Source organism: Nocardia sp. NPDC004568 (assembly GCF_040609955.1).
Classification (GTDB): domain Bacteria; phylum Actinomycetota; class Actinomycetes; order Mycobacteriales; family Mycobacteriaceae; genus Nocardia.
In genome coordinates this window covers 1-55,139 of the sequence record NZ_JBEXLL010000036.1, presented here as the reverse complement: position 1 = coordinate 55,139, position 55,139 = coordinate 1, and the positions used below count along the sequence as shown (strand labels likewise).

Sequence of the window (55,139 nt, the reverse complement as noted above, 5' to 3'; positions counted from 1 at the left end):
TGTGCAGGGCCGCACGCAACCGGTCCAGCGTTTCGGCGGGAGTGTCCGCCCGCTCGCGTTCGACACCGTTCTCGGTGAACCGGTCGAAATCGAAGCGGGCCCGGGCGAACTGCGCCACGAACCCGAGCCGGGATGTTCTCGCGGTGGCCACGATATGGGCGAGCACATCGTGCACCGTCCAGCCGGAACACAACGAGGGTGTCGCCCACTGCTCGGCGTCGAGCCCTTCGAGATCCGCGATGAGCGCCAGTCGCTCGGACCGGACCGTCGGCCATACGTCTTGCACGATTCCTCCAGATCGGCTCGGACCCCCCCACCGGGGGTGACGCACGGCACAATACGGAGCGACACCGACAGTTCCGGCCGACCCGGGCCGATCCGGCGGTTTCCGATCCGACGACCGCTCCGCGGGGCAACGAGCTCGTTCGGCTGTCGTCGGTCAGTCGGGTGCCACACCCGATACCTGTGCCTCGGCCCAGAGCCGCCGCAGGATCGTCCCGGCCGGGTCCGGCGCCGCCCGACGGAATCCCGTACCCGCCCAGAGCGCCATATCGTCGGCGGCGTCCCGCTGGGCCGCGGCCGCCCGGATGGGGCTGGTGAGGTGGTGGATCTGCGGGTACGCGGCCGGCGCCGTGCCGTACTCGGCGATGAAACCGTTGGCCAGTCCCCGGGCGGGGCGGCCGGAGAACACGCGCGTCACGACCGTCCGGTCGAACCGCGGATCGGCGAGGGCGTCCTTGTGTGCGGCCTTCGCCCCGGATTCGGCGCTGCGCAGGAACGCCGTACCCAATTGCACGGCGACCGCCCCGTGCGCGAGCGCCTCCACGATCCGCGCACCGTCGGAGATACCGCCCGCCGCGACCACCGGTAGCGGACACCACGCGGTGATCTCGTCGAGCAGGTCGAGCAGCGATGCCGTCCCCGGTTCGTCCTCGACCCGGAAGGTGCCCCGATGGCCTCCCCCTTCGGGACCCTGCAGGCAGAGCGCGTCGACGCCCACCTCGCTCGCGGCGCGGGCCTCGTCCGGACCGGTCACCGTCGCGACCACCGTGGATCCGGCATCCCGCAGCCGCCGCACGGCGTCCACCGGCGGCAGACCGAAGGTCAGCGAGACGACCGGCACCCGCTGTTCGACGACCAGATCGACCTTCTCGTCGAACCGGTCGTCGTCGAATTCCCGGACGGCGGGTACCTCGAGCCCGTACCGCCGCGCCGTCTCCCGCAGACGGTCCCGGTACCGCTCCACCGCCCCGGCATCGTAGGAAGCGCGCTGCGGCACGAAGAGGTTCACCCCGAACGGCGCGTCCGTACCGGCCCGCACCTGCCGGATCTGCTCGGCCACCGCCTCGGGGGTCTTGTACCCGGCCGCCAGGAAACCCAGTCCGCCCGCGTCCGCGACGCTCACCACCAACTCCGGGGTCGACGGCCCACCCGCCATCGGCGCCGCCACGATCGGCACGGCGAGATCTCCGAATCCGAACACGATCCACCTCCACGGTCGATACCGAATCGAACGGTACCCAGCCTCCTCACCCGCCGGCGCCGGACGACGACCGGGTGCCGCGACTGTTCCCTGGGTCACGGGCGAGGCCTCGACCCGGTCGGCCGCCGATCACGGAGTCACGATCGGGAACGAGGGATCGAAATCGTCGAGCGGCGCGGCCAGGTCGGTCAACGGGCGTCCCCCCGTGCCGATCGACAACGACCGAAACCCCCGTCGCCGACCACATCGCCCGGCAGATCGGCGAGGACCCCCGGCGGGCGTCGGCGAAATACTGCCGGTTCGCAAGGTCGTAGTGGGCGGCCGTGTCGTGATCGATCCGCGCTGTCGTCGCCGTGGCGGATTCGGCTTCGTAGCACATACCGGCTGTTCCTCCCTGGGGCACGGAGCCATCCGGCGCGAAAGGGTAGGCCGCCGGCGGCGGCGCGGCATTCGCCCGAAACGGGTGAACCGTGGTAGCCGGGCACGGCCGTGTGATCGAGGCATAATTCCGGTGACCGTGGCGCATTCCCGTGACGGCGCGCCTCCCTTCCCGCAGGAGAAGAGGGTATGTCCGATTCGAGTACGTTCCTCGTCGAACGCACGACCACGATCGCCGCTCCCGAGCCCCGGATTCGCGCCCTCATCGACGACTTCCACCACTGGCGCGATTGGTCGCCCTGGGAGGACGCCGATCCCGACCTGCGGCGCACCTACTCGGGCCCGGGATCGGGCTCGGGTGCCCGCTACGACTGGGAGGGAAACCGGAAGGCGGGCGCCGGCACGATGACGATCACCACCTCGGAACCCGGGCGGGTCGGAATCGACCTGGCCTTCCGCAAACCGTTCGAAAGCCGCAACGAGGTGACCTTCCTGCTGGTGGCCGCCGGCGACACCACCACGGTGACCTGGCGGATGACCGGCCGCAAGAACCTGTTCTTCAAACTGGTCGGCTTCCTGTTCCCGATGGACCGGTTCATCGGCCCCGACTTCGAGAAGGGGCTCGTGCGATTGAAAGGACGCGCCGAGGCCGGCAGCTGACCTCGGCGCGCGCCGGCGGATTCCACGACGCGCGACCTCGGCGCGGTCGCGTGCACCGCGACCGCGCTGCCCGGTCGGCGTCCGTCCGATCCGGAACCGCGCCGATCAGCCGGCGTCGGGTTTCGACGGGTCCGGCACGGAGAACCCGGTGACCCGTTCGGGGGTCACGCGGACGATGAACCGGCGGATACTGTCCGGCTCCTGGGGCGGCTGCTGGCCGAGATACTTCCGGGACAGCCGCAGCGGCAGCGTTTTGTCCGGATCGTCGATCAGTTCGGCGGTGCCCTGGATATCCACCGACCGGTAGGGGTTCGTGGCATCGGCAACGGTGAGCGCGATCCGCGGGTCCCGGGCCAGATTGCGCACCTTGCGCCGGGTGGTCGTCGAACTGAACAGGATGGTGTCGCCCTCCCGGTCCATCCAGACCACCGAGGTCTGCGGGCGGCCGTCGGCTTCGATCGTGGCCACCGTGGCGAAATTCTTCCCGTCCAGCAGGCGGCGGGCTTCTGCGGACAATTCGATCGTCATATCGGTTCCTTCGTGTCGTTTCGGTCGGGGTCGGTCTTGGAGTGGAAACGCGTGTCCGCGTCAGGCGGGACGGGCCGCGGCGCGCGGGGTGGCCGGCAACGCCGCGGCGGCGGGGCGCAGCACCGTGACCGTCACCGCCAGCGCGGCGACCAGCAGTCCGGCGGCGACGGCGAAAGCCGTCCGGTAGCCGCCGGTCAGCGCCTCGGGATCGGACGCGCCGGCAGCCGGCAGCGCGCCGCTGCGGGACACGGCGAGGGTTGTCGGCACGGCGACACCGAGCGCCATACCGATCTGCTGGGTGGTGTTGAACAGCCCGGAGATCAGCCCCGCGTCATCGGACGCGGCACCGGACATACCGAGTGCGGTGAGCGCCGGGAACACCAACCCGAAGCCGGCGATCAGTGTCATCACCGGTAGCAGGTCGACCGGGTAGGACGCGTGCACCGGCACGCTCGCGAGCCGGACCATGGCGGCCAGCAGGAGCAGCAGCCCGGTGATCAGCACAGCGCGTTCGCCGAAACGGAGGGTGAGGCGGGCCGAGACGAACAGCGACACTCCGCCGATCGCCACGGCCGCCGGCAGCATCGCCGGCCCGGTCTCCAGCGCCGTGTAGCCCAGGACGCGCTGCAGGTACAGCGCGAGCAGAACCTGGAAGGCGAACATGGCCGACACGGTCAGCATCTGCACGAGATTGGCCCCGGAGACAGTGCGCGAACGAAAGACGCGGAGCGGAAGCAGCGGATCGGCGACCCGGGACTGCCGGACGACGAATGCGGCCAGCAGGGCCAGGGAAACGGCGGCGAGGGTGAGCGTGCGCGCCGAGGTCCAGCCCCGGCTCTCGATCCCCACCACCGTGTAGATCCCCAGCATCAGACCGGCGGTGACCAGCGTGGCACCGACCAGATCCGCCCGGCGCACACCGCCGCCGGCCCGGTCGGCCGGCAGCACCGCGATCGCCAGGGCCACCGTGGCCAGGCCGATCCGGAAGTGCCACCGTCACGATGCTGCCGTCCAGAACGGTCATCAGGGTGGCCGCCGACAGCACGGCGAGGGCGAGACGTGCGGGGGTGCTCATGGTGTTCTCCTGTCCGGAACCCGACAGGAGAGACTGTAATAGATAGTTTTGTTGCAGACAATCTATTGGAGATCTATCGCCGTGCGCGGCGCGCCGCCGACGGCGCCTCCACCGCCTCGGCGAGGTAGCCCTCGGTCAGCTCGCGCAGCGCCCGCAGCAGGCTCTCGCGCTCCCCCGCCGGTAACGAGCCGAGCGCCGCGCCGTGCACACCGTCGACGATCCGCTGACTGCGCTCGGCCACCTCCCGCCCCTTGTCGGTGACGGCGATGATGCGAGCCCGGCGATCTGTGGCGGAAGGCCGTCGTTCGGCGAGCCCGGCCTGCTCCAGCGCGTCGACGGTGACGACCATCGTGGTCTTGTCCATATCCCCGATCGCCGCGAGCTGGGCCTGGGTCCGCTCCTCCTCCAAGGCGTGGACGAGCACACAGTGCATGCGGGCCGTGAGGCCGATCTCCGCCAGCGCCGCCGCCATCCGGGTGCGCAGGACATGACTGGTGCGGTCGAGCAGGAACGACAGGTCCGGTTCGGCGCGGACAGGAGCCATTGCGGTCATGGACCCATGGTAGTTCCGTGGCAGATCTTCTACGGCGAACCGTCACAGGCGCCCGAGGCGCGCGCACGACGTCGGGCACCGCCTGCCCTAGAATTGCCGTACAACTCGACGCACCGATTCGTTCTTCTTGCGATGCGCACCCGGGTTTCGTGGTGCGCCGGCGAGTGCGTCCGCCCGCGCGGCGGCTGCGCACCCGAACTCCGATCCGAGGCGGCGCTCATGACAGACGTCGACTATTGCGTGGTAGGTGGGGGATTTGCCGGACTGACCGCCGCCCGGCGGCTGAAACAGGCAGGCCGCACGGTGGCCGTCCTGGAAGCCCGCGACCGGCTCGGCGGGCGCACATTCACCGAGAATCGGACCGACGGATCGTGGATCGATCGGGGCGGCGCCTGGATCGGTCCCGGCCAGGAGCGGATCCGCGCCCTGATGCAGGACTACGGGGTGGCGAGCTACAAGCAGTACACCGACGGGGAAGCGATGATGCTCGTCGAGGGCAAGCAGTATCGCTACACCGGGACGATCCCGTGGTCGATGAGCCCGTGGGTGGCGATGAATCTCGGTGCCGCCCTGCTCGACCTGGGCCATCTGTGCAAGTCGATACCGCTCGACGCGCCCTGGACCGCCGAGCAGGCCGACCGGTGGGATCGCCTCACCCTGGCGCACTGGCTCAATACCCATGTCGTCTCCAAGGCCGCCCACGAACTGCTGGAGACCGCGATCGCCGGCGCCTACACCTCCGCCGCGTCCGAGGTATCACTGCTGTTCGCCCTGTACCAGATGGCCTCCGGCGGCGGACCCGGTTTCGTCCTGGGCATCGAGGACGGCGCCCAGGACTCGCGGCCGGTGGGCGGAATGGGCGCCATCTACTGTCCGATGGCGGCCGAACTCGGCGAATCGGTCCTGCTCGCCCGGCCCGTCCGGCGCATCCAGCAGGATGCCGAGGGTGTCACGGTGTTCTCCGGCAAGACGACGGTGCGCGCCCGCCGGGTGATCGTGGCGGTGCCGCTGGCGATCGCGAGCCAGATCCGCTACGAACCGATACTGCCGGTCGACCGGTCGCTGCTGCACCAGCGGATGCCGAGCGGCGCCATCGTCAAGATCTCCGCCGTCTACGACGAACCGTTCTGGCGCGCGGACGGGTTGTCGGGACAGTCGGCGGCGCCGGGATCACCGGCCACCATCACCATCGACGCCTGCACCGACACCGGCAGACCCGGTGTGCTGTGCGTCATCGTGGAGGGGCCCATCGCACGGCAGATCGGCCGGCTCGACCCCGCCGAGCGGCGCCGCACGATCCTCGACGCCCTCGCCGAACGCTTCGGCGACAAGGCCCGCGCCCCGGCCGACTACATCGAGCAGAATTGGACCGCCGAACGCTATTCCGGTGGCGGAATGCTCAGCCACGCCCCGACCGGCGTCCTCACCCAGTTCGGTCCCGCGCTCCGCGCGCCGTGCGGGCGCATCCACTGGGCCGGAACCGAGAGTTCCGCGGTGATGTGCGGATGGGTCGACGGGGCCGTGCGGTCGGGCGAGCGGGCGGCGGACGAAGTACTGGAACACGACATCGTGACCGCCTCCGCGACGGGGGCTCCCGGCCCGCGGCCCGCCGCGGGATGACCTGCCGCGCCGCCCGGCAACCCGGATCGGAGGGCGAACGCGCCGCCCATCCGGCCCCCGGACGTAGCCACCACGTGCCGCCGCTCAGAAGCGGTCTCTGTGCTCACGCAGCCAGTCGGCGAAGGTGCGGGCGGGCCGGCCGAGAATCCGGTCCAGGGTGCCGTCCGGGCTCCGCGCCTCCGGTGGCGGGTCGGCGTGCCAGCCCACAACGTACTCGGCATCGGCCCGCGAGACCCCCTCGCGCAGCATCCTTTCGATGGCTCGTGCGCGACCGATCTGCTCGAAGGCGATCTCCCGGCCGAGCGCACCGGCGAGCAGCGCCACCCGCGCGCCGGTCGTCAGCGCTTCGGGCCCGTTGAGGTTGTACGCACGCCCCGCATGACCTTCCTCGGTGTGCGCGATCGCCGCCACCGTACCGAGGTCGCCTTCGTGGACCACCGCGCTCGGCAGATCGAACGGTTCCCGCACCACCCCCTCGCTGCGAACGGATTCCGCCCAGGTGAGCGCGTTGGCCATGAACTCCTGCGGTTCCAGCCGCGTCCACGCGACTCCGGACCGCTCCACCGCCGATTCGGCCGGACCGACGTACCCACCCCAGAGGATGGTGATCCGCGCGACTCCGGCGGAGACCGCCCGCCGGACCAGTTCGGGTCCGGTCTCGGCCACACCGGCCGTCACGGTGATGTGCAGCCCGGTGACACCGTCCAGCGCCGTGTCCAGCGTCTCGGGGGCGGTGTGCGTACCCGATACCAGTTCCGCCTCCGCGGGCAGCAGCGTGGCCGCCCGGCGCGGGTCGCGGGTCAGCGCCCGCACCGTCCTACCCCTGCGCAGCAGCTCCGCCACCACGTATTTTCCGGTGTTCCCGGTCGCGCCCGTCACCAAAACCGTCACGTCGTCTCCCTTCCGAACGCGAACGCTATGACCTCAACAAAAGTTGAGGTCAATTCCCGCCCGATCCGAAAGCTCCGCGGCGCCGTTCCACCGCCACGACCGGCTATCCGTCGAACCCGTATTCGGCCGAGGCCCGCAGCCGGTCGACCTCCGCGGCCAGGGCCGTGCGCAGTTCCTCGTGCCGCTGCCCGAGCGCGGTCACCGGGTCGTGCCAGCGGTCGTCCGGATAACCCCATACCGGCTTGCCGACGATCTCCTCGGGTTCCCAGTCGTACCGGGGCCACAGATGAGCGTGCAGAAAAGGGTGCGTATTGCCCAGGATCTCGACATTGAGGCGCCGGTATCGCGGGTCACGCGCCGCACACACCGCTTCGACCGCGGTGGCGACGAGATCGACATCGGCCAGGAACCGCACCCTTTCACGCCGGGGCAGATCGGTGAGCCGGTCGACGCCCGGCACTCTGGTCAAGGCAAGGGAGTAACCGGGTAGGAACTGCACATCACCGATCACCGCGAAAGCCGCGTCGAGCTCAGCGAAGACGGTCGGATTCCGGCCCTCGATCGCGGACCGCACGCGATCGTCCCTCCAGTCGCTCATCCGCCCGCCCTACCCGCGGCTCCCGGGAACCCGCGCCGTGGCACCGAACCGAAATCCGGCCTCCGCGCCGCGCAGGCGGGCCCGGCGGCGCCGCCACCAGGTCACCGCCCACAGGGTGTGCCCGAACTCGAGAACCGCGAGCACGACGATTCCGTCGCACAGGCTCCCGGCTGTCCGCTCAGGGTACAGCGACCGCAGCGCGCCGGTGAGCAGACCGAGGTCCGCGGGGAGGGTGACAGCGAACGCGGCGGCCAGGCACAGCACCGTCCCCAGCACCAGGACCACGCTGTATATACGAACGGCGCATCCGGGTGCTCGGCCACATCGGCCGAGCACCGCGGCGCGGATCAGGACTTGCGACCGACCGCGGCGTAGCCGGGCACCTTCGCGTCCATGGACTTCGGCGGCTCGATCGGCGGGCGCCACCAGTGGATGGGCACCACACCGGGTTCCAGAATTTCCATCCCGTCGAAGAACTTCGCGATTTCCGCACGGTCGCGCGGGTGGCAGTGCATTCCGCGCTCCTCGTACACCTTCACCGTCGCCGCGATCCCCGCCGGGTCGAAGTCGGCGGTCAGGTGGGTCATCGCCAGATACGAACCCGGAGCCAGCGCGGACACGAGGGTCTCGGTGATCTCGTACGCGCCCGGTACGAAATTCAGCAGGGCGATCAGTGACAGCGCGATCGGCTCGTCGAAATCCAGAGTGCGGCGCGCCGCCGCCAGGATCTCCTGCGGCCGGGTCGCGTCGGCCTGGAGGTAATCGGTGCGTCCTTCCGGAGTGCCGACCATCAGGGCGCGGGCGTGGGCGAGCACGATCGGATCGTTGTCCACATAGACGACGCGCGCTTTCGGCTGCTCCTCCTGGGCCACCTGGTGCAGGTTCGGCTCGGTCGGGATTCCGGTCCCGATATCGAGGAACTGGGTCACCCCGGCCTCCCGGGCGAGATGCCGGGTCGCGCGGTGGATGAACCCCCGGTTCGCCTGCGCGGCCAGCCGCACCTCCGGCAATGCCTGCAACACCTTCTCCGCGGCCTCCGCATCGGCCGGGTAGTGGTCTTTGCCACCGAGATAGTAGTCGTACATACGCGCGATATGCGGCTCGTGCGGGTTCAGGCCGGACCGATCCATATCGGCCAAGATACAAGAATCGCAACCGTTTTCGCACTCGAAACCAATGGTCATCGCCTCTGCGACCTGCACGTACCCCGGTCTCGTCGCCCGGGATACGAGCACCGCGATCGGCGCGACCCTCGGCAGGCTCGGCTTCCCATACCGGCCCCCGGCCCCGAGTGGACACCGGTGCCGGCGAACCGGGGGATCAGCGGTGCCGTTGCGGCGTACGTCCTTCGGTACGGCGAGGTCGGGGGCGGTGAACAGTGCACCCCAGGAACGGAGCCGGGGCGGGGGAACCGGCGCCGGGCCACGCGACCGGATCGTGACGGTGAGCGCACGGAACCGGCGCCCCGCGAATCTGCCAGGATGACCGCATGAGAACCATGACTCGCCCCGGCAGCACGATCTCCGCCGGGACTCTGGTTCTGCTGACCGCCCTGTATTTCGCCCAGGGACTTCCCTACGGATTCTTCACCCAGGCACTCCCCGTGGTGCTGCGCGAATCCGGGTTCTCGCTGATCGAGATCAGCGCCACCGGGATCCTGTTCGCGCCGTGGGCCCTGAAATTCCTGTGGGCGCCCTACGTCGACCACTACGGCACCCGCCGGCAGTGGTTGCTGACCCTGCAACTCGCCGCGTCGGCGGTGACACTCGGGCTCGCCTGCCTGGACCTGTCGGCGTCACTGCGCTGGCTGCTCCTGGGTATCGCCGTGGTCAACGTGATATCGGCGACGCAGGACGTCGCCACCGACGGGCTCGCCGTGCAGCTTCTCGGCCCTCGACAGCGCGGCCTGGGCAACGGTATCCAGGTCGGTGCGTACCGGATCGGCATGATCGTCGGAGGCGGCGCGCTGCTGTGGCTCTTCGCGCTCGCGGGGTGGCGCGTGCTGTTCGTCGCGATGTCGATCCTGTTGTTGCTCAGCGCGATTCCGGTGTGGTGGTCACCGCGTACCACCATTCGCAGTACCTCGGAGAAATCTCCGTCGAGCCCGGCCCGGTTGCCTATCGGGTGGTGGCAGCGGTTGCGCCGGCCCGGGATGCTCGCGTTCATCCTCCTCCTCGGGGGCTTCAAATTCGGCGACTCGATGGGCTCGGCGATGGTCGGCCCGTTCATGTCCGACACCGGCCTCACCCTGGGGCAGATAGCCCTGGTCAAAGGGGTCCTGTCCTCGGCCGGCGCGCTCGCGGGCGCGGCCGTGGGCGGCTGGCTGTGCTATCGGCGCGGCCGGCGGCGCGCGCTGCTCATCGGCGGTGTGACGCAGACCCTCAGCCTGGCCCTCTATCTGCTCGCGGCGCTGGGGCCCGGCGGCTTCGGGTTGATCGTCACCGCGAGCCTCGCCGAACACATACTCGGTGGCGCCGCGACCGTGGCGGTGTTCACTCTCATGATGGACGCCGCCGACCCCGATCACGCCGGCAGTGACTACACGCTGCTGGCCTGCGCGATCGTGGTGGTGCAGGGTATCGCGGGGTTCGCCGCGGGGACGGTCGGCGAACTACTCGGGTATCCGGCGCTGTTCGGCTCGAGCCTGGTGCTGTCGGGTATCGGTTGCGTGGCGCTGATCGTGGCGACGGATCGGGGCGCGGGGCCGGCGGGGGTGCACGCGGTGTGGGCGGCACCCGGCCCGGCGACGCGTCGATCCGCGACCTGACCGGTTCAGGCCGGCGTCAACACACCGGTGAGGGCCCGGCGCAACAGTGGTTCGAACAGCTCTCCCGGCCCCGCGGCGCGGTCCGGCGTGGCGAGCGCGTCGGCCAGATACGGATGCCGTCCCGCCCCGGCGACCTCCCGCACATAGGCCATCTGAGCGAGACGGCGCGATTCGTTCGCCGTCCGCTCATCCAGCTCGGCGCGAGCGAATTGCTGAGCGAGCGCGGTCAGTACCGCGACGGTCTGCAGTTTCACCTGTCCGGGCGCGTCGACGGCCGCCATGGCCCGTAGTGCGTATTCGAGATAGTCGATTCCGCGCGGCCCGACCCGTAACGGCTCGACCGGTATATCGGCCGGCCACGGATACTTCACGTAGACATCCTTCGCCCGGATTCCCAACGCGGTGAGGTCGTCGATCGCCACGCCGGTCAGCGGTACGCCGAGGTCGATCTCACCGGCGGCGGCGTCGGCCATGAGGTCGAGGACATCGTCACGACCCGACACGTAGCGGTACAGCGCCGATTGACTCACCCCGAGTTGCTGCGCGATCCGGCGCGTGGAGACGGCGGCCAGTCCGCCCCGGCCGGCGAGTTCCATCGCGGCGGCGGCCAGTTCGGCCCGGCTGTGCGAGGGCGCCGGACCGCGCCTGCCGTCGGGTCGTTCCCAGACTGTCGGGTCGGCTTTCCCGGACCGCGACGCTGGGCGCAGAACGGAGCGGTGCGCCTCACGTTCGACCGATGCCTGCCGGAACGAGGGGGCGAACCACTGCTCGTCGCCACCGGGCTGGGCGCCGACCGGCACTGGCTCCCCGACGGGTGGAAGCCGAGCCGGACAGCAGCATCCACGACGCGGAGGCCCAGAGCCGGCAGATCGGGGCCCGGTGGAGCGGCCCCGCGATCACCGGAATCACCCGGCCCACCCTGGTCGTGCACGGCGAAGACGCCCCACTGATCAAACCCGGCGCCCGCGCGTGCCATCGCGTCGCGTATTGCCGGCTCCCGCCTGCTGCTGCCCGAAATGGGGCACGAACTGCCCGAACACGTATGGAAACCGCTGGCCACCGCGATCCGCGAGCTCGCGGACGGACGCACACGATGAACTCGGCCTACCGTGGCACGCCCGGCTGCTACCGACCGCCACCGGGAATACGACGCGCGGCCCCGCACACCCGCGGCCGCTCTCGCTTCGTGCCCGACCCGCCGATCGACGTGAGGAAACCCCACGGTGCGTTGGCGGCAGGACAGCGCGGTGGTGCGATATCGTCGGCTCCCCGATGGACATTCCGACGGCCGGACGACAGCGCGCCCCACGTCCGATACCGACCCGAAGTGCGGTAGCAGGGAGTGATCATGGACATCACCCAGCTGATCCTCGACGACCACCACGAGCAGCGGCGGCTGTTCGCGATCCTGGAGGAAATCGATCGCCGGGAGACCGGCGTCCTCTCCGCCGTCTGGGGGAGACTGGCGGCCTTCCTCGAACTGCACGCCCAGGCGGAGGAGGAGATCTTCTATCCCGCGCTGCTCCAGGTGGGTATCGCGGCCCGGCGCGCGGCCGGGGTGGAGGCGGAGACCATCGACGCCGTCCACGACCACAACGAGATCCGGGACGCGGTCGCCGAAGTGGCACGTCACCGGGTTGGCAGTGACGACTGGTACACGGCCGTAGCGGCGGCGAACACCGCCAACAGCGATCACATGGCCGAGGAAGAGCGCGAGGGCCTGACCGATTTCCGCCGACTGGCGGATCTGTCACGTCGACATCGGCTGGCCGTCGCCTTCGCCGCGTACGAGGCACGGAACTACGCCGGCGTACGACCCGTGGACAAGGATCCCGAGAGCTACGTCCGCGCAGCGGAAAAGGAGCTGCGGAGCACCGCGAGTGGATCCCTGAGTGTCGGCACCCTGAAGCGGGCCCGCCCCGGCGGTCCGGCCGCTACCGCCGGCTAGGCCGACGCTCCCGGCAGCGAGTAGTCCTCGACAGTCATGGAGTTGTGGACGCGTGCGCTCTCGGTGGTGAGCCGGAGGAAGGCGCGTCCGGCCCGCGCGGGCAGGACGGAGAGCAGGCGGGCGCCCTGCACCAGCCCCCACACCCCGCGGCGGGACGTGGGGACCAGGGTTCTCGCCGCGCTCAGCCCGACCGCACGGCTGCCGCGCACATGCTCGGCCATCGCCCGCTCGTAGGCCGGAAAGGCGCACTCCGGATCGCCACCCGCCCGCGTCAGCTCTCCGGCCAGCACATACGCCCCGACGACGGCCAGGCTGGTGCTGCCCCCGACGGCGGGGCCGGGACAGTAGCCCGCGTCGCCGACGAGTGTGACCCTGCCCCGTGACCAGGTGTCCATGCGGACCTGGGTGATCGAGTCGAAGTAGAAGGCCGGGCTGTGGTCGAGCGCGTCGAGCCAGCCCTGCACCTCGGGGTCCACCCCGCTGAACGCGGTGCGCAGCAGCTCTTTCTGCCGGGGCACATCGTGGTGGTGGTAGTCGAGGGCACGCTCCCCGCGGAACAGGAACAGGGCTCGCGCGTGACCCAGATGCCGCGCGCGATACATACCCGCGGTGCGGCCGACACCGACGTGGATGCGGAGTTCGCCGTCTACGCCGTAGGTTTCGGGTAGTTCGATCACCGCGAGATAGGCACCGACGAAGGCGCTGAAGCGGGATTCGTCCCCGAAGACCAGGCGGCGAACAGTCGAGTGCAACCCGTCCGCGCCGACGACGAGGTCGAAGCGGCGCGGCGCGGCCTTCTCGAACAGCACTTCCCCTCCGGCGAGATCGCGGTGACCGAATCACCGAACAGGTACTCCACCTCGTCACACCCGGCCGTGTAATAGATCTCGCTCAGGTCGTCGCGCATGATCTCGGCGTGCCGATCCGAGGCGGCGCCGAAGATCTTGGACAGGTCCACCCGGGCGGGGCGCCGCTGCCCCTCGGGGAGGAGGACCATCCGATTCGTACCGGTGATCCGTTCCTCGATGCGCGGGAGCACGCCCATCTTCTCCGAGATGTCCATCGCGGGCCGGAACAGGTCGACCGCGTGTCCGCCGGTCTTGCGCGGTGCCGGTGCGCGCTCGACGACCGTGACGGAAAAGCCGTATCGGGTGAGCCAGTACGCCAGCACCGGCCCGGCGATACCGGCGCCGGAGATGAGTATCCGCATTTCTCTGCCTTACGTTCCTCGGGGCCCGGGTCGGGTTGCTCTGTCCCCGAACTGTCCCACCCGTCGCACTACTCTGCGGGGCGGCAACGACCGATGTCTTGGAGGAATGTCAGCGGCGCGCGAACCATGGATCCGGGGCCGACCGGGCTGGGTCGTCCGTCGCCCCCCGCGCTCTTCGGCCCGTGACGAACCGGAATTTCTCGCCCGATGGCGTCGCGCTGTCTCACTGCACGGCTTTCCGGGCAGTGCCGGAAATACCGGCGGCTGCCCAGGCCGCCTCGATCATGGGGAAGATCTCGTTCAACGCGGCATCCGGATCGGCCGCCGCTCGGGGCAGTGACCGGAGCGCTCACCGAAGCCACCGACCTCCTCACACGAGGGCGACCTCACATCCCGGTCGAGAAGTCCTACCCGCTCGCGGATGCCGCTCGCACGCACGCCGATAGCCGGGCCGGTCATACCCGCGGGCGCCGAGTCCTCATCGTCCGAGGCGCAGGATCGTGATCATGTGAGCGGCAGGCCGGTATCACTTTCTTCGAGCGTCCGGGCCGACGCGCACATGCGTTTCTCACGACCAGAGCAGCGCGTGCACCGACTTCACTCCGCCGAGGCCATATGCAGCAATGGATACGGTCTCCCCGCTTCGTCCTGGTCGCTTCGCCCCACCACGACGAATCCGCGTCGCGTGTAGAAACGCACGGCCTGCTCGTTCTGCTCGTTCACATCCACCCGCCGCACCCCCTGCTCGCGGACCGCGTGCGCGACCAGCTCACTCCCGGCACCGCGACCCCGGGCATCGGCCGCCACGAACAGCATCTCGAGGCTGTCGCCGGCCGTTCCCGAGAAGGCGATCACCTCCCCGTCGATATCCATTACCGTGAGCGTGACCTGAGGAAAGTACCTATCGATCAATCGACTCTCGATGTCCGCGCGGTCGGCTTCGGCGAGAAAGTGATGAGTCGCCATCACCGCACTTCGCCACACCTCGACGAGACGACCGTATTCGGCGGGCCCGAGGCAGTCACGCAGCCGTGGCCGCGGCGCCGAACCCGCTTTCGCCCGCGTGGATTCGTCCATGCCAGAACCCCACAATGTCGCCACCGGCCTTCACAACTCCATTACCTCGCCTCGGCAACGATCCGGTCACGTCATACCCACCGGATGGTCGGCGCAATGACTGTTCGAGCCGGGAACTCGGCGCCCGACACACTCGCTGCGCTGCTCGGCGCGATTTTCCGACGGACCGTACCTCCTCGGCGCGACCCGACGCGACAACCGGGCGGATTCGACCCGGAAGGCGGAAAGTCGGCCGATCAGAAGGATGTGGGTTGCCGGCACAGCGACGAAACGATCATCGAGGTCACTCGGGACGACAGTGCACGTGACAAACGGTTCGAGTAACAAGCGCGACCCCTGGGCGATGTGTTCATACAACATCAAACCAGGAGGTTCCGAATGTTCTCTGCGAAGCGTCTTGCGGCCGGCGCCGTCGTCGCCGGCGCGACCGCGGCCACCGTGCTCGCCGGTGGCGGCGTCGCCCAGGCCGATGTCCCGGTGTGGCAGGCCAACTGTCACGTCTACAACGTTTTCAACACCGGCGGAATGGCCAATTGCGAGCTGCCGACCTGGCATCAGGTGAAACTCACCTGCGTCGCGTGGCCCGTCCCGTTCACCTACTGGAAGTACGGCCCGGTGCAGTACGGACAGAACCAGTCCTGGGCCAGCTGCGACTCGTTCAACGCACTGACCAGGATCGAGGTGATCCAGGCCTGACTTGTAGACCGGACTGCATCCTCCACTTTCCCGAGCGCGCGCCGACCCCGCTGCCGCCGCGGACGTTCCGAACCCCGACCGAACCCCACCGCCTCTCCCGATGGGATCAGGAGAGGCGTCGGCAGCAGCGGGGCACCCGCTCAACAATATGCGCGCAAGCGATGGGGTACCGGCCCGATCTGCTCTACTCGCCCGGGTATTCCGCGTGGATATCGCCACGGAACAATTTCCAGTAGAAGGCGTTCATCCGCGCGGCGGCGGTTGCGTGGCGGGTCAGGATCGAGGCCACGGCCGGCGACACGTCGTCCGGGATGTGGCCGGTGGCGCATCGAAGAGCGGGAGATTTGGCATCCATCGGCTCCGCGAGAGCCGGACCGTCTTCGTTCGCGGCACGAGGCCATAACCCCGCTCTCTGGGCAGGTGGATCAACATCGTGAACCGGGTCGTGCGTTCGACGAGTGTCCCGACCGCCGACCGCTGCAACCCGATGATCAAATCACCTTCCCAATGCCCGGGAACCGCCCGATCGGCGACCTCCGGGGGACGTTCATCGCGCCACGTGCTATCGCCGCCCAGAACCGCACCCGATCCTCACGCCACGCCACCGCCGGTCGCCCCGGTGATGGAATCTGCCCCCTATACAACCGAACCTCACGCCACCGTTGCACAGCACCCACACAACACCTCCAAAATCAGGATGTTGCGACGACCAGTTGAATCCAGCCGATACATGTCCGTGATGTTCACGGAATCGCTTACAGTGCAGATACTTTCGGATTCCAGAGGCTCGGTTGGGGATGCCTACGACTGTCGGTATTTTGGTGCCGGATCCCGCAAAGATCGGGTAGTCCTGGCCGGATTCGCCACCACCACCCCGAAAAGCGCCGACGGAGAATCCGAGATGATCCGTCAGCTCAAGATCGCCCACGACCAAGCCGTCGAGCAGCGCGCAGCGGCCATGGTCACGATGAAGGCGATGCTCGTCCACGCCCCCGACGCTCTTCGGCGGGAGACCACCGGCAAGACGCAAATCGCGCTTACCCGTCACCTGGCGGGTCTGCGGCCCTGAGGCTTGAACGGTCCCGAAGACGCACTGCGCCATGCCCTGCGTGCTCTCGCCGAAAGGTGGCAGTACCTCGATTCCGAGGCCAAAGAGCCGACGAAAATGATCGGCGATCTCGTCCGTCGTGCCGCCCCGCAACTACTCGAGCCGCTCCTTCCCCCGGCCGAGTACGAGGTCGCGTACTACGCTCAACAAACGCCACGCCACCCGGCGCTGGTCTGAAACCGAAGCCGGTCCCTTACCCGTGGATGGTTCACAGAATTGTGTCTGACAATTGAGCGTCGTGTCGCGCCGGCCGGACGAGAAGGCAGACCGGAAGTGATGATCACCTGCTGGAAAGGGTGTACATGTCGGGGTTGTTGCCAACCTGGGGTGACGCGTTTCGGCGGTTGATAGGCGTCATCGGCGATGTCGGTCGTTTCCGCCACAGAATGCCGGCGGAAACGGCCGAGAGATTACGGCCGGTATCGGATGCCTTCGAACGCGGTGGAAGAGGCGGACACGCAGCAGTATCTGCCCATCACTTCGACGGTGCACCCGGTGCAGGGCATCCGCCGGCCACGCAGGCGGCCTCGACGAGACCTGCCACGGGACGGGTGGATGCCGGTTCCGTCACCATCCATCGGAAGACCGAGCATGACTGGGCAAAAGAAAGCGATCTCGCGCTTCGGTCTATCGCAGAAGCGCCGTCAGCGTACAGGGTGACCTACGAGGAGGCCAAGGCGCGGTCCGAGGAGGTATGGCGCGACAAGATCAAAGGGCGCACCAGCAGTTTTGCCGCGGTTCATGACGGGAGATGGGTGGGTGACATTTCTGCTGTACGTACCGAACGCGCTGGCGTGCAGGAGATCTGCGCGATGTGGATCGACCCCGAAGTGCGTGGCACAGGAGTCGGCCATCAGTTGATGCAGACCCAGATACAGTGGCTGAAGGAGAACAATTGCCAGCGAGCTGTGCTGTGGACACTGGAAGACAACATTCCCATGCAGCGTCTGGCCCGAGGGCACGGGTTCACTCCCACCGGCATTCGCGACTTCCGTAGCAGTCGCAGCGTTCCTGCTATCGAAATGAGCTGTGACCTCACCACCTGAGCCCACGCGCACTCCGAAAGCGAACCCCGGCTGTGCGTGATGCCTAGTGATCAATAGCGGAGCGGGGGAATACGACGACAGCCGACCGCACCCCCTTCTTGTGGTCATCCTCGAAACCAGCCGACCGCACACCACCTTGCCACCCAGGTCCCCATGCGTACGAAACCGTAGCCGCCATTCCGACCAAATCCCTTTGCCACGTATGTCGTCAACAACCTTGTGGGTGCCTGAGATCAGGTGCGGATGGACGGCACCTGGTCCCAGGTCCGGCCGTCGGGGGTGCGGCCGTTCTGCTTGGGGTGCGGCCACCCCACTGCTTGAAGAAGAACGGGGGCATCATCGAACCCACGGAAAACCTTCCCGAACCCGCTCGCTTCGCCAAACTGTTGTGTCTCACCGAACTGCCAGGTCCGACCGCTTGCACCGACGACCTCCTGCATCGCAGGCGCCTCCTCTACTTCTTTCCCCCAGAGGCTAGTCCGCTACGGAACTCGACCACGTCGCCGTCGGCCATGATGTAGTCCTTGCCCTCCATCCGGACCTTGCCCGCCGCCTTCGCCGCGGCCATCGATCCCGCCTCGACCAGGTCGTCGAAGGCCACCACTTCGGCCTTGATGAACCCGCGTTCGAAGTCGGTATGGATGACGCCCGCCGCTTTCGGCGCGGTATCGCCCTGGTGGATCGTCCACGCGCGGGACTCTTTCGGGCCGGCGGTGAGGTAGGTCTGCAATCCGAGGGTGTGGAAGCCCGCCCGGGCCAGGGCGTGCAGGCCGGGTTCGGTCTGGCCGATGGACTCCAGCAGTTCGGTGGCGGATTCCTCGTCGAGTTCGAGGAGTTCGGATTCGACCTTGGCGTCGAGGAAGACCGAATCGGCCGGGGCCACAGAGGCTTTCAGTTCGGCGACTTTGGCTTCGTCGCTGAGCACCGACTCGTCGGCGTTGAAGACGTACAGGAACGGCTTCGTGGTGAGCAGGGACAGCTCTTTCAGGAGTTCCCCGTCGATCTCCTTCGCGGCGTGGAACAGGGTTCGGCCGCTGTTGAGGATTTCCTGGGCCTGCTCGGCGGCGTCGGCGTAGGGCTTGCGGTCCTTTTTGACCTTGGCTTCCTTCTCCAGGCGGACGACCGCCTTCTCGAGGGTCTGCAGGTCGGCGAGGATCAGTTCGGTTTCGATGACCTCGATATCGGAGGCGGGATTCACCTGGCCGTCCACGTGCACCACATCGTCGTCGGCGAAGACGCGGACGACCTGGCAGATGGCGTCGGCTTCGCGGATGTTGGCGAGGAACTTGTTGCCGAGGCCGGCGCCCTCGGAGGCGCCCTTCACGATGCCGGCGATATCGACGAAGGAGACGGTGGCGGGGACCGTGCGGGCGGAGTCGAAGATCTCGGCGAGTTTGTCCAGGCGGGGGTCGGGCAGCGGAACCACGCCGACATTGGGCTCGATGGTCGCGAAGGGGTAGTTCGCGGCGAGCACGTCGTTGCGGGTCAGCGCGTTGAACAGCGTCGATTTTCCGACGTTGGGCAGGCCGACGATTCCGAGGGTGAGACTCACGAGGACAGCAGTCTACGCGGGTGAGTGCCGGGGGCGACGGTCGGCCGGGGCATGCGCGCGGGCGCCCGCGCGCAGGGCGGCGGAGAAGGCGGCGAACTTCATGCGGTCGCCGGGTCGCGGGGTGATGTCGAGGAGTTCGATGGCCCGTTCGTGCTGTACAGCGCGGACGGCGAACCCGGGGACGACGCCGAGCGCCCACCACGGCGGGTTCAGTGCCTGAGCGGCCAGGCGGTCGCCGGCCTCGGTGCGCTGGAGCCGGGTTGCGCAGGCGTCGGCGAAGTACTCGGTGAATTCGGGCCAACTGCCGGGCAGGGGCCGGGTGGAGATGCCGTAGAGGCGGTACCAGTCGCAGCAGTATGCAGGATCTGCAGGGCGACGGCACGGGGCAGGGTCAGCAGGAAGCGGCGGTCGGGCAGATATCGGCGCAGCAGGGAGTGGTGATCGATATCCCGCTGCGCGGGCGCCTGCGAACTCGTCATTGCGCAATCCCTCGGCCGGAGCTCCGGATCACTGGAGCCTGAGAGTAATGAAACATTTTCCTCTCAGCATGTCAACACACTGGTATGTCGGCCGGTCGGCGTACCGTGACCCCATGGAGCCGACCTCCCAGGTGGTGACGGCATACCCGGCACCCGCACTGGCCGCCTTCATCGACCGGTACATCGGATACCGCATGACCGGGTACGAGGCGGGCCTGCACCGCGGGCTGCCCTCGCGGCATATGACGTTCATCGTCGCCATCGGACCGTCCATCGACGTGATCAGCCACACCGACGCCCGCCAGTCGCCGGACGACTACCGCTGCGTGCTCAGCGGACTCCAGGACAGCCCGGCGATGATCGCACACGACGGCACCCAGGAGGGGGTGGCCATCAAGCTCACCCCGCTGGGCAGCCGGGCGCTGTTCGGGCTGCCCGCGGCGGAACTGTGGAGTACCTCGATCGAGTTCGCCGATCTCGTCGGCGCGCCGGGCCGGCAACTGTGGGAGGAACTCCAGGAACAGCCGGGCTGGCCGCAGCGGTTCGCGGCATGCGACCGGGTGCTCACCGGGCTGCTGGTCCCCGAACGGTCGGTGGGGCCGGAACTGAGCTGGGCGTGGCGGGCGGTGACGGGGTCGCACGGGACGTTGGGCGTGGAACCGCTCGCCGAACGGATCGGCTGGAGCCGCCAGTACCTCACCAAACGTTTCACGAGCGAGTTCGGCTCGAGCCCGAAGGTGGCCGGGCGGGTGGCGCGGTTCGAGCGGGCCAAACAGATGCTGCTGCATACGCCGTCGTTCGTCTCGATCGCCCAGGTCGCCGCCGCGTGCGGCTACTACGACCAGCCGCATCTCAACCGGGAGTTCGCCCGGCTGGCCGGATGCAGCCCGACCCGGTGGCTGGCCGAGGAGATTCCATCCGTCCAAGACCCGGAGATGGCCGGCGAGCCAGGCTGAACTCATGACCGCAACAGAGAACACCACCACGACCACCACCCCCGCACCGGCCGTCTGGCCGTGCCTGGCCTTCACCGATGCCCGCGGCACCGCGGACTTCCTGGTGCGGGCGTTCGGCTTCGAACTGACGGCGATGTACGCCCGCGAAAGCGACCCGTCGGTAATCGAACACGCCGAAATGCGCTGGCCGGAAGGCGGCGGGATCATGTTCGGCACCGCGAACAAGGGTGGCGGATTGCCGGAGCGGCGCATACCGGGCACCGAATCGATCTATGTGGTCTGCGCCGACCCGGACGCGCTGTACGCGCGTGCCACCGCCGCCGGCGCGGAAACCGTCGCCGGATTGAAGGACGAGGACTACGGGTCGCGCGGGTTCACCGTGGCCGACCCGGAGGGCAACTACTGGAGCTTCGGGACCTATCGAGGGCAGTGAACCGCGTCGCTGCGCCGGATCGAGACCCGCACATGGTTCGCTGTTCCCGGTGGCCGCGGCGGTGTCGAGCCCTGCCGCGGCGCCTCCTCGAAACGAGCCACGACCGCGGCTTGACCTTCAGGCTGCTCGAAGCCCGATGATGGGCGCGTGCCCGAATCCGACCTGATCACCATCGGCGCGTTCGCCCGCTCGTGCGGTATCACGCCCAGTGCGCTGCGCTTCTACGACGACTCCGGCCTGCTCGCCCCGGCCGGGGTCGACGCGGCCACCGGATACCGCTACTACGCACCCGCCCAGGTCGAGCGCGCGGTGACGATCCGCCGCCTGCGCGCCATCGATATGCCGCTCGACGAGATCGCCCGCGTACTCGCAAGCGACCCGCATACCGCGGCCGGGCTCATCGACGATCACGTGGCGGGATTGCTCCAGCGGACCCGGGAGGCACGGCGGACCGCCGAAGTGGTCAAGGTCGCGCTCGGCGAACCTTCCGGCTGGTGGGTGGCGACGGTACGCGGGCCGGTGCTGGCGGCGGCGGTCGAGCAGATACTCGCCGCGACCGGCACCGACCCCGACCTGCCGGTGCTGGCCGGGGTGCGGCTCGAGGCGACGCCCGAATCGCTCACCCTCACCGCCACCGACCGCTACCGGCTCTCCACCCGCACGCTGGTCCCCGAACAGCCCGGATCCGCCGAGTGGGCCGCCACGGTCGACGGCGCCGACCTGAGCTCAGCGCTGCCGGAGATCCGCGGCGCCCACTCCATCGATATCGAAGCCGGCGAACACAGCGTCCGGTTCCGCTCCACCGACGGTGCCGTACGCAGCTGTCGCACGCTGGCCGAACCGTTTCCCGACCACCGCGGGTTGCTGGCAGCGCTACCGGTGGCGCCCACCCACGCCGTGGTCGCCAGACACGACCTGCTGCGCGCGTTGGAACAGCAGCGCGACCGCTACCTGCGGGTGCGGACCGCGGCGGGCACCCTCACCGTCTCGGGCGCCGGAGGCGGGCCACCGACCGAACTGGCCGCGCGGGTCACCGGCCCCGACAGCGAACTCGTTTTCGGGTTCACCATCCTGCACCCGGCCGTCACCACCGCCATCGGACCCGATGTGCGGCTGGAGATCGGCGGCCGCACCGATCCCATGGCCGTCCGGTCCGCGGACAACGGCGACCTCACCACCCTGGCCATGCCGGCCGACCCCGCAGTTTCCGACGAGAACGGATCTCCCCTGTGACCAGCACCGACCAGCTCTCCCCCGACGCCACCATGGACGCGATCACCGCGGCCGTCACGCTCGGCCGATCCGGAGACACCGCCGCCGCCCGCGACCGTCTCCTCGAGCTCTGGCGCGGTATCGGCGTCACCGGTGACCCCTTGCACCGCTGCACCCTCGCGCACTACCTGGCCGATCTCTACGACGATCCCGCCCAGGCGCTGGCCTGGGATATCCGCGCCCTCGACGCGGCCGACGCCCTCACCGACGAGCGGGCGCAGCGGCACCACGCGAGCCTGGAGGTCGCGGGATTCTATCCGTCGCTGTATCTGAACCTGGCCGACAACTATCGGCGGCTGGGATCGTGGGAGGCTGCCGCGCAACAGCTCGCTGCTGCCCGCGAACGGCTGGACGCCCTCTCCGACGACGCCTACGGCGCGCTGATCCGCACCGCGCTCGACGAGGTGGCCGACGCGGTCGCCCGGCGGTCCACCGAGCGGCGGCCGAGCGCACCGGGCCCACGTTCGTGACACCGGTTTCGCGCGGCTACAGCGCGGCTGCCGAGCGCACCGGGCCCACGTTCGTGACACCGTTTCGCGCGGCTACCGAGCGCACTGGGCCTGTGTTCGTGACACCGTTTGCCCTCGGTACCGCCCGCCCGGCCGGTACCGATCGGCCGGGCCGCGATCACTGCGCGGTGAGCTCGGCGTAATCGGGTGCGTAGACGGTCGTCCAGTGCGGGCGCAGGCGGAAGAACACCACGTCGTTGTCCCAGTCGAACGCGTCGTCGCCGTAGAAATCCTGGAAGTAGGCGAGCAGTTCCGACCACTCGGCATCCGGTTCACCGGCCGCCGGGTTCAAGATCTCGGCGGTGCCGTGCGTGAACACACCCAATCCCTCGCCGCGCATATGGGCCGCACTCGCGGCCGGACGGGCGGCGAGGTGGCGGGCCTTGGCGGCGGTCCGCGCGGTGCCGAAGTACCACCGGCCGTGCAGGAAGTGCCCGTCGACACCGCTCACCCGCGGCTCGCCCTTGGCGGTCACGGTGGACAGGGTGAGCAGGCACATACCGGTGAGAACCGAGGTGAGCTGCGCGGCGGTCAGAGTGCGGTCGGCGGCGATGATCGAGCGGAGATGACCCGTGGCACCCGCGAGAGAGGTGTCGAGCAGGGTTTGCAGTGCGGCCAGTTCTTCGGGGGTTTCGCGCATTGCCCCACCGTATGCGCGCCGGACCGCGCTCCGGTTGACCGAAATTGCTCCATATGCCGGGCTCGCGCAGTTGTCGTTCGGCCGGAGAGCGGGCTACTGGAGGTCATCGGGCAGCAACCTGAAGGCCGCGTATCCGGTCAGCGGTGGCAGCACCCGGAAATCGCGGCGGTCCAGAGTGAGCAGCGCATCGGTATCGAACGCCTCCGCGAGACATACGCACATCGCGTCGACCAGATCGAGGTTCATCGCCGCGTAGTGTCCGCGGATCTCGACAGCCGTACGGATCACCCTGGCGTCGACCTCCGGCACGACGATACGACCGGCGGCGATGCGATCGGCTATCAGCCGCAGCATCCCGTCGGCTACGCGGCGCTCGGCTCGGATACTCGCCACGTGGTGTACCTCTGTCAGCACGAGCGGACTCACGACGACGGCACTGGCGGAATCAGCAGCGCGGCGGGCCGCGAAGTGTTCAGGGTCGGAGCGGTTGAAGAGAGCCAGCAGTCCGGAAGTATCCGCGACGGCTATCACGCCGGCCGGTTCATGGCGTCGCGGATCTCCTCCTTGCCGATCGGCCCGCCGAGGTCGAAGGTCTCCTCGTCGGTCAGCAGGGGCGTATCCAACCTGCGGTGGCGCAACAGATAGGCGCGTACGGCATCCCGGGTTATCTCATGCTTCGAACGTCCCTCGGCATCGGCCTGCGCGTTGAGCGCCTGCTCTTCGTCATCGGGTAAGCGCATTGTCCAGGCCATACCGCGATGATACCGATCTAGATACCATCCCGGATCCCAGTAGCTACCCGAGTACGAAAGAGGCACATTCCGCTCGGCGCACCACAGCGACCGTTCACCGCAACCGTCGAAGCGCCGAACGGCCATCGGTTACGTTCATGTGACCGGCATGTCCGCTCGCTGTACAGGAGTTCGCCCGATGGGGACTATCGAATATCTCGAGACCGACCCCGACCTACCACCCGTGGGTGTGGTCGACCGGTCCCCGATCACGCCCGCGAAGAAAGCGATCTTCGCGGCCATCGGGCTGCTCGGCGCCGTGGCCTGGACGATTCTCGCGATCGCGCGGGGCGAATCCGTGAACGCGGTGTGGATCGTGATCGCGGCGGTGTGTACCTACATCATCGCCTACCGGTTCTACGCGCGGCTCATCGAATACAAGGTCGTCAAACCCCGCGACGACCTGGCGACTCCGGCCGAGATCCTGGACAACGGCAAAGACTTCATGCCGATGGACCGGCGGGTGCTGTTCGGGCATCATTTCGCGGCCATCGCGGGAGCCGGGCCGCTGGTCGGGCCGGTGCTGGCGGCGCAGATGGGGTATCTGCCGGGCACCATCTGGATCATTGTCGGTGTCGTGTTCGCCGGCGCGGTCCAGGACTACCTGGTGCTGTGGGTGTCGATGAAACGGCGCGGGCGCAGCCTCGGGCAGATGGCACGCGACGAACTCGGCGTGATCGGCGGTGTGGCCGCCATCATCGGCGTCCTGGTGATCATGATGATCCTGCTCGCGGTGCTGGCGCTGGTGGTCGTGAACGCGCTGGCGCACAGCCCGTGGGGTGTCTTCTCCATCGCGATGACCATCCCGATCGCCCTCTTCATGGGCGTGTACCTGCGGTACCTGCGGCCGGGCCGGGTCGGTGAGATCTCGGCGATCGGTTTCGTCCTGCTGATCCTGGCCATCGTCGCGGGCGGCTGGGTCTCGCACAACGACACCTGGGCCGGGTGGTTCACGTTCCATCCCGTCACCATCTCCTGGATGCTGATCGGCTACGGCTTCGTCGCCTCGGTGCTGCCGGTGTGGCTGCTGCTGGCCCCGCGCGACTATCTGTCGACCTTCATGAAGATCGGCACCATCGGCCTGCTGGCGGTCGGCATCCTGGTCACCCTGCCGGTACTGAAGGCGCCCGCGGTCTCGGAGTTCGCCACCTCGGGCACCGGCCCGGCCTTCGCGGGCAGCCTGTTCCCCTTCCTGTTCATCACCATCGCCTGCGGTGCGCTCTCCGGTTTCCACGCGCTGGTGTCCTCGGGTACCACACCGAAACTGCTGGAGAAGGAATCGCATGCCAAGGTGATCGGCTACGGCGGCATGCTGATGGAATCCTTCGTCGCGGTGATGGCGATCATCACGGCGTCGATCATCGATCAGCACCTGTACTTCGCGATGAACGCCCCGGCCGGCGCGACCGGCGGCACCGCGGAAACCGCCGCCGCCTACACGAACGGCCTGGGCCTGTCCGGCCCGCCGACGACCGGCGCCGAATTGAGCCAGGCCGCGGCCGATGTGGGTGAGGAATCGGTCATCTCCCGCACCGGTGGCGCACCCACACTGGCCATCGGTATCTCCGAAGTGTTCGCCGGGTTCCTCGGCGGCGCCGGGATGAAGTCGTTCTGGTACCACTTCGCGATCATGTTCGAGGCGCTGTTCATCCTCACCACCATCGACGCGGGCACCCGCGTGGCGCGCTTCATGCTCTCCGATTCGCTGGGCAACCTGCGCGGTCCGGCGCGTAAGTTCGCCGATCCGTCGTGGCGGGTGGGCGCGTGGCTGTGCTCGGCGATCGTCGTGGCGGCCTGGGGCTCGATCCTGCTGATGGGTGTGACCGATCCGCTGGGCGGGATCAACGCGCTGTTCCCGCTGTTCGGTATCGCCAACCAGCTACTGGCGGCGATCGCGCTGGTGGTGGTGCTGACGATCCTGGTGAAGAAGGGCCTGACGAAGTGGGCCTGGATCCCCGGTATCGCCCTGGCCTGGGACCTCATCGTCACCATGACCGCGTCCTGGCAGAAGATCTTCTCGGCCGATCCGAAGGTGGGCTACTGGAAACAGAACAGCATCTGCCGCGCCGCCCGCGACGCCGGTGAGCTGTGCCTGACGGCGAAAACACCGGATGACGTGGACGCGGTGATCCGTAATACGTTCATCCAGGGTGCGCTGTCCATCGTCTTCGCGGTGCTGGTGCTGATCGTGGTGCTGGCCGCCGTGTGGGTCTGCTACCGCACCGTGAAATCGGGTGATACGTCGACCACCGAATCGCCGGAGGAACCGTCGAAGATCTTCGCCCCCAGTGGTTTCCTGGTCACCGCGGCGGAGAAGGATATCCAGCGACAGTGGGACGAGCGGATCGCGAAGGGCGAGGTCGCGGTGCCCGGGGCCGCGCACGCGGAGGTGCGGAGTTGACCGGGCGACTCGCGGCGACACCGGGGGTACGCGCCGGGACCGTGGGTGTCGTGCGGTCCGGTCCGCGCGGCATGCCGGCGGCGCCGGCCCGTGGGGTACGGGCACTCGCCCACGGGGTGCGCGCGGTGTTCCGGTACCTGGACTCCGTCGTCGGCGGGCAGGACTATCAGCGCTATCTCGCGCATATGCGCAGGGCGCATCCCGACCGCCCGGTGGCGAGTGAACGGGACTACTGGCGGGAGCGGTACGCCGACGCGGAACGCAACCCGGGCGCGCGCTGCTGCTGAGCGGGACCGCGTGAGTTACGGCGGGGCCGGTCGCACCGGCCCCGCCGTCGCGTTTCCGGACCTGCTCACCCGCACATCGCCGACCTCTCCACAGTCGCCTCGCCCTCGCAGCCACCTTCCGCACCCCGGCGGACCGACCCGGACAGCGGACCTGCGGAACATCCGCGCCCGCGCTGGACGACATTCGGCGCCGATGTCTGTTTTCCGCTAGCTCGCGGCCTCGTGAGCTGACATCGTGTGTGGGGTGAGCATCACGGCCCTGGATTTCGAACGCTGCTATCGCGCGGTCTCGGCCCGCGACTCCCGTTTCGACGGGCAGTTCTACACCGCCGTGCGCACCACCGGAATCTATTGCCGGCCGTCGTGCCCGGCGATCACTCCGAAGCGCACCAATGTGACCTTCCTGCCGACCGCGGCCGCGGCCCAGCAGGCGGGCTACCGCGCCTGCCGCCGCTGCCTGCCCGATGCCGCGCCCGGATCGCCGCTGTGGAACACCCGCGCGGACCTGGCGGCCCGGGCCATGCGGCTGATCGGGGACGGTGTGGTGGAACGTGGCGGAGTCCCCGCCCTGGCCTCGGCGCTCGGCTACTCGCAACGACAGCTCACCCGGGTCCTCACCACCGAGCTCGGCGCGGGCCCCCTGGCACTGGCGCGCGCCCATCGGGCACATACCGCGCGACTGCTGATCCAGACCACCGCCATGCCCATGTCGGATATCGCCTTCGCCGCCGGTTTCGCCAGTATCCGGCAGTTCAACGACACCGTGCGCGAGGTCTTCGCGGTCAGCCCGAGCACCATGCGTACCGAAGCGCAGCGCACCCGCGACCGCACGGCCCCGGCCGCCAACGGCACCCTGTCGCTGCGCCTGCCCTACCGGGCGCCGTTGGATCGCGACTGGCTGGACTGGTTCCTGTCCGCCCACGTGGCGCCGGGCCTGGAACTCTGGCAGACCACACCGGACGGCGAGAACCACTACCTGCGCGGTATCCGCACCCCGCACGGCTACGCCGGAGTCCGGCTCGCGGTCCTGCCCGGGCACGTCCACGCGGAACTGACCCTGCGCGATATGCGCGATCTCGCGCCCGCGGTGGCCCGGGTCCGGCATCTGCTCGACCTCGACGCCGACCCCGTGGCCATCGACGAGGCGCTCAACAGGCCCGATGAGGGCAGCGGCACGGCCTCCGGCCCGAATGCGCGTTTCGCTCCCGGGATACGGGTGCCCGGATGTGTGGACGGACCGGAGTTGCTGCTGCGCACCATGATCGGCCAGCAGATCTCGGTGGCGGCGGCCAATACGCACACCGCGCGGCTGGTCGCCGCCCTCGGCGAACCGGTGGACGGGCCGACCGGCCGGCTGTTCCCGACACCGGAGGTGATCGCCGAACGCGGCGCCGAGGTATTGACCGGCCCCGCCCAGCGGATCCGCTCCATCACCGCCGCGGCGGCGGCGCTCGCCACCGGCGACCTGGTCCTGCACCAGGGCCGGACAGCCGCCGAACTGCGCCGCGACCTGCTCGCGCTCGACGGCGTCGGCCCGTGGACCGCCGACTACGTCACGATGAGGCTGCTCGCCGACCCCGACATCATGCTGCACACCGACCTCGTCATCCGCCGCGGCGCCGTCCGCCACGGTATCGACCTGACCGATACCACCCGCTGGTCGCCCTGGCGTTCCTATCTCTGCATGCACCTGTGGCGCACCGAACTGCGCACCCGGGCCGAATCCCGGGAATCCGCCACGCCCACCACCGAAACCGACGCGAAAGTGAGTACCGACTGATGTCCACCGCCACCCTGCCCGCACCGGACACCACCGGCACCGCCGACGTCGCCACCGTCGACACCCCGCTCGGCCCGTTCACCGCCATCGTGGCCGCCGACGGCGCGGTACTGGCGTCCGGGTGGACCGCCGCCGCCGAAGAACTCCACACACTGATCCACCCCGTCCTGCGCCCGGCCGGTCTGCGCGCCCGCCGGGAACTCGGTGCGGTGACCGACGCCGTGACCGCCTACCACCGCGGCGATACGGCCGCGATCGATCCCGTCCCCGTACGTCAGCGCTCGGGCGAATTCCTCCAGCACGCGTGGGAGGTGCTGCGCACAGTGCCCGCGGGACAGCCGATCACCTACACCGCGTTCGCCGCGCGGGCCGGCCGGCCCGCGGCCACCCGCGCCGCGGCGAGCGCCTGCGCCCGCAATGCCGCCGCACTGTTCGTGCCCTGCCATCGCATCGTGCGCACCGACGGCACCCTCGGAGGTTTCCGCTGGGGTCTGGACATCAAGCGGCGGCTGCTCGATCTCGAGGGCTGAACGCGCCCGATCAGGCGATGGTGGCGTGCAACTGGGAACCGTTGCGTCCGCGCACCACGTGCAGGCGGCTCGGTATGCGCTGACGCATCTCGTCGACGTGGCTGACCAACCCCACCACCCGGCCTCCGGCGCGGAGTTCGTCCAGGACGCCCATCACCGCGTCCAGGGTGTCCGCGTCCAGGCTGCCGAAGCCTTCGTCGATGAAGAGGGTGTCGAGGATGATCCCGCCCGCTTCGGCCGCGACGGTGTCGGCCAGCCCCAGCGCGAGCGCCAGTGACGCCATGAAGGTTTCCCCGCCCGAGAGTGTGCGGGCGGGCCGGACGGCACCGGTGTAGTCGTCGCGGATGTCCAGCCCGAGCCCGCCGCGCCGGCCGTGGGTGCCGGCCCGGTCGGTGTGCACGAATTCGTACCGGCCGCCCGACATCCGGCGCAGCCGGGCCGACCCCGCCACCGCGACCTCCTCGAGCCGGGCCGCGAGTACATACGAGCGCAGCGACATTCGCCGGTTGTTCGCGCCGCGGCCGGCGACCACCTCCGCCAGGTCGGCCAGCTCCTGATGGGCTCGCTGAGCCGGCGCGATCAGATCCACCGCCGCCCACAACTGCCCGCACAGGGTTTCCAGCCGGGTCACCCGGTGCACGGCGGCGGAATGGGCAGCGACCGCCTCGTGCAGCGCGATCCGGGCGGTCCGCACCGCCGCCTCGAGCGCTTCCGGATCACCGGGCGCGGTGGTGGCGGCGGCCCGGATCTCCGGTTCGTCCAAGACGGCTTGCGCGGCCGCGCGTATCTCGTCCGCCGCGGCGAGGGCGGCGCTCAGCGCGTCCTGCCGCTGCGGGGTCCGGGTCGCGGCGCCGATCAACGGCGAATAGATCCGCAGCGTCGCCAGCATCTCCGCCGAGCCGGCTCCGGCTTCCCGATCCACCTCCCCCGGATTCCCGGCCCCGGGGTCCGGCGCGGCGAGATCGGAACTCGTAGGCGGTATCAGACCCGCCGATCCGGCCAGCCGTTCGACCCGCAGCACACAGGTCGCCACCCGTTCCCATGCCGCGCGGACCGCGGCGTAGGTGTCGCGCCGGTTGCCCGCGGCGGCGATCAGCGCGTGCAGGCGCTCCCGGCGACGACCGATGGTCCGGTCCCGCCCGGCGGCGGTGCGCAGCTTCTCCTCGATTTCGGCGAGCCGGGTCTGCCCGGACCGGATCCGCGCCGCGACGGCTCCGGCCCGGGTTTCGGTCTCACGCAGATCATCGTGCAACCTGCTCTCGTCGCTGCGCAGACGGGTGAGTTCGGCGGCACACGCGTCGGCCGATTCGGCCAGTTCCTCCGCGTCCCCACACTTCTCGGTGGCCGCGCGCAGGGCGGCCGCGAGCTCTACGCGGTCGGTATCGCCACCGCGGGCCAGCAGTGCCTCGATCTCCCGCTCCACCTCGGCGAGCACCGACTGCGCACGGTCGCGCGCCGCGTCGGCGGCACGTTCCGCGGCGACCGCCGCCGCCTCGTCCTCCTTCGACACCGCACCGGCCGCCGACCGCGCCGGCCGGGGATGCTCGGCCGAACCGCACACCGCGCACGCCTGCCCGTCGACCAGACTCCCGGCGAGCTCCGCCGCCATCCCGGCCAGCCGCCGCTCACGCAGATCCAAAACGTGCTCACGGGCCTCGAGGTGCCGGGCGCGCACGGTGTCGAGATCCACCCGGGCCCGGTCGAGGGTGGTGCGGGCCCGGGCCAGGTCCACCGCCGCGGTCGCGGCCTCCTGCAAGCGCCGGAGTTCGGCCCGCAGCCCGGGCAGCGTCGCTTTCGCCTCGTCGGCTTCCCGTGCCCGTGCCTGCGCGCCGGCGATGATCTCGGGTAGCCGGGCCCGGCGTTCGGTGAGTGCGGCCGAGCGCTCGCCGAGTTCGGCCGCCGCCGCGTGGAGTTCGGCCAGTTCCGCGCGCAAGGTGTCGGCCGTGGCCGCGTCGGCGCGGATCTCGCCGAGTTTGCCCAGGAACGCACTCCACCCGCGGATCGCGGTATCGAGGGAGAGGTCCTCGTCGTAGCCGGCCCGGTCGTCCATCCGGTCCGCCTCGTCGGCACCGGTACCGGAGGGGCCCGGTCGAGCCACGTCGAACAACGCGAATTCGTCCCCCGCCGGCGCCGACGGTCCCTCGCGCACGCCATCGTCCGTGGGCGACTCGTCGCCCCGGCCCCCTGTGCACGGGCTCAGCACCAGGCGGATACCCGGGATATCCGCACTGTCGGGTTCGGCGGCCAGCCGGGCCAGGTGTTCGGCCGCCGCCACGGATTCTTCCTCCCGGCTACGGGCCGCGCGGACCGCGGCCTCGGCCTCGCCCAGCGCCGCGGCCACCGGTTCGGCGCGGCGCGCCCGGTCGAGCTCACCGCGCTCCGCGGCCCGCGTCCGGGCCTCGGCGGCGTACTGCTCGAGCTGCTGCCGGGCCAGTTCCAGCCGGCGCCGCTGCTCGGCCGCCCGGCGCTCCCGTTCGGCCCGCTCGTCGGCGCGCGCCGACTCCGCGCGCCGCTCGTCGAGTTCGTGCTGTGCTTTCTCCGCCTCGCCGCGGGCCCCGGCCAGCAGATCCTGCGACCACTCGACCGCGTCCAGAATGTCGATCCGCTCGGTGCGGTCGATCCCGGCCGTCACCGCGACCCGGGTGATCAGATCTTCCACATTGCGCTGCTGGGCACCGATCTGCTCGCCCGAGCACCGGCGCTGGGCGGTGAGCCATTGCTCGGCCGACCCGAAACGTCCGGTATCGAACAGTTTCTCCAGCAGTCGTTCGCGATCCTCGTTCTCCGCGCGCAGGAACTTCGCGAAATCCCCCTGCGGCAGCAGCACCACCTGGAAGAACTGATCGGCGCTCATCCCCAGCAGCCGCACGATCTCGTCGCCGATCTCGTTGATCCGGGAGAGGTTCGTGCCCTGGCCGTCCAGCCAGGTCAGTGTGGCTTTGGCGTTCTCCACCCGGGTCCCGTGACCGCGCAGCTTCGGCCGCTCGAATTCCGGTTGCCGGGTGAGCCGGAGCCGCCGGCCGCCCAGCGTGGCCTCGAGCACCACCTCCGGGCGGATATGCGCGGGCGCGTGATCGGAGTGCAGCCGTTTGTCGCCCCGCGCCCCCGGCACCCGCCCGTACAGGGCGTAGGCGATGGCGTCGAGCACCGTGGTCTTCCCGGCGCCGGTCTGCCCGTGCAGCAGGAAGAGTCCGTCCGCGCCGAGTTCGTCGAAATCGACGGACGTGGTCTCGGCGAAGGGGCCGAAGGCCGTCATCTCCAGCCGATGCAACCTCATGCGGTGAGTTCCGTATCGGCCGCCGCCGGAGACGCGCCGATATCGTCGCGGACCACCTCCGTCTCCCGGACCGCGGCGGCCATGGCCCGGGTCAGCCAGTCCATCTCGGACGTGGTCGGCTCACCGCGCACATCGGTGAGGAAGGTGCGGGCGATCTCGGTGTCGTCGCGGCCACGCACCCGCTCCCGATAACGCAGGGCCGGGTCACCCTGGGGTCTCTCCCATTCCACGTGCACCGCGTACGGGAAACGCTCGCGCAGGCGGCGCATGGCGTCCACCGGACGGGCATAGTCGGTGAGCGATACCGAGACGTAGTGCTGTTCGGCCGTTTCCCAGGCGGGGTCGGCCAGCAACTCCTCCAGGGTCCCGGTGAGGTGGCTCAACCCGCGGACCAGCGGTAACTCCAGACCCCGCACCCGCGCCGGGCCGGTCTCGCCGAGGTCCACCAGCCATACCTGCTTGCGGTGGGTGCTCTCCCCGAACGAGTACGGCAGCGGCGACCCCGAATACCGCACCCCCTCGGCGAGGGTCTGCGGGGAATGCAGATGCCCGAGCGCCACATAGTCGAAGCCCGGCTCGGTGAACATCCCCAGCGGCACCGTCTCCACGCCACCCACCGAGATCGACCGCTCCGACCCCGTGGCCGCGCCACCCACCACGAAGGCGTGCGCCAGCAGCACCGTCCGGGTGCGCGGCCGCTGCTCGACATCCGCGCGGATCCGGTCCAGCACGGCCTCGAGCACCTCGGTGTGTGACCGCGCCTGCGGCACTCCGAGCTCACCCCGGCAGATCTCCGGCTCCAGATACGGGATGCCGTAGAAGGCGACATCACCGTGCGCGTCGGACAGCAGCACCGGCCGCGCCGAATCGGCCACCGTCGTGCGCAGATACAACCCACCGGCCGCCGCGAAGCTGGCGCCCGCCCCGAGCCGGGTCGGGGAATCGTGGTTACCGGAGGTGGCCACGATGCGCGCCCCGGCCGCGCGAATGGCTTCGAATCCCCTGTTGCAGACCGCGATCGCGTCCGCACTGGGGATGGAGCGATCGTAGACATCGCCGGGGAGCACGACGGTGTCCACCGCTTCGGTGGCGACGAGCTCGGCGATCGCCTCGAGTACCCGCGACTGGTCGGCCAGCAGGTCCACGCCGTGAAAGGTGCGACCGATATGCCAGTCCGACGTATGCAGGATTCGCATGACGGCGAATTTAGGGCACCGCACCGACAGGCTTCAATGCCGGGACCGATCCCCGGGACGCCACACCGGCAACACGCCGAGACCCACACCGCCCGTGGCCCGGCCGCCCCGTAACCGACGCGGACAGTGTCTCCAATGCGCCATCGTGTCGCGCACCACCCATATCCCTCGACTGCATGAATACCGCCGCCGACCACCGTTTCCGCACAATCGTGGCACCGGACCCGCCGTGCCGTAACACGGTCGACCCTTCCGGACGATAGTGTTCAATCCGTGGCTGCTTCCCAACGAGTGAATTCCCGGGTGCCCGCGCCGCAACGTTCGTTATTGCCGACGGTGCCGGGTGTCCCGGCGTATGCCGCGGTTCTCATCGCTGCGGTCTGCACCTTCCTGGGTTTCCTCATCGATGCCCTCGGCGACGTCACGGACCTCACCGGCACCTTCAGCGCGTTCTACATCCTCGGATGTCTGGCGGCGGTGGCGGCGGTGCGGTTCCGCGGCCTGTTCACCACCATGGTGTTACCGCCGCTATTGCTGTTCGTTGCCGTGCCGATCGCGTATCGCCAGCTCACCGGGACCAGCACCGCCTCCCTCAAGGACATCCTGCTGAACCTGGCGATCCCGCTGGTGCACCGTTTCCCGCCGATGATGCTGGCCACCGTCCTGGTGCTGATCATCGCCGGTATCCGGATCGCGCAGTTCCGCTCGAAGAACGCGGCCCACGAGACCGCCGCCGCCCGGCGCGGCACGAGCTGGGGCCGCAGCGAACGGCGCGCGACCCGCGGAGAGGCCAGGGAACGGGCGGAGAACCGGCCCCGGCGCGACACAGCGAAGCGGCCGAGCCGCGGACAGGCCAAGCGTCCCGTGGGTGAGGGAAAGGCTGCACGCGGTAGCAAGCCGTCGCGCGCCGAGACCCTGGCGGCACGGTCCAAGGCCAACGGCAGGACCAAGGCGAAAGCGCGGGCGAAACGGCCCGAGAACCCCGAGCCCGATTACACCCACGAATCGTTCGACGAACCCCCACGCCGTGGCGGCCGGGGTCGTCCGCCCGCCGCGGAGCCGCGGGGCGCCGCCGCACCCCGCACCCGCGAGATGCGCCAGCACCGGCCCGCCCGTCCGGCGGCCCCGGTACCGGATGAGCCGGTGCGCGCGAACGCGCGCCGGGGCGAACCGGCCCGGGCGCCGCAGACCGCCCGCGTCCGCGAACCGATCCCGGAGCGGCGGCGACCCGAGCGCCGGTGAGCGGGGATCAGTGCCGCGCGGCCCGCAGTTCCCGCGGCAACGCGAACACGAGGGTCTCGTTCGCGGTGGTCACCGGCTGGACCTCGCCGAACCCGTGTTCGGCGAGCATGTCCAGCACCCCGCGCACCAGGATCTCGGGGACCGACGCGCCGGAGGTGATCCCGACCGTGGTCACTCCCTCGAGCCACGCGGGGTCCACCTCGCGCGCGTAGTCCACCAGATACGACGCGCGGGCCCCGGCGCCGAGCGCGACCTCCACCAGGCGCACCGAGTTCGAGGAGTTGCGCGAACCCACGACGATCACCAGATCGCATTCCGGGGCCATCGCCTTCACCGCGACCTGACGGTTCTGGGTGGCGTAGCAGATATCGTCGCTGGGCGGATCCTGCAGCGCGGGGAACTTCTCCCGCAGCCGCGACACGGTCTCCATGGTCTCGTCCACGCTCAGGGTGGTCTGCGACAGCCAGATGACCTTGGACTCGTCGCGCACGGTCACCTTCTCGACCGCGTCGGGCCCGTCGACCAGTTGTACGTGCTCGGGGGCCTCCCCGGCGGTTCCCTCGACCTCCTCGTGGCCCTCGTGGCCGATCAGCAGGATGTCGTAGTCGTCACGGGCGAAGCGTTTGGCCTCCTGATGGACCTTGGTCACCAGCGGACAGGTCGCGTCGATGGTGCGCAGGTTGCGCTCGGCGGCGGTCGCGTGCACCGCGGGCGAGACTCCGTGCGCGGAGAAGACCACCAGTTCCCCCTCGGGAACTTCGTCGGTGGTGTCGACGAAGATCACGCCCCGCTCACGCAGGGTTTCCACCACGTGGCGGTTGTGCACGATCTCCTTGCGGACATAGATCGGGGCGCCGTGCTTTTCCAGCGCCTTCTCCACGGTTTCGACGGCACGGTCCACACCCGCGCAGTATCCGCGCGGTTCGGCGAGCAGCACTCGTTTTCCTTCGGGGGCAGCGGTCGCGGCGCCGGCCGAGCGAGCGATTCCGACATTCAACGGTATTGCCGAGGACATGCCCCACAGAATACGTGCGTAGCCCGGCGACCGCTGCGGGCGTGCACCCCGGCGCCCGGGCGACGCCGCGACCACCTGTTCGGCCCGTTCACCCCGCTCACCGGCGTCCTCCGCGGGTCCGCACGCCACCGGCCGCCGGTGGCGCCGCGGCCGCCGGAGGTGTGCGGGTTCACCCGCCGGCCCCGATCCGGCGCCGGAGCGAATTCCCGCCGCGGCGGCGCCCGCCGGACCGCGGGAAACCCCCCGATCCCGCCGCGGCTTGCCGGGGAGGCGCACCCTCTTTTGCGGACCCCGCTATATCGGGCAGGCTAGTACCATGTTTCGACCACCGTTCCTGGCCCGCGTCGCCGCCGGAGCTGCCGTCTATGCGCTCGAGGAGACGCGACGGCTGCCTTCGGCAGCGGCGAAATTACCGCTCACCGCGGTGAGCCGATTACTGCAGACGGGAATGCACGTCCAGCAGTTCGTCACCAGTCTCGCGATCAAGGGTGATTCGGTGTTCGACCGGATCGTCAACCGTCCCGAGGAGCAGCCCGAATGGGCCACCTTCGACGAGGACGACGACCCGCCGGCACGCGAATCGGGCACGACCCCGCGCCGGCGCAACAGCGGTTTCGACCGCTTCGACGCCGACCCGGCCGAGGTGGAACTGGCCCTGCAGGAGACCCTGGACGGCCTGCGCGCGATCCAGAACGGCAACCCGGTGCCCGCGGCGCACACCTTCGACGCCGGTGCCCCGGTCGACGATATCGCGGTGGCCGGCGCGGCCGCGGTCGACGGACCGGAATCCGCCGCCACGGCCGATCCCGAGCCCGTCGCCGAACCCGAGCCGGCGGCCGCGCCCGAACTCCCCGAGGTCGGCGCCCGCTACGACTACCCGAACATGACCCTCGCCCAGCTGCGCGGACGGCTGCGCACGCTCACGGTCGCCGACCTGGTCGCACTGCTCGACTACGAACAGCGCACCCTGGATCGCGCCGCGTTCGTGACCATGCTGACCAACCGGATCGCCACCGTACGAGCCCAGTGACCGGGGCCGATCCCGCGCCCGCGGTCGGCCGGAGCGGTTCCGGCCGGCCCGGGCAGGCGCCCGCGCCCGCCAATTCCGCCGAGCAGCCCTGGCCGGTGCGCTCGGTCTCGATGAAGGTCGCCCAGTGGATCGACCGGCTCGGCAGCATCTGGGTGGAGGGCCAGCTCACCCAGATCAACCTACGGCCCGGCACCCGCACCGCCTTCCTCGTGTTGCGCGATCCGGCCGCCGATATGTCACTGTCGGTGACCTGCGACCCGGCCCTCTTGCGCGCCTCCGCTGTCCCGCTACAGGAGGGCAGCCGGGTGGTGGTCTACGGCAGGCTCTCCTTCTTCCCCGGCCGCGGCACCCTGTCGCTGCGGATCTCCGAGATCCGCCCGGTCGGCGTCGGCGAACTGCTGGCCCGGATCGAACGCTTGAAGGCGTTGCTGGATGCCGAGGGGCTGTTCGATCCGCGGCTCAAGCGCCCGGTTCCTTTCCTGCCCGGCACCGTCGGGCTGATCACCGGCCGCGGCAGCGCCGCCGAACACGATGTGCTGAGCGTGGCGCGGGATCGCTGGCCCGCGGTGCGGTTCGAGGTCCGCAACACCGCCGTGCAGGGCCCGTCCGCGGTCCCGCAGATCCTCGACGCGCTGGCGGCGCTGGATCGCGACCCGGCGGTCGAGGTGATCGTGCTGGCCCGCGGCGGCGGCAGTGTGGAGGATCTGCTGCCGTTCTCCGACGAGACACTGTGCCGGGCCATCGTCGCCGCGACCACCCCCGTCGTCAGCGCTATCGGCCACGAACCCGATTCCCCGGTCTCCGACCTGGTCGCGGATCTGCGCGCGGCCACCCCCACCGATGCGGCCAAGCGGATCGTGCCCGACGCCGCCGCCGAGACCGCGCTCGTCCGGGAATTGCGCGCCCGCTCCGCGGCGGCACTGCGCGGCTGGGTCGAACGGGAGTCGGCGGCGCTGCGGCAGCTGAGGTCACGCCCGGTCCTGGCCGATCCGCTGCGCGAACTCGGCCACCGGCACGACGAGATCGAACGGCTGCGCACCGCGACCCGCCGCTGTGTCGAGAGCCTGGTCCGCGCCGAATCGGTGACCACCGACCATCTGCGGCGCCAGTTGACCGCGGTCGGCCCGGCCGCGACCCTGGCCCGCGGCTACGCTGTCGTGCAGCGGGTGACCGGACCCGAACGGCATGTGGTGCGCGCGATAGACGATTCACCCGCGGGCAGCCAGCTGCGTATCCGGGTCGGTGACGGCGCGATCTCCGCCGCCGCCCTCGGCACCGAACGGCTCGGCGAACGCGGCGCCCCCACCCGCTCCGACGACTCCGAGAGGACCTGACCGTGTCCGACACCGGCACCGACGACCTGGCCGATATCGCCGGCCTCGGCTACGAACGCGCCCGCGACGAGCTGGCCGGCGTGGTGAAAATGCTGGAACAGGGTGGTATGGACCTCGACGACGCCCTGGCGCTGTGGGAACGCGGCGAGGCGCTCGCCAACCGGTGCGAAGAACATCTGGCCGGGGCGCGGCAGCGGATCGAGAAAGCGCTGGCCGAATCCGACGACGCGGAATGACTCGCGCCTACCGCCCGTAGACGATCACGCGGCCGGGAGCGGGCGGACGGCGACCACCGCGGCGGCCAGGGTCTCGAAGGCCTCGGCATTGCCGGCGCCCCGGATGAGCACCCGACTGTCCCCGAAATCGGCGACCCACGCGGGTTCGGCACCGGGCTCCTGGTAGATCACCCATTTCTGCCCGGCGATATCGCGGGTCCCGGTGGCATACCGGGTGCCCGCGATACGTCCGGCCAGGACCTCTTCGGTGGCGTCGCTCTGGTCGAGTTCCATATAGGTGCCCGCACCGGTGATGTAGCCGATGGTGCTGACCGTGCCGCCGCCGCGTTCGGTGAGGGTGTCGCGACTGCCGGAGTTCGGCTGCCAGTTCTGCGGTAGGGCCGGTTCGCGGATCGGGAACGACAGGTTCTGCGCGTCCGAGCGCAGCGCCGCGGCGGCATCGAAACTGGGTATCGTGCCCTGGGTCGGACCGGTCGTGGAGACACTGCACTGACTGGTCAGTCCGGCGAACACCACAGCGATCAGCACCAACGGGATCAATGACCAGAAAAGATCCCGGTAGTCGTTCATGATGCGTGGCTTCTTGTTCGGCACGTTCCCAGTATCCATCGTGGTGACGGCCGGACCCCGCGCCGCCCCCGGTACTGCCGTACCAGGTGATCACCGGCAGGCAATCCGGCGATGCGACAATTACGGCAAGTTACACAACCTAGGAGGCACCCGCTATGACGGCATCTTCGCCCGCTTCGAGCCGCCGCGAGGCGCCCGACCGCAACCTCGCGCTCGAACTCGTCCGCGTCACCGAAGCCGGTGCCATGGCAGCGGGACGCTGGGTGGGCAAGGGCGACAAGGAGGGCGGCGACGGGGCGGCCGTGGATGCCATGCGGCAGCTGGTGAGCTCGGTGTCCATGAGCGGCATCGTGGTGATCGGCGAGGGCGAGAAGGACGAAGCGCCCATGCTGTACAACGGCGAGAACGTGGGCGACGGCACCGGCCCGGAGGTCGACTTCGCGGTCGATCCGATCGACGGCACCACCCTGATGTCGAAGGGGTCGCCCGGCGCCATCTCGGTGCTGGCGGTCGCCGAACGCGGCGCCATGTTCGACCCGTCGGCCGTGTTCTACATGCACAAGATCGCGGTCGGTCCCGACGCCGCCGACGTGATCGATATCTCGGTGCCGATCGGCGAGAACATCCGCAAGGTCGCCAAGGCCAAGCACGCCTCGGTCTCCGATATCACCGTGTGCATCCTGGACCGCCCGCGCCACGGCGACCTGATCCAGGAGGTCCGCGACGCCGGCGCCCGGATCCGCTTGATCTCCGACGGTGACGTGGCCGGCGCCATCGCCGCCGCGCGACCCGATTCCGGGACCGACATCCTGGTCGGCATCGGCGGCACCCCCGAGGGCATCATCGCCGCCGCCGCCATGCGCTGTATGGGCGGCGCGCTGCAGGGCAAGCTCGCCCCCAAGGACGACGAGGAACGGCAGAAGGCGATCGACGCCGGGCACGATCTGGACCGGGTCCTGGTCACCGAGGACCTGGTTGCCGGGGAGAACGTCTTCTTCTGTGCCACCGGTGTCACCGACGGCGATCTACTGCGCGGGGTCCGCTACTACGGCGGCGGCGCGTCCACCCAGTCCATCGTGATGCGGTCGAAATCGGGCACGGTCCGCATGATCGACGCCTACCACCGGCTCACCAAACTGCGCGAGTACTCGTCGGTCGATTTCCACGGCGACGAGCACGCGAACCCACCGCTGCCCTGACCGCCGCGCGTGCGGTCCGGGCCCACTCCGGACCGCACGTGGTCGCTCCGGCACGCCCGGGTGCACACCCGTCGTGGCCAGCAACTTTCTGGCATCCGGCATTTTCGGCCGGTTGTTCCGGGTAATATCCGCGTGGCCACCGAACCCGGCGGCGTCACGGAATCCCGGACTCGATAGCCGTCACGTTGCCGAACCCACAGCCGGAGTGATGAACCGCCATGCTCTGCCCGTCCATCACGCCGGCCTCGCGAGAGGATGGACATGCACCACTTCGCTCGACGTTCGGCCGGATTCACCATGGCACTCGCCGCCGCGGGTCTGCTCGTCGCGGGCTGCGGTGACGACGACAACTCGGTGTCGGATACCGTCGGTTCCCTGACCTCGGCGGTCATGCCCGGCGGCAACAGCGGGACCGGCGCCCCGTCCGCGTCCCCGGGCGCCGAGGGCTCGGCCACCGAGACGACGGGTGCCGAGGGGTCGGCCACCCCCGACGAAGACCCCAATGCCGATGCCGGCGAAACCACCGTGCGGACCCCGGACGGCACCGAGGTCACCGTGAAGGGCAGCATCTATCAGAAGTACACCGAGGCCGGCGGACCGACCGGCGCGCTCGGTATGCCCGAGGGCGAGGAGCAGGTCGCCGGCGACGGTGGTCGCTACCAGAACTTCTCCGGCGGCACGATCTTCTTCAGCGAGGACACCGGCGCCCATATCGTCTGGGGCGATATCCGCGAAGCCTGGGAGGCCAACGGCGGCGCGGACGGCAAACTCGGCTTCCCCACCTCCGATGAGGAGAACACCCCGGACGGCAAGAAGAGCGAATTCGAGGGCGGCACCATCACCTGGAATTCCTCGGACCGTTCCACCACGGTCACCGAGAAATGAGCTACCGCACTCGGGGCGCCCATCACGGTGGGCGCCCCGAGCGCTGTCCGGGCGTCTGCGCACCGTCCACCCTGGAATCTCCGTTCACATGCGGGGACGGGACCGATTGTGCGCCTGCCCCAACCGCCCGGGCCGTATCACCGAGATTCCCCAACCCGACCCCGGCGCTCACCCCGTACCCGGTCCGACCCGCTACCGTGTGTGCGTGCAGAAACTGTTGACCGACCGCGACCTGCTGGAATCGCTCGCGGTAGAGGTGGAACTGACCATGCGGCGCCATACCGAGATCGCCGATGAATGGCAGCCGCACGACTTCGTCCCGTGGGACGACGGCCGCAACTTCGCCTTCCTCGGCGGCGAGGACTGGGACCCCGCGCAGTCCGAGCTCAGCGATACCGCCCGGCTTGCGCTCACCGTGAGCGTGCTGATCGCCGACAACCTGCCCTCGTACCATCGCGAGCTCGGCAAATATCTGCGCACCGGCGCGTGGTGGCGCTGGGTCGGCCGCTGGACCGCCGAGGAGGCCCGGCACTCCATCGTGATCCGCAATTACCTGATGGTCACCCGGGCCTGCGACCCGGTGGAGCTGGAACGGCTGCGGATGGGCCATATGACCGACGGCTTCCGGCGCGAGCCGCTGCACCTGCTGGATGTGCTGGCCGCTTGCGCGTTCGAGGAGACCGCCGCCGCCGTACGCCAGCGCAATACCGCCGCGCTCGGGGAGAACCCGCTGATCACCGCGATCAGCGAGCAGATCGCGAAGGACGACGAGCGGCAGGCCGCGGTATTCGCCGATCTCGTCGCAGCCGGTTTCGACGAGACCCCGGACCAGACCATGCGCGCCGTCGCCGACCAGGTCGCCGCGTTCCGGGTCCCCTCGGTCACTCTGCCCGACGGGCGCAGCAGCGACGAAGCGCTCGCCGATGCCGGCATCTACGACCCGCAGCGGCAGGACGACCTGATCTTCGCACCGCTGCTGCGGCGCTGGGACGTGTTCGGCCGTACCGACCTCGGCGAATCCGGCGAGGCGGCCCGGGAAGAACTGGCCCGGTTCCGGTCCTGAATCCGCTACGGCGACGCGACCGTCGAACAACGGTCGCGTCGCACCGCATACCGCGTAACCCGGCGCCTGCGTGGCCGGGTCGACGCGGCCTCAGTCGTTGTCGATATTCGTCATCGACAGCACATCCAGACGCCGGTCCAGTTCTTCCTCACTGAGCGCGTCTCCGATCAGTCCGCGATCGATCACCGTCTGCCGGATCGTCTTCTGTTCCCGCAGCGCCTGTTTGGCCACCGCCGCCGCCTCCTCGTACCCGATCGCCGAATTCAGCGGGGTCACAATGGACGGCGAGGATTCGGCCAGCGTGCGCAGCCGTTCGGCGTCGGCGGTCAGCCCGTGCACACACCGGTCGGCGAACAACCGTGACACCGCGGCCAGCAGCCGGATGGATTCGAGCACATTACGCGCCATCACCGGGATGTAGACGTTCAGTTCGAAATGGCCACCCGCACCTGCGAAAGCGACCGCGGCATCGTTGCCGATCACCTGTGCCGCCACCTGCGTGACCGCCTCCGGCAGGACCGGATTCACCTTTCCCGGCATGATCGAACTCCCCGGCTGCAGGTCGGGCAGTTGCAGTTCACCCAGCCCGGTCAGCGGCCCCGAACCCATCCAGCGGATATCGTTGGCGATCTTGGTCAGGCTCACCGCGACCGTGCGCAGCGCCCCGGAGACCTCCACCAGCCCGTCCCGCGCCGCCTGAGCCTCGAAATGATCCTCGGCCTCGGTCAGCGCGTCGATCCCGGTGGCCCGCACCAACTCGGCCACCACCTTCGCCCCGAACCCGGCGGGCGCGTTCAGCCCGGTCCCGACGGCGGTACCGCCGATCGGCAGTTCACCCAGCCGCGGCAGCGTCGCCAGCAGCCGTTCCATACCCGCCGCGACCTGCCGGGTGTAGCCGCCGAACTCCTGACCCAGCGTCACCGGGACCGCGTCCATCAGGTGGGTGCGCCCCGATTTCACCACGGTGCGCCATTCGGTCGCCTTGTCCAGCAGCGCCAGCCGCAGATGTTCCAGCGCGGGCAGCAGATCCTTGATCACGGCCTCGGTGGCGGCCAGGTGAGTCGCTGTCGGGAAGGTGTCGTTCGACGACTGGGACATGTTCACGTGGTCGTTCGGATGCACGGTGACCCCGCGCGCGGCCGCGATCGAGGCGATCACCTCGTTGGCGTTCATATTCGAACTGGTCCCCGAGCCGGTCTGGAACACATCGATCGGGAACTGGTCGTCGTGGCGGCCCTCCGCGATCTCGGCGGCGGCCGCCACGATCGCCGCGGCCCGCTCCTCGTCGAGCAACCCCAGATCCCGGTTCACCACCGCGCAGGCCCCCTTCAGCAGCCCGAGCGCCCGGATCTGCGCCCGCTCCAGGCCCCGCCCGCTGATCGGGAAATTCTCCACCGCCCGCTGAGTCTGGGCACGCCACAGCGCGTCCACCGGAACGCGGACCTCGCCCATGGTGTCGTGCTCGATGCGGTACTGCTTCTCCTCGCTCATGTCCCCGACCCTATGCCGCGTCCCGACGATGTCGGCGTGCCACGCGTGAGGTCTGGATCACCGGAATTCCTCTCGAAAGGTCCGCTCCCGCGTAGACCCGGGCGCACCTGCCCGGTACCCACGCGCCCTACGAGCACGTGCTGATCGACCGAGACCCCCGATCGCCGGGCGGCCTCGTCGGCCTTCAGTCGTGTCCGGCGCAGACGAGCCGGTCGATCTCGCGACTCAACTCCGCGTGCGAGATCGGGTCGATATGAAAATCCTGGTAGCGGTGCCGATAGACGTAGCGCCCGTCGTCGGCGACATCGAACCAGCTCAGGTAGCGGGGTGGCGGCGGGTCCGGCGCACGCAACCGATGACGCGCCTCCAGGAATCCGGACCCCGCGCGTGGCGCCTTCAGCAGGCGGCGCATCCGGTCGGCCGGCCGGGGTCTACCGCCGTTCCACACCTCATAGGTGTCACGGAGCCGGTCGATACTCTCCACCAGCGGTGCCCGGCTCCCCTTGGGCTGTTCCCCCAGGATCTGGAGAAAAATCTTGGGGACCAGGGCGGAGGAGCCGACCTGGAGCACGAACTTGCCGTCGAAATCCGTAGTGGTGCCCGGGAATTGCACAGCGGTGACGGCCACCTGCCCGGCGAACGCCCCGTACGCGCGGATGCGATGCCGGCGGCTACCCGACAGAGTGAGCGTGTACTCGGGGTCGGCGGCGACTCGCAACGCGGCCGTGAGGTCGGGATCACCGCCCCGGGGGTACGCGCTCGTGATCCTTGCCGCCAGCCGCTGGAACTCGTCCTCCCAGCGCACCGACGACCGCACCTCGAGCGGATACGGATACCGGTCTTTACCGGTCTCCTTCCAGACGTGCACGAACTCGTCCGGGGTGAACTCCCATTTCACCGCCGGTCACCGCGATCATCGGCCGGCTGCGCGGCGGGGGCGTCGGCCCCGAGAACACCGCCCAAGGCACTGATCCGCGGGCCGAACAACTCCTCTTCACGATCCCGGACCAGGTAGTCGGGGGTTTTGTGTTCGTCGTCGTCCTCCCCGCGCCTGCCGGCACCGGGGGGCATCATGCCCGGCATCCCGGACATTCCCCGGCCGGCACCCACGGCCGTGGAAGCCGCACTCGGCGACCCGGCGGACGTATTGAGCCCCCCGGGGGTGCCGGTCACTGTCTTGCCCGGTGCCTGCGTCTGCGGGGTGCCACCGGGCGTCCCGGCCGGATTCCCGGCGGGGACGGAGGGCGAACCGGTGGTGGTGGTCGAGGTGGTGCGCTGCGGGTCGCCGGACGGGGTGCCGGTTGTCGTAGTGGTCGGCTGCCCGGTGGTCGGGTTCTCGTTCGATCCGGCGGTGGTGGTCTGCGAATCCTCCTCGGTACCCGCGGTTCCGGGACTCTCCCCCGCGGTTTCGTCCTCGCCGGGCGTTTCGGAACCGGGAGTTTCACCGCCGGGGGCGGAGGAGATCGTCGTAGTGCCGTCGGGCCCGGTGGTGGACGTCCCGCCCGGAACGGACGGCCCCGGTCCGTCACCCGGCGCCTGGACCGGCACGAAGGTCGGCACGCCGTCACCCGCGGGCTGGTAGGTCGGTTTGTAGGCCATGTTCATGGCTTCCACCGCAACCAGCCGCTGCTCCTCCTTGTATCGATCGAGTGCGGCGGTAGCGGCAGGGTCGGTGGCGCCGACCACGGTTTGCGCGATGTGGGCCGGATCGACCATCGAAGTGGTGCTCGCGGGGTTTGTCCCGGGAGTTCGAGTCGGCGGTGGAGGGACGGACTTCTTGACCACTTCGGCCCCGTAGGCTGCGGCCTTGACCCGTAAACCCACTGATCGGATGACTTCCTGCACATCGGTCGCCTGGTCGTAGAACCTTCGAGCAGCCTGAGTGGCAGCGTCGGCGAACTGACCATCGAGCCCGTCGGAAAGTTCTCGCTGAATGGCCAGATGGGCACCCAACAAACCACCGCTGAGGGCAATTGCAGCCGCGCCATACGTGTCGGCGAAGGCGTGCATCAGGCCGGGAGCCATTTCCTCGACCTTCGAATAGATCTCTTCGTGCGATATCCCTTCGAATTGCTCCATCGCGGTGATATAGGACGAATCTCTACCACCATGGGAGACCTGAGCCCCGAAGTGCTCCGCACCGGATTGGCTCTGTTGTCCGGCCAGCCGGTCCTGAACCGAGGAGGGATCGATCCCGAGAGACGGACCGAAGAACCCCAACGGTGAGGGTTGCTGCTCCCCGCCCATGGTTAATTCTCCGCTCCGATCGACGGTTCGAGAGCTTCCGCGATGCGCAGGACTCCGTCGCACCTCTCCAAGCCGGCCTCCGAACCTTCGAAAGTCCTTGTCGTATTGAAGATCACAAAGCCGACTCTGGTACGAACATGTATGTCGCAGGTCTTCACCAAATGCGGGTCGCGAACCCACATCGCTTCGCGACCGTTGACCACCAGCGGCTCGCTGATCTCCCCGTTCTTGTCCAAGTCCTCCTGCCAGCTGGCATTTCCCGAATCAATCTGCAAGTTCCAGTGCAGGCCGTCGAAATCGCAGGTCAAAAATGTGTACTCGGTGATCAGATCCTGACCTCGCCGTCGACTGGCCGGATCCAAGCCCGCGCGCGCGACGGCATCGTCACCGATCCACGTGCACGGGTCGAATACGACCTTCGAACGTTTTCCACCGGTGTACTCGTTCTCTTGCGACGGTGGCTGCAGATGCGGGGCCGTGAGGGTGGGGCGGGAGGTGACGCCTTCCGAACTACTCGGTATATCCGCTGAAACAGGTGTCGGCTCCGCCGGGGCATCGGGCTCCCGCGCGCATCCGACGCTGAGCACCAGCAGGGCACAAGTTGCGGCAGCAGTCGCCAGATCGGAAAGTCTCATCACTCCTGAACCTCCGCAGCCGCATCGATCGCACGCCTGTTCATCTCATCAGCCTCTTCGAACGCACCACCGGCCTGGAGAAAGGCCGCGGCCATCCGGAACGCGGCTTCTTTCAGGTCGGACAACGCTTGGATCGTGAGCACGTGCTTGTCCTCGAAACCTTTTCGGAGTTGCGCGGCCGAGTCGAATCCACCGAAACCCTCCAGGCGATAGATGCGCTGGATCGCAGCTGTTTGTGGGTCCAGGCACGTATCGACCAACCGGGTGTACACCGCCGCACATCGTTCCGCGGCCCCCCGCTCCATCCGGAATGTCCCCGCCACGGCCTGCTGATACAGCGATGTCGCGGTCCCCTGCCCCACATCCATCCCGCTCGGCCCACCCTTCCGTAAACTTCACTCACCATACTGGACGCACCCGCCACCACTCCGGTTCCGCCGGAGCCGCGGCCGGCGCGGAATCGCCTCGAGGCAAGCCGGTTCGATCCTTCTGTCCTTCGACGCCCGGGCAGCGCTCACTGGTGATCCAGGTGAGCATCACTCGACGGCGGATCATCCTCCTCGCGCCGGCGGTGCCGTTTCGGCGGCGGCAGGGCGCGGTGGCCGTTCTCGATCCCGGCTGTGCGGGAACGGGCCGATCGAAGCGGGTGCGACGTCAACGATTCACCACGCCTCGAACGCGAGGCCTCGGTCAGCGACCGTGCCGGCTCCGGCCTGTCCCACCGGCCGTACGCGAACATGCGGGGCGATTGCCCACCCCAAGGAGTCCGCTCGCGACTGTTGCCGATCGGTCGGCGCCATATCCCGGCCGCTCGGTCACCGGGCAGCGCGCCGGGAGTCGCACCGACCCGTCGCGGAACCGAGGTCCCCGCCTCGGTCGCCGTGGGCCTGTCCCAGCGCTACGCCGGACTCGCGCGGCGACGACGTCGTGCAACCGGTCGGTACACGTACGGCCACGATGGCCGTGTCGCCTGCTTCCTCGGTTTCGTCCGCCTGATCGATGGCCGAGGCCCGTCCTCCGGACGCGTATCCCCCGCCGTCAACGTCGGTTTTCCGGCTGCCACCGCCTCGACCAGCGTCGATGCGATACCGGTCGCAATCGATCCCACGTTTCGGCGCGAACTCGGCGTACTACTGTCCACCACGCGGCATAGTGAGGTACATCACGCTCCATCCGGCGTGCGTTCAGCGCCCGAGTCGACCGAGGAGTTCGTCATGACCTACGCCAAGCCCGGTGCCGACGGCAGCATCGTCAGCTATGCCCGCCGATACGACAATTTCATCGGCGGGGAGTGGACCGCGCCTGTCGAAGGTAGATACTTCGACAATCCGTCGCCGGTCGATGGCGAGACCTTCTGCGAGGTGGCGCGTTCCACCGCACCAGATGTGGAAGCGGCGCTGGATGCCGCGCATGCCGCCGCCGACGGGTGGGGTGCGACTTCCACCACCGAGCGCGCGAATATTCTCAACAAGATCGCGGACCGGATCGAGGAGAATCTGGAGGCGCTTGCGGTCGCGGAGACCTGGGAGAACGGGAAGCCGGTCCGGGAGACGAAGGCGGCGGACCTGCCGCTGGCCGTGGATCATTTCCGGTATTTCGCGGGAGCCATCCGTGCCCAGGAGGGTGGTATCAGCGAGATCGACGCCGATACCATCGCCTATCACTTCCACGAGCCGCTGGGCGTGGTCGGCCAGATCATTCCGTGGAATTTCCCGATTCTCATGGCCACCTGGAAATTGGCCCCGGCGCTGGCGGCCGGGAACGCGGTGGTGCTGAAACCGGCCGAGCAGACGCCGGCGTCGATCATGAAGGTGGTCGAGCTCATCGCCGACCTGTTGCCGCCGGGTGTGCTGAATGTGGTGAACGGTTTCGGGGTGGAGACCGGTAAGCCACTGGCGTCGAGTCCGCGGGTGGCGAAGGTGGCGTTCACCGGGGAGACCACCACGGGCCGGCTGATCATGCAGTACGCGAGCGAGAACATCATCCCGGTCACCCTGGAACTGGGCGGGAAGAGTCCGAATATCTTCCTGCCGGATGTGCTGGCGGCCGACGACGATTTCCTGGACAAGGCGGTCGAGGGGTTCGTGATGTTCGCGCTGAACCAGGGCGAGGTCTGCACCTGTCCGTCGCGGGCACTCGTCCATTCGTCCATCTACGACGAATTCATGGCCCGCTGTGTCGAGCGCACCCAGGCGATCGTGAGCGGCGATCCGCTCGACGACGCGACCATGATCGGCGCGCAGGCCAGTAACGACCAGCTCGAGAAGATCCTGTCCTACATCGACATCGGTAAGAAGGAAGGCGCCGAGGTGCTCACCGGCGGGGGTTCCCGTTCGGTGGAGGGTTACCCGAACGGCTTCTACGTGGAGCCGACCATTTTCAAGGGCAGCAACGATATGCGCATCTTCCAGGAGGAGATCTTCGGCCCGGTCGTCTCGGTCACCACGTTCGATTCCACCGAGGAGGCCCTGAAGATCGCGAACGACACCCTCTACGGTCTCGGCGCGGGTGTCTGGACCCGGGACGGGAATACCGCCTACCGGCTCGGTCGCGGTATCAAGGCCGGGCGCGTGTGGACGAACTGCTATCATGCCTATCCGGCGCACGCGGCGTTCGGCGGCTACAAGAAGTCGGGTATCGGCCGGGAGAACCACGCGCAGATGCTCGACCACTACCAACAGACCAAGAACCTGCTGGTCAGCTACTCACCGCAGAAGCTCGGGTTCTTCTGATGCCGGACCCGAACCGGGTGGAACTCACCGCGACCGCCGTCGATCTGCTGCACGATTTGATCGCACGGCACGGTCCGGTGATGTTCCATCAGTCCGGCGGATGCTGCGACGGCAGCGCGCCCATGTGTTACCCGCGGGGCGAGTTCCGGGTGGGGGCGCAGGATGTGCTGCTGGGGCAGCTGGACGTGGACACCCCGTTCTGGATGAGCGCGGACCAGTACGAGTACTGGAAGCACACCCATCTGACGGTGGACGTGGTACCCGGGCGCGGGAGCGGTTTCTCGCTGGAGGCGCCGGAGGGTGTCCGGTTCCTGATCCGGTCCCGGCTGCTCACCGATGAGGAGTTCCTCCGCCTCGAAGCCGCCCCGCCCCCACCGACGGGTGCCGATCTCACCGACTGATCGCCTTCCGACCCGGGCCCGGCGGCCGGACCGGACGCGTCCATGACCGCGACAACTCGTCGAGCGGTACCGATCCACCTCACCCTTCCGCTCGTGGCGGTCACGGTCGGCACCCACGCCCGGGCGAAGGCGGCGACCGATCGGCGGCACGAAGCCCCGGGCTACGAAGGCCCGACCCGCGGACGCCGGCTACCGCCGACCCGGGCCCGGCGGGTCGAGCGGGGTGCGCCGCCGCGGTATCGGATCATCGATCCAATCCCTCCGGGGCCGATCAATTCCGGCTCCGGGCTCCGTCGTCAGTGCATACCAGCTGTCAGGCCGAGGAGGAGCGTCATGCAGAAGATCGTCACCAATCTCTGGTACGACACGCAGGCCGAGGAGGCCGCGGAGTTCTACTGTTCCCTGTTCCCGGACGGGAAGATCACCGGTGTGCAGCGCTATACGGAGTCCGGTATGCGGGAGGCGGGAACGGTGATGCTGGTCGATTTCCAGCTCGCCGGGCAGCAGTTCACCGCGATCAACGGTGGCGGCGACTACCACTACACCCACGCCATGTCGCTGCTGGTCAACTGTGACGATCAGGCCGAGGTGGACCGGCTGTGGGAGGCGCTGCTCGCCGACGGTGGTGCGGAGGTCCAGTGCGGCTGGCTCAACGACAAGTACGGGGTGCCGTGGCAGATCTGGCCCAGCGAGGCCAACGAACTGCTCTCCGGTGACGATCCGGCGGCGGTCGACCGGGCGCTCGCGGCCATGTACCGGATGAAGAAGATCGATCTGCGGGCGATGCGGGAGGCCTACGCCGGCTGATCCGCTTCCGGCGGCCGCGCCGGGTGGGTTCCGGCGCGTTGCCAGCGCCAGGCGAACTCACCCGGCCGCGGCGGCGGGCCCGGCAGCTCGCCCGCGGCGGTCAACCCGGCGATCAGGACCGCGAGCACCCGGCGGCGCAGTTGCGCGGTGCGCCGCCGGTCGGGTGTCGACACGGCCGCGCACGCTTCCAATATCAGGCCGATGTCCTGCGGCGTCACCCCTTCTCGCAGCCGGCCCGTCGCATGGGCGCGGCGCACGAGTTCCGTATTCGCCTCGTCGGCGTGCGCCACGTCGGGCCGCATTCCCGGGTCGGGCTCGAAAGTGCCCGCGAGGTGGACGGTCAAGGAGTGCACATCGGCGTCGACCACGCGTTCCAGGAATCCCACCAGGGCCTGCCAGCCGTCGGGCTCGCCCAGCGCGGCGTCGGCCTCCGCATTGTAGCGGCGCAGCCCGTCGTGGCACAGGGTGCGCAGCAGCGCCTCCTTGCTGGGATAGCGGCGGTAGAGCGCGCTGATCCCGACGCCCGCGCGTTCGGCGACCGCGGCGATCGGCGCTTTCGGCTCGGCCAGGAACACCTCCCGAGCGGCTTCCAGAACGAGGCTGTCGTTGCGGGCGGCTTGCGCTCGACGGCCGGCGAGGGGCTTGTGAGCAGGCGTTTCCATTGATCCGGACATAGGCCGAGCATAGCACTTGAAACGGAATGTTCCGTTCTGTTATCTTGAAACAGAACAAAGCATTCCGTTCCAAGAAGAGGATTCGACATGGCCCCCGTTCAGCCCTTCCGCATCCAGATCCCCCAGGCCGATATCGACGACCTGCGCCGCCGGCTCGGGCGCAGCCGGTGGGCCGACCAGATCCCGGGCTCCGGCGACGAGTACGGCGTGAGTGTCGACCGAGTACGCGCCCTGGCCGAGCACTGGCTGCGGCTCGATTGGCGGAAGCTGGAGGAGCGGCTCAACGCCCACCCCCATTTCGTCACCGAGATCGACGGTCAGCAGATCCACTTCCTGCACGTACGCGCCCAGCAGGGCACCGGGTTCCCGCTCGTACTCACCCACGGCTGGCCGGGCACCTTCATCGAATTCCTGCGCTTGATCGAGCCCCTGACCGCCGCGGGTTTCGATCTCGTCGTCCCCTCGGTTCCCGGTTACGGCTTCTCCGGACCCACCACCGAGAAGGGCTGGAACGACCAGCGGATCGCCCGCGCCTGGGCCGAGCTGATGAACCGGCTGGGCTATCGGCGATATGGCGCGGTGGGCAACGACGGCGGATCGTCGATCTCGGTCGAACTCGGCCGGATCGCACCGGACCGCGTGGTGGGAATGCATGTGGCGCAGGTGTATTCGTTCCCCTCGGGCGACCCCGCCGAGCTGGCGGACCTCGATGCCGACGAGCATCGATCCCTGGAGACCCTGAACTGGTTCGTGGCGAACAAGATGGGTTTCAACGTGCTGCAGTCACAGCAACCGCAGACCCTCGCGCACGCCCTCGCGGACTCACCGGCGGGGCTGCTCGGCTGGAACAGTCAGCTGCTGGGCCCGGACCTGGACGATGATTTCGTGATCGCCAATATCGCCGTCCACTGGTTCACCGGCACGGCGGGTTCGGCGATCCGGCACTATTTCGAGAAGGACAAGGCCGCGGCCCCCACGGCACCGTCGACGGTGCCGCTCGCGCTGTGCGGCTCCACCGGCGATTTCCACGGGATCCGGCGGTTCGCCGAGCGGGATCACCACATCGTGTCGTGGCGTACGCACGACGTGCACACCCACTACCTGCACCATGTCGCGACGGATCTCATGGCCGCCGAGATCACCGCGTTCTTCGGCGAGCACCGGGGCGAGTGAGCCGAGGCCGTGGCGATCCGTGCACCGCGGCGAGTCCGCGGGGCACGACGCCGCGCACGGTCAGGAATGCTCCTTCAAGTAATCCAGATAGAACCCGCGCAGCGCCTCGGCGAGTTCACCGTCACCGGCGTGGACGTAGTCGTCGAGCATGGGCACCACCCATTTGATATCGGCTTCGCTCTCCCCGGTCCGGCCCGCGGTGGCCTCCGCCGCCGGGATCCGGGTCAACAGCTCCCAGAGGAAGCGGATATCACCGTGCCGCACCGCGGACCTGACCGCGCGGTCGTGCAGTTCCTTCGACGAGAGCTTGTCCAACTCCTCGTACTCGGTCATACCGCCGACTCTAATCCCGGCACCGGGTTCCGGGCTCGGTTTCCGGGAGGGTCGTCCGGTCGTCGCCGCGTGGCGTACCCGCTCCGGGCCGATACCGTGCTGCGATGACCCGATGACCGACCGAACCTTCACCCCGCCGCCCGGCTTCCAGGTCAAACGCGTATACGAGGCGCCCGCGGTCGAGGACGGATACCGGGTGCTCGTCGACCGTCTGTGGCCGCGCGGCCTCGCCAAGGCCGCGGCCGGGATCGACGAATGGGCCAAGGAGATCACCCCCTCGACCGAGCTGCGCCGATGGTTCCACGAGGACCCGGACGGCCGGCGCGCCGAATTCGCCGACCGCTATCGCGCCGAGCTCGCCGAGCCGGCGGCCCGCGAATCACTGCGCCGGTTACGTGAGCGCGCCGGCAGCAGCCCGCCGGTGACTCTCGTCACCGCGGTCAAAGAGCCGGGTCACAGTCACGTTCCGGTACTCGCGGAGCAGTTGGGCGACTGAGGCGGCCCGCACCGGGCGACACGAAGGCGAACCCGGAGCGAACACGCCGCCGCCGGGCCGGGTTTCCGCCAATTTCACCGATACCTGATCCGAATCGATCGAGGGCGACCAATACCCACGCTGACCTGCGCGAAACCGACCGAACCGGGGTCAGTTCACAGCAAATTCACCAAAGCCTCCCGCATTTCTCCGAGCGCACAGGGGTGGTGAGGAGGTAGCTTCGGAGTGGCGGGTCGCACGTTGCGGTTCGCTCGGGAGGTCCTGACCGTGACTGAGAAACTCAGTACGAGGGGGCCGGCACCCGGTCCTCGTGGCCACTGACGCACCCCGTCAGCAGCCATCCGGACCTACCGGCCCAGCGAGACTGTCTGTGTGGGTGCCGCGCAGACCCTAGGAGCCTACCGTGACTGATAATCGCTCCGTATCCGCCCCTTCGGCGAATTCTCGCTCCATTCAGAAAGGTTTGAAAACCTTCGTCATCGACACCTCGGTGCTGCTGTCGGACCCCTGGGCAGTGACCCGGTTCGGCGAACACCATGTGGTGCTGCCGCTGGTCGTGATCAGCGAACTCGAAGGCAAACGACACCATCACGAACTCGGCTGGTTCGCCCGCGAGGCCCTGCGCATGCTCGACGATCTGCGGGTGGCGCACGGCCGGCTCGACGAACCGCTGCCGATAGGTACCGACGGCGGCACGGTGCAGGTGGAACTGAACCACACCGACCCCTCGGTGTTGCCGGTCGGTTTCCGCACCGAGAGCAACGATTCGCGCATCCTGGCCTGCGCGCTGAATTTCGCGGCCGAGGGATGCCAGGTGGTGTTGGTGTCCAAGGACATCCCGATGCGGGTGAAGGCCAGCGCGGTAGGTCTACGGGCGGAGGGATATCACGCACAGGATGTGGTGACCTCCGGTTGGACGGGCATGGTCGAGATCGACACCGCCTCCGAAGTCGTCGACCGGCTCTACAGCGAATCGGTCGTCGATCTCGACGAGGCACGAGAACTGCCCTGCCACACCGGAATCCGGCTCCTCGGTAACAGTTCCAGCGCGCTCGGCCGGGTGACCCCGGACAAACGGGTGCAGCTGGTCCGGGAACGGGAGGCGTTCGGGCTGCACGGCCGCTCCGCGGAACAGCGGGTCGCCCTGGACCTGCTGCTCGACGAGAGCGTCGGCATCGTCTCGCTGGGCGGCCGCGCCGGCACCGGTAAATCCGCGCTGGCACTCACCGCCGGGCTGGAAGCGGTGCTGGAGAAGCGCACTCAGCGCAAGGTCGTGGTCTTCCGGCCGTTGTACGCGGTGGGCGGTCAGGAACTCGGCTATCTGCCGGGCACCGAGAACGAGAAGATGGGCCCGTGGGCGCAGGCCGTCTTCGACACCCTGGACGGTCTGGTCAGCCGCGAGGTCATGGAGGAGGTGCTCAGCCGGGATATGCTGGAAGTTCTGCCGCTGACCCATATTCGAGGCCGGTCGCTGCACGATTCTTTCGTGATCGTGGACGAAGCCCAGTCACTGGAACGCAATGTTCTGTTGACGGTGCTGAGCCGGCTCGGCAGTGGCTCCCGGGTGGTTCTGACCCACGATGTGGCGCAGCGTGACAATCTGCGGGTCGGCCGGCACGACGGTGTCGCCGCGGTGGTCGAGAAGCTCAAGGGTCATCCCTTGTTCGCGCATATCACCCTGACTCGCAGCGAGCGGTCACCGATCGCCGCGCTGGTCACCGAAATGCTGGAGGAATACGGGCCCAACGCCTAGCGCCCCGCGCCGCCGTTCGAGAGCGCCGTGGTGGGGGCACGAAACGCGGGCGCGGCAAAGCCCGCGCCGGGGGAGCGGCCGG

General features: G+C 69.0%; 59 protein-coding genes and 3 pseudogenes (1 of these 62 running past the window's edge). 31 read left to right on the top strand and 31 right to left on the bottom strand.

From position 1 onward, the window contains the following. Together ABZV91_RS17890 and ABZV91_RS17885 are read right to left on the bottom strand one after the other, a co-directional pair. Positions 1–286, bottom strand: partial view of a maleylpyruvate isomerase family mycothiol-dependent enzyme gene (locus ABZV91_RS17890; protein WP_355242502.1) — the start only. Its footprint begins 353 nt before the window's first position; only the first 286 of its 639 coding nucleotides appear in the window; its start codon is at positions 284–286; its stop codon lies off the left edge, out of view. Between the two features lie 153 nt (positions 287–439). Continuing rightward, the gene (locus ABZV91_RS17885) at positions 440–1,483 is read right to left on the bottom strand and encodes a nitronate monooxygenase (protein WP_355242499.1); all 1,044 of its coding nucleotides are present in this window, start codon (positions 1,481–1,483) and stop codon (positions 440–442) included. Between the two features lie 567 nt (positions 1,484–2,050). Between ABZV91_RS17885 and ABZV91_RS17880 the strand changes: the two genes are divergently transcribed. Then, positions 2,051–2,521 (top strand): SRPBCC family protein, encoded by a 471-nt coding sequence (locus ABZV91_RS17880; protein ID WP_355242496.1) that lies wholly within the window; start codon positions 2,051–2,053, stop codon positions 2,519–2,521. Positions 2,522–2,626: 105 nt separating this feature from the next. On the opposite strand, the gene ABZV91_RS17875 is transcribed toward ABZV91_RS17880, so the two are convergent. From ABZV91_RS17875 to ABZV91_RS17865, 3 genes are all read right to left on the bottom strand, one after another. Continuing rightward, positions 2,627–3,049, bottom strand: coding sequence for a PPOX class F420-dependent oxidoreductase (locus ABZV91_RS17875; protein WP_355242493.1), 423 nt, complete (start codon positions 3,047–3,049; stop codon positions 2,627–2,629). Positions 3,050–3,109: 60 nt separating this feature from the next. Beyond that, positions 3,110–4,015, bottom strand: coding sequence for an MFS transporter (locus ABZV91_RS17870; protein WP_355242490.1), 906 nt, complete (start codon positions 4,013–4,015; stop codon positions 3,110–3,112). A gap of 182 nt (positions 4,016–4,197) precedes the next feature. Next, positions 4,198–4,677 (bottom strand): MarR family winged helix-turn-helix transcriptional regulator, encoded by a 480-nt coding sequence (locus tag ABZV91_RS17865; RefSeq protein WP_355242487.1) that lies wholly within the window; start codon positions 4,675–4,677, stop codon positions 4,198–4,200. Positions 4,678–4,896: 219 nt separating this feature from the next. Between ABZV91_RS17865 and ABZV91_RS17860 the strand changes: the two genes are divergently transcribed. Beyond that, positions 4,897–6,297 carry an FAD-dependent oxidoreductase gene (locus ABZV91_RS17860; protein WP_355242484.1) on the top strand — a complete coding sequence of 467 codons (1,401 nt, stop codon included), beginning with the start codon at positions 4,897–4,899 and terminating at the stop codon, positions 6,295–6,297. An 84-nt stretch (positions 6,298–6,381) separates the two neighbouring features. On the opposite strand, the gene ABZV91_RS17855 is transcribed toward ABZV91_RS17860, so the two are convergent. From ABZV91_RS17855 to ABZV91_RS17840, 4 genes are all read right to left on the bottom strand, one after another. Then, on the bottom strand, positions 6,382–7,188 hold the full coding sequence (locus ABZV91_RS17855) for an NmrA family NAD(P)-binding protein (protein WP_355242481.1): 807 nt from the start codon (positions 7,186–7,188) through the stop codon (positions 6,382–6,384). Between the two features lie 103 nt (positions 7,189–7,291). After that, positions 7,292–7,786 carry an HIT domain-containing protein gene (locus tag ABZV91_RS17850; RefSeq protein ID WP_355242478.1) on the bottom strand — a complete coding sequence of 165 codons (495 nt, stop codon included), beginning with the start codon at positions 7,784–7,786 and terminating at the stop codon, positions 7,292–7,294. Between the two features lie 9 nt (positions 7,787–7,795). Next, complete coding sequence (locus ABZV91_RS17845) at positions 7,796–8,071, bottom strand: hypothetical protein (protein ID WP_355242476.1); 276 nt, start codon at positions 8,069–8,071, stop codon at positions 7,796–7,798. A gap of 62 nt (positions 8,072–8,133) precedes the next feature. Beyond that, on the bottom strand, positions 8,134–8,916 hold the full coding sequence (locus ABZV91_RS17840) for an SAM-dependent methyltransferase (protein WP_355242473.1): 783 nt from the start codon (positions 8,914–8,916) through the stop codon (positions 8,134–8,136). A gap of 359 nt (positions 8,917–9,275) precedes the next feature. Between ABZV91_RS17840 and ABZV91_RS17835 the strand changes: the two genes are divergently transcribed. Continuing rightward, positions 9,276–10,553 carry an MFS transporter gene (locus ABZV91_RS17835; RefSeq protein WP_355242471.1) on the top strand — a complete coding sequence of 426 codons (1,278 nt, stop codon included), beginning with the start codon at positions 9,276–9,278 and terminating at the stop codon, positions 10,551–10,553. A gap of 5 nt (positions 10,554–10,558) precedes the next feature. Here ABZV91_RS17835 and ABZV91_RS17830 read toward each other — a convergent pair whose 3' ends face one another. Further along, positions 10,559–11,353 (bottom strand): helix-turn-helix domain-containing protein, encoded by a 795-nt coding sequence (locus ABZV91_RS17830; protein WP_355242468.1) that lies wholly within the window; start codon positions 11,351–11,353, stop codon positions 10,559–10,561. A 548-nt stretch (positions 11,354–11,901) separates the two neighbouring features. On the opposite strand from ABZV91_RS17830, the gene ABZV91_RS17825 reads away from it, so the two are divergent. Beyond that, positions 11,902–12,501 carry a hemerythrin domain-containing protein gene (locus ABZV91_RS17825; protein ID WP_355242465.1) on the top strand — a complete coding sequence of 200 codons (600 nt, stop codon included), beginning with the start codon at positions 11,902–11,904 and terminating at the stop codon, positions 12,499–12,501. On the opposite strand, the pseudogene ABZV91_RS17820 reads toward ABZV91_RS17825, so the two are convergent. Further along, a pseudogene (locus ABZV91_RS17820) lies at positions 12,498–13,711 on the bottom strand (FAD-dependent monooxygenase). The gene ABZV91_RS17825 and the pseudogene ABZV91_RS17820 overlap by 4 nt on opposite strands. Before the next feature lie 330 nt (positions 13,712–14,041). On the opposite strand from ABZV91_RS17820, the pseudogene ABZV91_RS17815 reads away from it, so the two are divergent. Next, positions 14,042–14,215: pseudogene (locus ABZV91_RS17815) on the top strand (zinc-binding dehydrogenase); the annotation flags it as partial. Between the two features lie 93 nt (positions 14,216–14,308). On the opposite strand, the gene ABZV91_RS17810 reads toward ABZV91_RS17815, so the two are convergent. After that, complete coding sequence (locus ABZV91_RS17810; protein WP_355242462.1) at positions 14,309–14,788, bottom strand: GNAT family N-acetyltransferase; 480 nt, start codon at positions 14,786–14,788, stop codon at positions 14,309–14,311. Positions 14,789–15,166: 378 nt separating this feature from the next. Here ABZV91_RS17810 and ABZV91_RS17805 point away from each other — a divergent pair, with 378 nt between their 5' ends. Beyond that, positions 15,167–15,484 carry a hypothetical protein gene (locus tag ABZV91_RS17805; RefSeq protein WP_355242459.1) on the top strand — a complete coding sequence of 106 codons (318 nt, stop codon included), beginning with the start codon at positions 15,167–15,169 and terminating at the stop codon, positions 15,482–15,484. 184 nt (positions 15,485–15,668) lie between these two features. On the opposite strand, the gene ABZV91_RS17800 is transcribed toward ABZV91_RS17805, so the two are convergent. Next, positions 15,669–15,839: a hypothetical protein gene (locus ABZV91_RS17800; RefSeq protein WP_355242456.1), complete on the bottom strand. Its 171-nt coding sequence runs from the start codon at positions 15,837–15,839 to the stop codon at positions 15,669–15,671. A gap of 23 nt (positions 15,840–15,862) precedes the next feature. Next, positions 15,863–16,033 (bottom strand): annotated as a pseudogene (locus ABZV91_RS17795) (IS30 family transposase); the annotation flags it as partial. A 190-nt stretch (positions 16,034–16,223) separates the two neighbouring features. On the opposite strand from ABZV91_RS17795, the gene ABZV91_RS17790 reads away from it, so the two are divergent. The 3 genes from ABZV91_RS17790 to ABZV91_RS17780 all read left to right on the top strand — a co-directional run bounded on the left by ABZV91_RS17790 (position 16,224) and on the right by ABZV91_RS17780 (position 17,638). Further along, a complete protein-coding gene (locus ABZV91_RS17790; RefSeq protein WP_355242454.1) occupies positions 16,224–16,553 on the top strand; it encodes a hypothetical protein in 330 nt (109 codons plus the stop codon). Positions 16,554–16,556: 3 nt separating this feature from the next. Next, complete coding sequence (locus tag ABZV91_RS17785; protein ID WP_355242451.1) at positions 16,557–16,769, top strand: hypothetical protein; 213 nt, start codon at positions 16,557–16,559, stop codon at positions 16,767–16,769. 125 nt (positions 16,770–16,894) lie between these two features. Beyond that, on the top strand, positions 16,895–17,638 hold the full coding sequence (locus tag ABZV91_RS17780; RefSeq protein ID WP_355242448.1) for a GNAT family N-acetyltransferase: 744 nt from the start codon (positions 16,895–16,897) through the stop codon (positions 17,636–17,638). Between the two features lie 233 nt (positions 17,639–17,871). On the opposite strand, the gene ABZV91_RS17775 is transcribed toward ABZV91_RS17780, so the two are convergent. Genes ABZV91_RS17775 through ABZV91_RS17765 form a run of 3 tightly spaced genes read right to left on the bottom strand, consistent with a single transcriptional unit; the run spans position 17,872 to position 19,502 of the window. Then, the gene (locus ABZV91_RS17775; RefSeq protein WP_355242445.1) at positions 17,872–18,078 is read right to left on the bottom strand and encodes a hypothetical protein; all 207 of its coding nucleotides are present in this window, start codon (positions 18,076–18,078) and stop codon (positions 17,872–17,874) included. Positions 18,079–18,092: 14 nt separating this feature from the next. Further along, positions 18,093–19,190, bottom strand: coding sequence for a redox-regulated ATPase YchF (ychF, locus tag ABZV91_RS17770; RefSeq protein WP_355242442.1), 1,098 nt, complete (start codon positions 19,188–19,190; stop codon positions 18,093–18,095). 12 nt (positions 19,191–19,202) lie between these two features. Next, positions 19,203–19,502, bottom strand: coding sequence for an oxygenase MpaB family protein (locus ABZV91_RS17765; RefSeq protein ID WP_355242532.1), 300 nt, complete (start codon positions 19,500–19,502; stop codon positions 19,203–19,205). 44 nt (positions 19,503–19,546) lie between these two features. Between ABZV91_RS17765 and ABZV91_RS17760 the strand changes: the two genes are divergently transcribed. The 5 genes from ABZV91_RS17760 (at position 19,547) to ABZV91_RS17740 (ending at position 22,800) form a co-directional block, all read left to right on the top strand. Continuing rightward, positions 19,547–19,711, top strand: a complete 165-nt coding sequence (locus tag ABZV91_RS17760; RefSeq protein ID WP_355242535.1) for a hypothetical protein — start codon at positions 19,547–19,549, stop codon at positions 19,709–19,711. A 71-nt stretch (positions 19,712–19,782) separates the two neighbouring features. After that, a complete protein-coding gene (locus ABZV91_RS17755; protein WP_355242439.1) occupies positions 19,783–20,625 on the top strand; it encodes a helix-turn-helix domain-containing protein in 843 nt (280 codons plus the stop codon). Positions 20,626–20,629: 4 nt separating this feature from the next. Next, entirely contained in the window at positions 20,630–21,058 is a 429-nt protein-coding gene (locus ABZV91_RS17750) for a VOC family protein (RefSeq protein WP_355242436.1), read from the top strand. Between the two features lie 147 nt (positions 21,059–21,205). Further along, the gene (locus ABZV91_RS17745; RefSeq protein WP_355242433.1) at positions 21,206–22,291 is read left to right on the top strand and encodes a MerR family transcriptional regulator; all 1,086 of its coding nucleotides are present in this window, start codon (positions 21,206–21,208) and stop codon (positions 22,289–22,291) included. 32 nt (positions 22,292–22,323) lie between these two features. Further along, positions 22,324–22,800, top strand: a complete 477-nt coding sequence (locus ABZV91_RS17740) for a hypothetical protein (protein ID WP_355242529.1) — start codon at positions 22,324–22,326, stop codon at positions 22,798–22,800. A 157-nt stretch (positions 22,801–22,957) separates the two neighbouring features. On the opposite strand, the gene ABZV91_RS17735 is transcribed toward ABZV91_RS17740, so the two are convergent. The 3 genes from ABZV91_RS17735 to ABZV91_RS17725 form a co-directional block, all read right to left on the bottom strand. Then, the gene (locus ABZV91_RS17735) at positions 22,958–23,479 is read right to left on the bottom strand and encodes a pyridoxamine 5'-phosphate oxidase family protein (RefSeq protein WP_355242430.1); all 522 of its coding nucleotides are present in this window, start codon (positions 23,477–23,479) and stop codon (positions 22,958–22,960) included. Between the two features lie 93 nt (positions 23,480–23,572). After that, positions 23,573–24,010 carry a PIN domain-containing protein gene (locus ABZV91_RS17730; RefSeq protein WP_355242427.1) on the bottom strand — a complete coding sequence of 146 codons (438 nt, stop codon included), beginning with the start codon at positions 24,008–24,010 and terminating at the stop codon, positions 23,573–23,575. After that, entirely contained in the window at positions 24,007–24,231 is a 225-nt protein-coding gene (locus tag ABZV91_RS17725) for a CopG family transcriptional regulator (RefSeq protein ID WP_355242424.1), read from the bottom strand. The genes ABZV91_RS17730 and ABZV91_RS17725 overlap by 4 nt, the downstream gene beginning before the upstream one ends. Before the next feature lie 178 nt (positions 24,232–24,409). Here ABZV91_RS17725 and ABZV91_RS17720 point away from each other — a divergent pair, with 178 nt between their 5' ends. The 4 genes from ABZV91_RS17720 (at position 24,410) to ABZV91_RS17705 (ending at position 29,268) form a co-directional block, all read left to right on the top strand. Then, a complete protein-coding gene (locus ABZV91_RS17720; RefSeq protein ID WP_355242421.1) occupies positions 24,410–26,671 on the top strand; it encodes a carbon starvation CstA family protein in 2,262 nt (753 codons plus the stop codon). Positions 26,672–26,742: 71 nt separating this feature from the next. After that, entirely contained in the window at positions 26,743–26,958 is a 216-nt protein-coding gene (locus ABZV91_RS17715) for a YbdD/YjiX family protein (RefSeq protein WP_355242526.1), read from the top strand. A gap of 244 nt (positions 26,959–27,202) precedes the next feature. Next, positions 27,203–28,738: an Ada metal-binding domain-containing protein gene (locus tag ABZV91_RS17710; RefSeq protein ID WP_355242419.1), complete on the top strand. Its 1,536-nt coding sequence runs from the start codon at positions 27,203–27,205 to the stop codon at positions 28,736–28,738. Then, positions 28,738–29,268, top strand: a complete 531-nt coding sequence (locus tag ABZV91_RS17705; protein ID WP_355242416.1) for a methylated-DNA--[protein]-cysteine S-methyltransferase — start codon at positions 28,738–28,740, stop codon at positions 29,266–29,268. The genes ABZV91_RS17710 and ABZV91_RS17705 overlap by 1 nt, the downstream gene beginning before the upstream one ends. A gap of 10 nt (positions 29,269–29,278) precedes the next feature. On the opposite strand, the gene ABZV91_RS17700 is transcribed toward ABZV91_RS17705, so the two are convergent. Then, a complete protein-coding gene (locus ABZV91_RS17700; RefSeq protein WP_355242413.1) occupies positions 29,279–32,545 on the bottom strand; it encodes an SMC family ATPase in 3,267 nt (1,088 codons plus the stop codon). Beyond that, the gene (locus ABZV91_RS17695) at positions 32,542–33,741 is read right to left on the bottom strand and encodes an exonuclease SbcCD subunit D (RefSeq protein ID WP_355242410.1); all 1,200 of its coding nucleotides are present in this window, start codon (positions 33,739–33,741) and stop codon (positions 32,542–32,544) included. Before ABZV91_RS17695 ends, ABZV91_RS17700 begins: the two co-directional genes overlap by 4 nt. Before the next feature lie 273 nt (positions 33,742–34,014). On the opposite strand from ABZV91_RS17695, the gene ABZV91_RS17690 reads away from it, so the two are divergent. Then, a complete protein-coding gene (locus tag ABZV91_RS17690) occupies positions 34,015–34,983 on the top strand; it encodes a DUF6542 domain-containing protein (protein WP_355242407.1) in 969 nt (322 codons plus the stop codon). Between the two features lie 7 nt (positions 34,984–34,990). On the opposite strand, the gene ABZV91_RS17685 is transcribed toward ABZV91_RS17690, so the two are convergent. Continuing rightward, positions 34,991–35,998, bottom strand: a complete 1,008-nt coding sequence (locus tag ABZV91_RS17685; RefSeq protein WP_355242404.1) for a 4-hydroxy-3-methylbut-2-enyl diphosphate reductase — start codon at positions 35,996–35,998, stop codon at positions 34,991–34,993. 316 nt (positions 35,999–36,314) lie between these two features. On the opposite strand from ABZV91_RS17685, the gene ABZV91_RS17680 reads away from it, so the two are divergent. From ABZV91_RS17680 to ABZV91_RS17670, 3 genes are all read left to right on the top strand, one after another. Then, positions 36,315–37,028 carry a lipid droplet-associated protein gene (locus ABZV91_RS17680; protein WP_355242401.1) on the top strand — a complete coding sequence of 238 codons (714 nt, stop codon included), beginning with the start codon at positions 36,315–36,317 and terminating at the stop codon, positions 37,026–37,028. A 95-nt stretch (positions 37,029–37,123) separates the two neighbouring features. Beyond that, entirely contained in the window at positions 37,124–38,362 is a 1,239-nt protein-coding gene (gene xseA / locus ABZV91_RS17675; RefSeq protein WP_355242523.1) for an exodeoxyribonuclease VII large subunit, read from the top strand. A gap of 2 nt (positions 38,363–38,364) precedes the next feature. Further along, positions 38,365–38,598, top strand: coding sequence for an exodeoxyribonuclease VII small subunit (locus ABZV91_RS17670; RefSeq protein WP_030522151.1), 234 nt, complete (start codon positions 38,365–38,367; stop codon positions 38,596–38,598). A gap of 24 nt (positions 38,599–38,622) precedes the next feature. Here the strand turns inward: ABZV91_RS17670 and ABZV91_RS17665 are convergent, their stop codons facing one another. Continuing rightward, positions 38,623–39,192: a DUF4245 domain-containing protein gene (locus ABZV91_RS17665; protein WP_355242397.1), complete on the bottom strand. Its 570-nt coding sequence runs from the start codon at positions 39,190–39,192 to the stop codon at positions 38,623–38,625. A 131-nt stretch (positions 39,193–39,323) separates the two neighbouring features. Here ABZV91_RS17665 and glpX point away from each other — a divergent pair, with 131 nt between their 5' ends. The 3 genes from glpX (at position 39,324) to ABZV91_RS17650 (ending at position 42,315) form a co-directional block, all read left to right on the top strand. After that, positions 39,324–40,367 (top strand): class II fructose-bisphosphatase, encoded by a 1,044-nt coding sequence (gene glpX / locus ABZV91_RS17660; RefSeq protein WP_355242394.1) that lies wholly within the window; start codon positions 39,324–39,326, stop codon positions 40,365–40,367. A gap of 261 nt (positions 40,368–40,628) precedes the next feature. Continuing rightward, positions 40,629–41,252, top strand: a complete 624-nt coding sequence (locus tag ABZV91_RS17655; RefSeq protein ID WP_355242391.1) for an esterase — start codon at positions 40,629–40,631, stop codon at positions 41,250–41,252. 205 nt (positions 41,253–41,457) lie between these two features. Next, positions 41,458–42,315 (top strand): acyl-ACP desaturase, encoded by an 858-nt coding sequence (locus tag ABZV91_RS17650; protein WP_355242389.1) that lies wholly within the window; start codon positions 41,458–41,460, stop codon positions 42,313–42,315. 90 nt (positions 42,316–42,405) lie between these two features. Here ABZV91_RS17650 and ABZV91_RS17645 read toward each other — a convergent pair whose 3' ends face one another. From ABZV91_RS17645 to ABZV91_RS17625, 5 genes are all read right to left on the bottom strand, one after another. Beyond that, complete coding sequence (locus ABZV91_RS17645) at positions 42,406–43,806, bottom strand: class II fumarate hydratase (RefSeq protein WP_355242387.1); 1,401 nt, start codon at positions 43,804–43,806, stop codon at positions 42,406–42,408. Positions 43,807–43,990: 184 nt separating this feature from the next. Beyond that, entirely contained in the window at positions 43,991–44,704 is a 714-nt protein-coding gene (locus ABZV91_RS17640) for an ESX secretion-associated protein EspG (RefSeq protein WP_355242384.1), read from the bottom strand. Further along, the gene (locus ABZV91_RS17635; protein ID WP_355242381.1) at positions 44,701–46,053 is read right to left on the bottom strand and encodes a hypothetical protein; all 1,353 of its coding nucleotides are present in this window, start codon (positions 46,051–46,053) and stop codon (positions 44,701–44,703) included. The genes ABZV91_RS17640 and ABZV91_RS17635 overlap by 4 nt, the downstream gene beginning before the upstream one ends. Before the next feature lie 2 nt (positions 46,054–46,055). Further along, positions 46,056–46,688: a DUF3558 domain-containing protein gene (locus ABZV91_RS17630; RefSeq protein WP_355242379.1), complete on the bottom strand. Its 633-nt coding sequence runs from the start codon at positions 46,686–46,688 to the stop codon at positions 46,056–46,058. After that, positions 46,688–47,056 carry a hypothetical protein gene (locus tag ABZV91_RS17625; protein WP_355242376.1) on the bottom strand — a complete coding sequence of 123 codons (369 nt, stop codon included), beginning with the start codon at positions 47,054–47,056 and terminating at the stop codon, positions 46,688–46,690. The genes ABZV91_RS17630 and ABZV91_RS17625 overlap by 1 nt, the downstream gene beginning before the upstream one ends. A gap of 846 nt (positions 47,057–47,902) precedes the next feature. On the opposite strand from ABZV91_RS17625, the gene adh reads away from it, so the two are divergent. The 3 genes from adh (at position 47,903) to ABZV91_RS17610 (ending at position 50,628) form a co-directional block, all read left to right on the top strand. Beyond that, the gene (adh, locus tag ABZV91_RS17620) at positions 47,903–49,420 is read left to right on the top strand and encodes an aldehyde dehydrogenase (RefSeq protein WP_355242373.1); all 1,518 of its coding nucleotides are present in this window, start codon (positions 47,903–47,905) and stop codon (positions 49,418–49,420) included. After that, the gene (locus ABZV91_RS17615; RefSeq protein ID WP_355242370.1) at positions 49,420–49,821 is read left to right on the top strand and encodes a DUF779 domain-containing protein; all 402 of its coding nucleotides are present in this window, start codon (positions 49,420–49,422) and stop codon (positions 49,819–49,821) included. Before adh ends, ABZV91_RS17615 begins: the two co-directional genes overlap by 1 nt. A 333-nt stretch (positions 49,822–50,154) precedes the next feature. Continuing rightward, positions 50,155–50,628, top strand: coding sequence for a VOC family protein (locus ABZV91_RS17610; RefSeq protein ID WP_355242368.1), 474 nt, complete (start codon positions 50,155–50,157; stop codon positions 50,626–50,628). Here the strand turns inward: ABZV91_RS17610 and ABZV91_RS17605 are convergent. After that, entirely contained in the window at positions 50,616–51,302 is a 687-nt protein-coding gene (locus ABZV91_RS17605; protein WP_355242365.1) for a TetR/AcrR family transcriptional regulator, read from the bottom strand. The two genes, ABZV91_RS17610 and ABZV91_RS17605, sit on opposite strands and share 13 nt — an antisense overlap. A gap of 87 nt (positions 51,303–51,389) precedes the next feature. On the opposite strand from ABZV91_RS17605, the gene ABZV91_RS17600 reads away from it, so the two are divergent. Further along, positions 51,390–52,475, top strand: a complete 1,086-nt coding sequence (locus ABZV91_RS17600) for an epoxide hydrolase family protein (RefSeq protein ID WP_355242362.1) — start codon at positions 51,390–51,392, stop codon at positions 52,473–52,475. Positions 52,476–52,535: 60 nt separating this feature from the next. Here the strand turns inward: ABZV91_RS17600 and ABZV91_RS17595 are convergent, their stop codons facing one another. Continuing rightward, positions 52,536–52,808, bottom strand: a complete 273-nt coding sequence (locus tag ABZV91_RS17595; protein ID WP_355242359.1) for a hypothetical protein — start codon at positions 52,806–52,808, stop codon at positions 52,536–52,538. Positions 52,809–52,920: 112 nt separating this feature from the next. Here ABZV91_RS17595 and ABZV91_RS17590 point away from each other — a divergent pair, with 112 nt between their 5' ends. Next, a complete protein-coding gene (locus ABZV91_RS17590; protein WP_355242357.1) occupies positions 52,921–53,304 on the top strand; it encodes a DUF488 family protein in 384 nt (127 codons plus the stop codon). Between the two features lie 403 nt (positions 53,305–53,707). Further along, the gene (locus tag ABZV91_RS17585; protein WP_355242354.1) at positions 53,708–55,057 is read left to right on the top strand and encodes a PhoH family protein; all 1,350 of its coding nucleotides are present in this window, start codon (positions 53,708–53,710) and stop codon (positions 55,055–55,057) included. Positions 55,058–55,139: the final 82 nt, after the last annotated feature.

Excerpts from the sequence above, each read along its gene's own strand:
- ABZV91_RS17880 (WP_355242496.1), top strand. The coding sequence starts at position 2,051 with ATGTCCGATTCGAGTACGTTCCTCGTCGAACGCACGACCACGATCGCC.
- ABZV91_RS17875 (WP_355242493.1), bottom strand. The coding sequence starts at position 3,049 with ATGACGATCGAATTGTCCGCAGAAGCCCGCCGCCTGCTGGACGGGAAG.
- ABZV91_RS17865 (WP_355242487.1), bottom strand. The coding sequence starts at position 4,677 with ATGACCGCAATGGCTCCTGTCCGCGCCGAACCGGACCTGTCGTTCCTG.
- ABZV91_RS17860 (WP_355242484.1), top strand. The coding sequence starts at position 4,897 with ATGACAGACGTCGACTATTGCGTGGTAGGTGGGGGATTTGCCGGACTG.
- ABZV91_RS17850 (WP_355242478.1), bottom strand. The coding sequence starts at position 7,786 with ATGAGCGACTGGAGGGACGATCGCGTGCGGTCCGCGATCGAGGGCCGG.
- ABZV91_RS17840 (WP_355242473.1), bottom strand. The coding sequence starts at position 8,916 with ATGGATCGGTCCGGCCTGAACCCGCACGAGCCGCATATCGCGCGTATG.
- ABZV91_RS17835 (WP_355242471.1), top strand. The coding sequence starts at position 9,276 with ATGAGAACCATGACTCGCCCCGGCAGCACGATCTCCGCCGGGACTCTG.
- ABZV91_RS17825 (WP_355242465.1), top strand. The coding sequence starts at position 11,902 with ATGGACATCACCCAGCTGATCCTCGACGACCACCACGAGCAGCGGCGG.
- ABZV91_RS17810 (WP_355242462.1), bottom strand. The coding sequence starts at position 14,788 with ATGGACGAATCCACGCGGGCGAAAGCGGGTTCGGCGCCGCGGCCACGG.
- ABZV91_RS17805 (WP_355242459.1), top strand. The coding sequence starts at position 15,167 with ATGTTCTCTGCGAAGCGTCTTGCGGCCGGCGCCGTCGTCGCCGGCGCG.
- ABZV91_RS17800 (WP_355242456.1), bottom strand. The coding sequence starts at position 15,839 with ATGGATGCCAAATCTCCCGCTCTTCGATGCGCCACCGGCCACATCCCG.
- ABZV91_RS17790 (WP_355242454.1), top strand. The coding sequence starts at position 16,224 with ATGTTCACGGAATCGCTTACAGTGCAGATACTTTCGGATTCCAGAGGC.
- ABZV91_RS17780 (WP_355242448.1), top strand. The coding sequence starts at position 16,895 with ATGTCGGGGTTGTTGCCAACCTGGGGTGACGCGTTTCGGCGGTTGATA.
- ABZV91_RS17775 (WP_355242445.1), bottom strand. The coding sequence starts at position 18,078 with ATGCAGGAGGTCGTCGGTGCAAGCGGTCGGACCTGGCAGTTCGGTGAG.
- ABZV91_RS17760 (WP_355242535.1), top strand. The coding sequence starts at position 19,547 with ATGCAGGATCTGCAGGGCGACGGCACGGGGCAGGGTCAGCAGGAAGCG.
- ABZV91_RS17755 (WP_355242439.1), top strand. The coding sequence starts at position 19,783 with ATGGAGCCGACCTCCCAGGTGGTGACGGCATACCCGGCACCCGCACTG.
- ABZV91_RS17750 (WP_355242436.1), top strand. The coding sequence starts at position 20,630 with ATGACCGCAACAGAGAACACCACCACGACCACCACCCCCGCACCGGCC.
- ABZV91_RS17740 (WP_355242529.1), top strand. The coding sequence starts at position 22,324 with ATGGACGCGATCACCGCGGCCGTCACGCTCGGCCGATCCGGAGACACC.
- ABZV91_RS17735 (WP_355242430.1), bottom strand. The coding sequence starts at position 23,479 with ATGCGCGAAACCCCCGAAGAACTGGCCGCACTGCAAACCCTGCTCGAC.
- ABZV91_RS17725 (WP_355242424.1), bottom strand. The coding sequence starts at position 24,231 with ATGGCCTGGACAATGCGCTTACCCGATGACGAAGAGCAGGCGCTCAAC.
- ABZV91_RS17720 (WP_355242421.1), top strand. The coding sequence starts at position 24,410 with ATGGGGACTATCGAATATCTCGAGACCGACCCCGACCTACCACCCGTG.
- ABZV91_RS17715 (WP_355242526.1), top strand. The coding sequence starts at position 26,743 with ATGCCGGCGGCGCCGGCCCGTGGGGTACGGGCACTCGCCCACGGGGTG.
- ABZV91_RS17705 (WP_355242416.1), top strand. The coding sequence starts at position 28,738 with ATGTCCACCGCCACCCTGCCCGCACCGGACACCACCGGCACCGCCGAC.
- ABZV91_RS17700 (WP_355242413.1), bottom strand. The coding sequence starts at position 32,545 with ATGAGGTTGCATCGGCTGGAGATGACGGCCTTCGGCCCCTTCGCCGAG.
- ABZV91_RS17695 (WP_355242410.1), bottom strand. The coding sequence starts at position 33,741 with ATGCGAATCCTGCATACGTCGGACTGGCATATCGGTCGCACCTTTCAC.
- ABZV91_RS17685 (WP_355242404.1), bottom strand. The coding sequence starts at position 35,998 with ATGTCCTCGGCAATACCGTTGAATGTCGGAATCGCTCGCTCGGCCGGC.
- ABZV91_RS17680 (WP_355242401.1), top strand. The coding sequence starts at position 36,315 with ATGTTTCGACCACCGTTCCTGGCCCGCGTCGCCGCCGGAGCTGCCGTC.
- glpX (WP_355242394.1), top strand. The coding sequence starts at position 39,324 with ATGACGGCATCTTCGCCCGCTTCGAGCCGCCGCGAGGCGCCCGACCGC.
- ABZV91_RS17655 (WP_355242391.1), top strand. The coding sequence starts at position 40,629 with ATGCACCACTTCGCTCGACGTTCGGCCGGATTCACCATGGCACTCGCC.
- ABZV91_RS17645 (WP_355242387.1), bottom strand. The coding sequence starts at position 43,806 with ATGAGCGAGGAGAAGCAGTACCGCATCGAGCACGACACCATGGGCGAG.
- ABZV91_RS17635 (WP_355242381.1), bottom strand. The coding sequence starts at position 46,053 with ATGGGCGGGGAGCAGCAACCCTCACCGTTGGGGTTCTTCGGTCCGTCT.
- ABZV91_RS17630 (WP_355242379.1), bottom strand. The coding sequence starts at position 46,688 with ATGAGACTTTCCGATCTGGCGACTGCTGCCGCAACTTGTGCCCTGCTG.
- ABZV91_RS17625 (WP_355242376.1), bottom strand. The coding sequence starts at position 47,056 with ATGGATGTGGGGCAGGGGACCGCGACATCGCTGTATCAGCAGGCCGTG.
- adh (WP_355242373.1), top strand. The coding sequence starts at position 47,903 with ATGACCTACGCCAAGCCCGGTGCCGACGGCAGCATCGTCAGCTATGCC.
- ABZV91_RS17615 (WP_355242370.1), top strand. The coding sequence starts at position 49,420 with ATGCCGGACCCGAACCGGGTGGAACTCACCGCGACCGCCGTCGATCTG.
- ABZV91_RS17610 (WP_355242368.1), top strand. The coding sequence starts at position 50,155 with ATGCAGAAGATCGTCACCAATCTCTGGTACGACACGCAGGCCGAGGAG.
- ABZV91_RS17605 (WP_355242365.1), bottom strand. The coding sequence starts at position 51,302 with ATGTCCGGATCAATGGAAACGCCTGCTCACAAGCCCCTCGCCGGCCGT.
- ABZV91_RS17600 (WP_355242362.1), top strand. The coding sequence starts at position 51,390 with ATGGCCCCCGTTCAGCCCTTCCGCATCCAGATCCCCCAGGCCGATATC.
- ABZV91_RS17595 (WP_355242359.1), bottom strand. The coding sequence starts at position 52,808 with ATGACCGAGTACGAGGAGTTGGACAAGCTCTCGTCGAAGGAACTGCAC.
- ABZV91_RS17590 (WP_355242357.1), top strand. The coding sequence starts at position 52,921 with ATGACCGACCGAACCTTCACCCCGCCGCCCGGCTTCCAGGTCAAACGC.